This is a genomic window from Psychromonas aquimarina ATCC BAA-1526, assembly GCF_000428725.1.
In the GTDB taxonomy this organism is placed as follows: Bacteria; Pseudomonadota; Gammaproteobacteria; order Enterobacterales; family Psychromonadaceae; genus Psychromonas; species Psychromonas aquimarina.
Map to the genome: position 1 here is coordinate 57,672 of NZ_AUAM01000015.1, position 57,671 is coordinate 115,342.

General features: G+C 42.8%; 51 protein-coding genes and 3 tRNA genes (1 of these 54 only partly in view). 32 read left to right on the forward strand and 22 right to left on the reverse strand.

The window, feature by feature from the left end; genetic code table 11:
• A protein-coding gene (gene hemG / locus G337_RS0106520) for a menaquinone-dependent protoporphyrinogen IX dehydrogenase (protein ID WP_028863174.1) crosses the window boundary here: on the forward strand, window positions 1-467 show its 3' portion. The gene continues 55 nt to the left of window position 1, outside the view; 467 of the gene's 522 nt are visible here — the last part of the coding sequence; the start codon falls outside the window, past its left edge; its stop codon occupies window positions 465-467.
• Window positions 468-574: 107 nt separating this feature from the next.
• Window positions 575-2,383, forward strand: a complete 1,809-nt coding sequence (recQ, locus tag G337_RS0106525) for a DNA helicase RecQ (protein WP_028863175.1) — start codon at window positions 575-577, stop codon at window positions 2,381-2,383.
• Between the two features lie 76 nt (window positions 2,384-2,459).
• On the opposite strand, the gene G337_RS0106530 is transcribed toward recQ, so the two are convergent.
• Entirely contained in the window at window positions 2,460-2,822 is a 363-nt protein-coding gene (locus G337_RS0106530) for a hypothetical protein (RefSeq protein WP_028863176.1), read from the reverse strand.
• Between the two features lie 426 nt (window positions 2,823-3,248).
• A complete protein-coding gene (locus tag G337_RS0106535; RefSeq protein ID WP_028863177.1) occupies window positions 3,249-3,608 on the reverse strand; it encodes a hypothetical protein in 360 nt (119 codons plus the stop codon).
• Window positions 3,609-3,950: 342 nt separating this feature from the next.
• On the opposite strand from G337_RS0106535, the gene G337_RS0106540 reads away from it, so the two are divergent.
• A complete protein-coding gene (locus G337_RS0106540) occupies window positions 3,951-5,627 on the forward strand; it encodes a DUF2813 domain-containing protein (RefSeq protein WP_028863178.1) in 1,677 nt (558 codons plus the stop codon).
• Between the two features lie 43 nt (window positions 5,628-5,670).
• Here G337_RS0106540 and G337_RS25735 read toward each other — a convergent pair whose 3' ends face one another.
• From G337_RS25735 to nfo, 3 genes are all read right to left on the reverse strand, one after another.
• Complete coding sequence (locus tag G337_RS25735) at window positions 5,671-6,102, reverse strand: META domain-containing protein (protein ID WP_051303020.1); 432 nt, start codon at window positions 6,100-6,102, stop codon at window positions 5,671-5,673.
• Window positions 6,103-8,244 carry a RelA/SpoT family protein gene (locus tag G337_RS0106550; protein ID WP_028863179.1) on the reverse strand — a complete coding sequence of 714 codons (2,142 nt, stop codon included), beginning with the start codon at window positions 8,242-8,244 and terminating at the stop codon, window positions 6,103-6,105.
• A gap of 161 nt (window positions 8,245-8,405) precedes the next feature.
• On the reverse strand, window positions 8,406-9,254 hold the full coding sequence (nfo, locus tag G337_RS0106555) for a deoxyribonuclease IV (protein WP_028863180.1): 849 nt from the start codon (window positions 9,252-9,254) through the stop codon (window positions 8,406-8,408).
• 238 nt (window positions 9,255-9,492) lie between these two features.
• Here nfo and cbiB point away from each other — a divergent pair, with 238 nt between their 5' ends.
• Both cbiB and G337_RS0106565 read left to right on the forward strand, forming a co-directional pair.
• Window positions 9,493-10,437, forward strand: coding sequence for an adenosylcobinamide-phosphate synthase CbiB (cbiB, locus tag G337_RS0106560; RefSeq protein WP_028863181.1), 945 nt, complete (start codon window positions 9,493-9,495; stop codon window positions 10,435-10,437).
• A gap of 3 nt (window positions 10,438-10,440) precedes the next feature.
• Complete coding sequence (locus G337_RS0106565; RefSeq protein WP_028863182.1) at window positions 10,441-11,535, forward strand: pyridoxal phosphate-dependent aminotransferase; 1,095 nt, start codon at window positions 10,441-10,443, stop codon at window positions 11,533-11,535.
• Window positions 11,536-11,568: 33 nt separating this feature from the next.
• Here G337_RS0106565 and G337_RS0106570 read toward each other — a convergent pair whose 3' ends face one another.
• Window positions 11,569-12,033 (reverse strand): DUF4124 domain-containing protein, encoded by a 465-nt coding sequence (locus tag G337_RS0106570; protein ID WP_028863183.1) that lies wholly within the window; start codon window positions 12,031-12,033, stop codon window positions 11,569-11,571.
• A 113-nt stretch (window positions 12,034-12,146) separates the two neighbouring features.
• On the opposite strand from G337_RS0106570, the gene G337_RS0106575 reads away from it, so the two are divergent.
• Window positions 12,147-12,416, forward strand: a complete 270-nt coding sequence (locus G337_RS0106575) for a DUF3624 domain-containing protein (protein WP_028863184.1) — start codon at window positions 12,147-12,149, stop codon at window positions 12,414-12,416.
• On the opposite strand, the gene G337_RS0106580 is transcribed toward G337_RS0106575, so the two are convergent.
• The 5 genes from G337_RS0106580 to G337_RS0106600 form a co-directional block, all read right to left on the reverse strand.
• On the reverse strand, window positions 12,388-13,500 hold the full coding sequence (locus G337_RS0106580) for an anhydro-N-acetylmuramic acid kinase (RefSeq protein ID WP_028863185.1): 1,113 nt from the start codon (window positions 13,498-13,500) through the stop codon (window positions 12,388-12,390). The genes G337_RS0106575 and G337_RS0106580 overlap by 29 nt on opposite strands.
• Entirely contained in the window at window positions 13,501-14,868 is a 1,368-nt protein-coding gene (gene hemN, locus G337_RS0106585) for an oxygen-independent coproporphyrinogen III oxidase (protein WP_028863186.1), read from the reverse strand.
• Window positions 14,869-14,885: 17 nt separating this feature from the next.
• Entirely contained in the window at window positions 14,886-15,365 is a 480-nt protein-coding gene (locus G337_RS0106590; RefSeq protein ID WP_028863187.1) for a DUF2489 domain-containing protein, read from the reverse strand.
• A gap of 10 nt (window positions 15,366-15,375) precedes the next feature.
• Window positions 15,376-15,933, reverse strand: a complete 558-nt coding sequence (gene yihI, locus G337_RS0106595; RefSeq protein ID WP_028863188.1) for a Der GTPase-activating protein YihI — start codon at window positions 15,931-15,933, stop codon at window positions 15,376-15,378.
• A 203-nt stretch (window positions 15,934-16,136) separates the two neighbouring features.
• Window positions 16,137-16,739: a c-type cytochrome gene (locus tag G337_RS0106600; RefSeq protein ID WP_028863189.1), complete on the reverse strand. Its 603-nt coding sequence runs from the start codon at window positions 16,737-16,739 to the stop codon at window positions 16,137-16,139.
• 129 nt (window positions 16,740-16,868) lie between these two features.
• Here G337_RS0106600 and yihA point away from each other — a divergent pair, with 129 nt between their 5' ends.
• The gene (gene yihA / locus G337_RS0106605) at window positions 16,869-17,525 is read left to right on the forward strand and encodes a ribosome biogenesis GTP-binding protein YihA/YsxC (protein WP_028863190.1); all 657 of its coding nucleotides are present in this window, start codon (window positions 16,869-16,871) and stop codon (window positions 17,523-17,525) included.
• 56 nt (window positions 17,526-17,581) lie between these two features.
• Here the strand turns inward: yihA and G337_RS0106610 are convergent, their stop codons facing one another.
• The gene (locus G337_RS0106610) at window positions 17,582-19,564 is read right to left on the reverse strand and encodes an ATP-binding protein (protein ID WP_051303022.1); all 1,983 of its coding nucleotides are present in this window, start codon (window positions 19,562-19,564) and stop codon (window positions 17,582-17,584) included.
• 203 nt (window positions 19,565-19,767) lie between these two features.
• Between G337_RS0106610 and prlC the strand changes: the two genes are divergently transcribed.
• Window positions 19,768-21,819: an oligopeptidase A gene (gene prlC, locus G337_RS0106620; protein WP_051303024.1), complete on the forward strand. Its 2,052-nt coding sequence runs from the start codon at window positions 19,768-19,770 to the stop codon at window positions 21,817-21,819.
• Window positions 21,820-22,026: 207 nt separating this feature from the next.
• Here prlC and cobO read toward each other — a convergent pair whose 3' ends face one another.
• Both cobO and nhaA read right to left on the reverse strand, forming a co-directional pair.
• A complete protein-coding gene (gene cobO, locus G337_RS0106625) occupies window positions 22,027-22,620 on the reverse strand; it encodes a cob(I)yrinic acid a,c-diamide adenosyltransferase (protein ID WP_028863193.1) in 594 nt (197 codons plus the stop codon).
• 94 nt (window positions 22,621-22,714) lie between these two features.
• Window positions 22,715-24,019 (reverse strand): Na+/H+ antiporter NhaA, encoded by a 1,305-nt coding sequence (gene nhaA / locus G337_RS0106630; protein ID WP_028863194.1) that lies wholly within the window; start codon window positions 24,017-24,019, stop codon window positions 22,715-22,717.
• Between the two features lie 224 nt (window positions 24,020-24,243).
• Here nhaA and G337_RS0106635 point away from each other — a divergent pair, with 224 nt between their 5' ends.
• Window positions 24,244-25,455, forward strand: a complete 1,212-nt coding sequence (locus G337_RS0106635) for a DUF945 family protein (RefSeq protein ID WP_028863195.1) — start codon at window positions 24,244-24,246, stop codon at window positions 25,453-25,455.
• A 49-nt stretch (window positions 25,456-25,504) separates the two neighbouring features.
• Here the strand turns inward: G337_RS0106635 and G337_RS0106640 are convergent, their stop codons facing one another.
• Together G337_RS0106640 and leuA are read right to left on the reverse strand one after the other, a co-directional pair.
• On the reverse strand, window positions 25,505-26,134 hold the full coding sequence (locus tag G337_RS0106640; RefSeq protein WP_028863196.1) for an MBL fold metallo-hydrolase: 630 nt from the start codon (window positions 26,132-26,134) through the stop codon (window positions 25,505-25,507).
• A gap of 50 nt (window positions 26,135-26,184) precedes the next feature.
• Window positions 26,185-27,744, reverse strand: a complete 1,560-nt coding sequence (leuA, locus tag G337_RS0106645) for a 2-isopropylmalate synthase (RefSeq protein WP_028863197.1) — start codon at window positions 27,742-27,744, stop codon at window positions 26,185-26,187.
• Between the two features lie 333 nt (window positions 27,745-28,077).
• Here leuA and msrB point away from each other — a divergent pair, with 333 nt between their 5' ends.
• Window positions 28,078-28,524 carry a peptide-methionine (R)-S-oxide reductase MsrB gene (gene msrB, locus G337_RS0106650; protein ID WP_028863198.1) on the forward strand — a complete coding sequence of 149 codons (447 nt, stop codon included), beginning with the start codon at window positions 28,078-28,080 and terminating at the stop codon, window positions 28,522-28,524.
• Here the strand turns inward: msrB and G337_RS0106655 are convergent.
• The gene (locus tag G337_RS0106655; protein WP_028863199.1) at window positions 28,494-28,934 is read right to left on the reverse strand and encodes a GNAT family N-acetyltransferase; all 441 of its coding nucleotides are present in this window, start codon (window positions 28,932-28,934) and stop codon (window positions 28,494-28,496) included. The two genes, msrB and G337_RS0106655, sit on opposite strands and share 31 nt — an antisense overlap.
• Window positions 28,935-29,009: 75 nt before the next feature.
• Between G337_RS0106655 and murB the strand changes: the two genes are divergently transcribed.
• The 21 genes from murB (at window position 29,010) to tuf (ending at window position 50,496) form a co-directional block, all read left to right on the forward strand.
• Complete coding sequence (murB, locus tag G337_RS0106660) at window positions 29,010-30,071, forward strand: UDP-N-acetylmuramate dehydrogenase (RefSeq protein WP_084605302.1); 1,062 nt, start codon at window positions 29,010-29,012, stop codon at window positions 30,069-30,071.
• Window positions 30,058-31,026 carry a bifunctional biotin--[acetyl-CoA-carboxylase] ligase/biotin operon repressor BirA gene (gene birA / locus G337_RS0106665; RefSeq protein WP_028863201.1) on the forward strand — a complete coding sequence of 323 codons (969 nt, stop codon included), beginning with the start codon at window positions 30,058-30,060 and terminating at the stop codon, window positions 31,024-31,026. Before murB ends, birA begins: the two co-directional genes overlap by 14 nt.
• 270 nt (window positions 31,027-31,296) lie before the next feature.
• Window positions 31,297-31,372, forward strand: a tRNA-Thr gene (locus G337_RS0106675).
• A 10-nt stretch (window positions 31,373-31,382) separates the two neighbouring features.
• Window positions 31,383-31,466, forward strand: a tRNA-Tyr gene (locus G337_RS0106680).
• Between the two features lie 103 nt (window positions 31,467-31,569).
• A tRNA-Gly gene (locus G337_RS0106685) sits at window positions 31,570-31,644 on the forward strand.
• Window positions 31,645-32,041: 397 nt separating this feature from the next.
• Complete coding sequence (secE, locus tag G337_RS0106690) at window positions 32,042-32,422, forward strand: preprotein translocase subunit SecE (RefSeq protein WP_028863202.1); 381 nt, start codon at window positions 32,042-32,044, stop codon at window positions 32,420-32,422.
• Window positions 32,423-32,431: 9 nt separating this feature from the next.
• Window positions 32,432-32,980, forward strand: coding sequence for a transcription termination/antitermination protein NusG (gene nusG / locus G337_RS0106695; protein ID WP_028863203.1), 549 nt, complete (start codon window positions 32,432-32,434; stop codon window positions 32,978-32,980).
• A 312-nt stretch (window positions 32,981-33,292) separates the two neighbouring features.
• Window positions 33,293-33,721, forward strand: coding sequence for a 50S ribosomal protein L11 (gene rplK / locus G337_RS0106700; RefSeq protein WP_028863204.1), 429 nt, complete (start codon window positions 33,293-33,295; stop codon window positions 33,719-33,721).
• 4 nt (window positions 33,722-33,725) lie between these two features.
• A complete protein-coding gene (gene rplA / locus G337_RS0106705; protein WP_028863205.1) occupies window positions 33,726-34,430 on the forward strand; it encodes a 50S ribosomal protein L1 in 705 nt (234 codons plus the stop codon).
• 303 nt (window positions 34,431-34,733) lie between these two features.
• The gene (rplJ, locus tag G337_RS0106710) at window positions 34,734-35,237 is read left to right on the forward strand and encodes a 50S ribosomal protein L10 (protein ID WP_028863206.1); all 504 of its coding nucleotides are present in this window, start codon (window positions 34,734-34,736) and stop codon (window positions 35,235-35,237) included.
• 41 nt (window positions 35,238-35,278) lie between these two features.
• Window positions 35,279-35,644, forward strand: coding sequence for a 50S ribosomal protein L7/L12 (gene rplL / locus G337_RS0106715; protein WP_028863207.1), 366 nt, complete (start codon window positions 35,279-35,281; stop codon window positions 35,642-35,644).
• A gap of 239 nt (window positions 35,645-35,883) precedes the next feature.
• Entirely contained in the window at window positions 35,884-39,921 is a 4,038-nt protein-coding gene (gene rpoB / locus G337_RS0106720) for a DNA-directed RNA polymerase subunit beta (protein WP_028863208.1), read from the forward strand.
• Between the two features lie 73 nt (window positions 39,922-39,994).
• Complete coding sequence (rpoC, locus tag G337_RS0106725) at window positions 39,995-44,215, forward strand: DNA-directed RNA polymerase subunit beta' (protein WP_028863209.1); 4,221 nt, start codon at window positions 39,995-39,997, stop codon at window positions 44,213-44,215.
• A gap of 161 nt (window positions 44,216-44,376) precedes the next feature.
• Window positions 44,377-44,763: a RidA family protein gene (locus G337_RS0106730; RefSeq protein WP_028863210.1), complete on the forward strand. Its 387-nt coding sequence runs from the start codon at window positions 44,377-44,379 to the stop codon at window positions 44,761-44,763.
• A gap of 132 nt (window positions 44,764-44,895) precedes the next feature.
• Complete coding sequence (tusD, locus tag G337_RS0106735) at window positions 44,896-45,297, forward strand: sulfurtransferase complex subunit TusD (protein ID WP_028863211.1); 402 nt, start codon at window positions 44,896-44,898, stop codon at window positions 45,295-45,297.
• Between the two features lie 10 nt (window positions 45,298-45,307).
• The gene (tusC, locus tag G337_RS0106740; protein ID WP_028863212.1) at window positions 45,308-45,670 is read left to right on the forward strand and encodes a sulfurtransferase complex subunit TusC; all 363 of its coding nucleotides are present in this window, start codon (window positions 45,308-45,310) and stop codon (window positions 45,668-45,670) included.
• 2 nt (window positions 45,671-45,672) lie between these two features.
• The gene (gene tusB / locus G337_RS0106745; RefSeq protein WP_028863213.1) at window positions 45,673-45,963 is read left to right on the forward strand and encodes a sulfurtransferase complex subunit TusB; all 291 of its coding nucleotides are present in this window, start codon (window positions 45,673-45,675) and stop codon (window positions 45,961-45,963) included.
• 177 nt (window positions 45,964-46,140) lie between these two features.
• The gene (gene rpsL / locus G337_RS0106750) at window positions 46,141-46,515 is read left to right on the forward strand and encodes a 30S ribosomal protein S12 (protein ID WP_019613627.1); all 375 of its coding nucleotides are present in this window, start codon (window positions 46,141-46,143) and stop codon (window positions 46,513-46,515) included.
• Window positions 46,516-46,599: 84 nt separating this feature from the next.
• Window positions 46,600-47,070, forward strand: coding sequence for a 30S ribosomal protein S7 (rpsG, locus tag G337_RS0106755; RefSeq protein ID WP_028863214.1), 471 nt, complete (start codon window positions 46,600-46,602; stop codon window positions 47,068-47,070).
• A gap of 74 nt (window positions 47,071-47,144) precedes the next feature.
• Window positions 47,145-49,238: an elongation factor G gene (gene fusA / locus G337_RS0106760; protein WP_028863215.1), complete on the forward strand. Its 2,094-nt coding sequence runs from the start codon at window positions 47,145-47,147 to the stop codon at window positions 49,236-49,238.
• Window positions 49,239-49,311: 73 nt separating this feature from the next.
• A complete protein-coding gene (gene tuf / locus G337_RS0106765; RefSeq protein ID WP_028863216.1) occupies window positions 49,312-50,496 on the forward strand; it encodes an elongation factor Tu in 1,185 nt (394 codons plus the stop codon).
• Window positions 50,497-51,033: 537 nt separating this feature from the next.
• Here the strand turns inward: tuf and G337_RS0106770 are convergent.
• Window positions 51,034-51,705, reverse strand: coding sequence for an oligogalacturonate-specific porin KdgM family protein (locus tag G337_RS0106770; RefSeq protein ID WP_028863217.1), 672 nt, complete (start codon window positions 51,703-51,705; stop codon window positions 51,034-51,036).
• Between the two features lie 230 nt (window positions 51,706-51,935).
• Between G337_RS0106770 and G337_RS28570 the strand changes: the two genes are divergently transcribed.
• Window positions 51,936-52,145, forward strand: coding sequence for a hypothetical protein (locus G337_RS28570; protein ID WP_157619234.1), 210 nt, complete (start codon window positions 51,936-51,938; stop codon window positions 52,143-52,145).
• A gap of 382 nt (window positions 52,146-52,527) precedes the next feature.
• Here the strand turns inward: G337_RS28570 and G337_RS0106780 are convergent, their stop codons facing one another.
• The 4 genes from G337_RS0106780 to G337_RS0106795 form a co-directional block, all read right to left on the reverse strand.
• Window positions 52,528-53,148, reverse strand: a complete 621-nt coding sequence (locus G337_RS0106780) for a tetratricopeptide repeat protein (protein ID WP_028863218.1) — start codon at window positions 53,146-53,148, stop codon at window positions 52,528-52,530.
• A 135-nt stretch (window positions 53,149-53,283) separates the two neighbouring features.
• A complete protein-coding gene (locus G337_RS0106785; protein WP_028863219.1) occupies window positions 53,284-54,048 on the reverse strand; it encodes a phosphoadenylyl-sulfate reductase in 765 nt (254 codons plus the stop codon).
• On the reverse strand, window positions 54,041-55,732 hold the full coding sequence (gene cysI, locus G337_RS0106790; RefSeq protein ID WP_028863220.1) for an assimilatory sulfite reductase (NADPH) hemoprotein subunit: 1,692 nt from the start codon (window positions 55,730-55,732) through the stop codon (window positions 54,041-54,043). The genes G337_RS0106785 and cysI overlap by 8 nt, the downstream gene beginning before the upstream one ends.
• Window positions 55,732-57,519, reverse strand: coding sequence for an assimilatory sulfite reductase (NADPH) flavoprotein subunit (locus G337_RS0106795; RefSeq protein WP_028863221.1), 1,788 nt, complete (start codon window positions 57,517-57,519; stop codon window positions 55,732-55,734). Before G337_RS0106795 ends, cysI begins: the two co-directional genes overlap by 1 nt.
• Window positions 57,520-57,671 lie beyond the last annotated feature (152 nt).

Here is a 57,671-nt window from a genome sequence, read left to right on the forward strand (position 1 = left end):
TAATCAAACGGATCACCACTTTAATTGAAGGTGATATCACTTTATGTAATGTGGATGAAAATCCGCAGGTTGATTTCAGCCACTATGATAAAGTACTGATTGGTGCTTCTATTCGTTATGGTAACTTTCGCAGGAACTTACTGAATTTTGTCAATACACACAAAGCACATCTAGACCTGCTGCCGAATGCTTTTTTTCTGGTTTGTTTAACAGCACGTAAACCTGAAAAGGCGAATCCGGCGAATAATGCCTATATGGCTAAATTTGATCAGTTATCGTTATGGCAGCCGAGATTGAAGGGGGTTTTTGCTGGGGCATTATTATATTCCCGCTACAACTGGTGGCAGACACTGCTTATTCAGCTGATTATGAAAATAACCGGCGGCAGTACAGACAAAAGCAAAGATATGGAGTTAACCGACTGGGCGCAGGTGGAGGTGTTCAGCAGGGATTTTTCTGCTTTATAACAGAAAGAGACCGGACGTAAGCAGTTTGCTTATTAAGCTGATTTTTTAATTCGTCTGGCATACAATGCATGCTTTAAAATATTTGTATTAATGCAGGCAGAAGTATCGTGAATCAACAATCTTGCCCTAACGCGAAACAGATCCTGTTTGATGTGTTTGGCTACAATACCTTTCGAGAAGGTCAGGAAGAGATTATCAGCCGGCTGTGTGCTGGAGATGATGCTCTGGTAGTGATGCCCACGGGCGGCGGAAAAAGCCTGTGTTTTCAGATACCGGCGCTGGTTCGTCCCGGTATCTGCTTTGTTATCTCACCGCTTATTTCATTAATGAAAGATCAGGTTGATACACTGCGCTCCTGCGGTGTCGCGGCTGCATATCTGAACTCCAGCCTTTCTTATCAGGAACAAAATCAGATACTCAACGATATGCACAGCGGACAGCTGAAGATTGTTTATATTGCCCCTGAACGTCTGCTTCGTCCGGATTTTATGAGCCGCCTGGACAACCTGCCGATTAATCTGTTTGCCATTGATGAAGCGCACTGTATTTCTCAGTGGGGTCATGATTTCCGTCCGGAATATGCGCTGCTTGGTCAGTTAAAAGAGCGTTTTCCTGATACCCCGCTGGCTGCATTAACCGCGACCGCAGATCATGCCACCCAGGAAGATATTCTAGCGCGACTGCAGCTCCGAGACCCGCTGATTGCAGTACATAGTTTTGACCGGCCGAATATTGAATATCTGCTGATTGAAAAGTACCGTCCATTGACTCAGCTGTTTAATTATTTATCCGAGCACAAAAATGAAAGCGGCATTATTTACTGTACCAGCCGCCGTCGTACTGAAGAATTAAGTGACAAGTTAAGTGCCAGAGGTTTAAAAGCGCGCTGCTATCATGCTGGTTTACCTCTGCAGGAACGTCAGTCGGTACAGGAGTTGTTTATCAAGGATGAAGTGGATATTGTTGTTGCCACAGTGGCTTTCGGTATGGGCATTGATAAGCCTAATGTGCGCTTTGTTGTACATTATGAGATACCGAAAAATATAGAATCTTATTACCAGGAAACAGGGCGGGCCGGGCGTGACGGTTTACCGGCACAGGCGATGTTATTTTATGATCCTGCAGATCCGGCGCGGATCCGGGGCATGCTGGAAAAAAATGAAAATGAGGAGCAGCTTCGTATTGAGCTGCACAAATTAAATACTATGGTTGCATTTGCAGAAGCGCAGATCTGCCGCCGTCAGGTTTTATTAAATTACTTTGGTGAATACAGTCATCAGGCCTGCGGTAACTGTGATGTCTGTCTGGATCCGCCGAAAAGTTACGATGCAACTGAAGATGCGCAGAAAATACTTTCCTGTGTTTACCGTACCGGACAGCATTTCGGCATGGGATACGTTGTTGAGGTCTTAAAAGGGGCGCAAACCGCACGCATTAAAAGTTTAGGGCACGATAAACTGTCAACATACGGTTTAGGTAAAGAGCAGTCGACAGAGCACTGGTTAAGTATTTTAAGACAGTTAATTCACTGTGGTTTACTGATGCAGAACTTGACCCGGGGGTCTGCGCTGCAGCTGACTCAGGCCGCTCGTCCTGTTTTAAAAGCACAGCAGGTGCTTCACTTAGCTGTACCGCGTGTGAAAATGGTTAAGGTGAAAAAGAAACGCAGTGTACTCGCTGATCTTGCGGATAATAAACTGTTTGCCCGCTTGCGTCAGCTGCGCAAACAGATTGCCGATCGTGAAGATCTGCCGCCGTATATTATTTTCAGTGATGTTTCTCTTTCTGAAATGAGTGAATTGATGCCGTTAACGGATGCTGAATTTTTGAATATCAGTGGTGTCGGTCATATTAAACTGGATAAATATGGTGCTGAATTTATGCAGATAATTAATGAACATTCACAATCGTTATAGAAACTGCGTTTACATAAATATGACTTTTATGGGCGCGGGAAGGTTAATCTGATATGACTTTCCTGCACCCGAAAAACTAAGCGTTTAATTTAAAATCATTTAAACGCTTTAAAGCATGTTCAATAACATTGGGGGAAATTTTTTCCTGGATCTCGGTGACCTCTGCGTTATTAAATAACTCCCCTAAAAATACACAGATGTAAGTTAACGGTGCGCTGGAAAACAGTTTCGGATTTGCTAGAAAATCCTGCCCGCGAGTTGCCATCCAGACCGCATTACTGTGCTTGGTCATAAACTTCGAGTCTAAAATAGTCTTTTTCAATTTGCTTAATAATGTTGTGAAATCAAACTGCTGAGAATTGAACTCATTACTGAATGCAGCCAGTAAATTAATAGACTGTTGATTTGGTAAAATTGCCAGCTTGTGGATATTGGTCATTTGAAGTGTCCTGTGATGATGAACTCTAAATAGTGAAACGTTTACATCCTTGTTATGATTACCTACTTATATTAGTTTGCTGTTAGCATGGTTTAAAAATGACTTGTTTTGTTTCATTGTAAGAAAAGTCATATTCTATGATAAAAAAGTCAAGGTGAAGGGTACAGCTTAAGGCATAAGTGCTTCAATATAATTAATCTCTATTTATTGTAAAATTTGAGTTGCTTAACAATTTAGAAATAATGATTTTATCTGTCACTATTATTTGCTTATTTTTACAGCAGAAAGCAGTATCTGCCGGGCTTTTGGGAAGAGTATAAAATTCAAGCGGATAGTTTTTTGCTAAGCAGAAGATAAAACAATTTGAAAAAGCTGGTATAAAAAAGGCTAATCGAAATTAGCCTGAAACTTACCGTTGTTTACTGGTTAATGCAGTTTAAAATCATTAAGTCGGGCTAATACACTCTTTAATATCTGCGGTGTTAGTTTCTCTAGTAGTTCTTCCAGGCTGTATTTTTTAAACAGCTCACCGATAAAAGCGCAAATATAAGTCAGCGGTGCATGCGCAAATAGTTTCGGGTTAGTTAAATAATCGGAACCCCGTCTCTGCATCCAGTCGGCATTATCATGCTTGACCATAAAGTTAAGTTTGTAAATCTCATTTTTAAGCTTTATTAACAGCTGAGTATAATCAAATGAAATATCATCAAATTCGGCGTGATAATTTGCAATTGAATCAATAACTTCTTGGCTTGGTAAAATATTTAGTGCATGAATATTAGACATTTACAGGTTCCTTCGAATAAATGAATGACCATGCGGCTCTTTGAAAAGAGCTGCATAAATTAATTATCAGTTAGCCCATCGTGTGTTCAATAGTTGTTCTGCGCTGTTTTTGTGTTGTTTCTTCTGCGGTGATTATTAGTCCGCTTTTTTCTTGTGGAATTGCTTTGGTAAAATGAATTGTAGTAAAGGATTTTAGTTTGTCGATGACATTATTTTAATGAAACGGCAAAGATCTGCAGAGTTTGCACTGGATCATATTTTGTGTAAACGTTTTGCATAACTTGTCTTCTAACTCACTTCTGATATTTTTAGTAGTAGGACATTCTTTTTTAAGGAGAGCCTATGCTTCTAGATCAGATTGAGATTGTTGGATTTAGGGGCATTAATCGTTTGTCGATTAATGTGAAGGAATTGAATGCTTTTCTTGGTGAAAACAGTTGGGGAAAGTCGAGTCTGTTTGATGCACTGTCGTTATTTTTATCCGGAACACACAAAAACTATAGGTTCACGGCCGATGATTTTCACCAGCCCCCTAATCCTGAAATCAGTACTACTAAGCTTATCCATCTCGTTTTTACTTTCAAAGAGCAGTTAATTGGGGAAGCCGGTCTGCGCCAGTATGCCAGTATACTAGAAACCTGGAATGCGCCCCGTAATGAATTGAGATATATATATTTCCAGATAGACGGCGAGGTTACAGATGCCGGAAATATTAAAACCCGCCGCTATTTTTTAGATAATGACGGTATTGAAAAGATATACAGCAGGGAAAAATTAGCAGAACTGGTTAATGAGTTTGTTTCTTTTGTACCGGTTTTACGTATGGGTAGTGAAGCGCCATTGATTATGGACTCTGAAGAGGAGGAAGCCAAAGAGTTATCTAGTAAAAGAGAGCGTTGTGAAGAAAGAATTAAACGTGTATTTAAACGTCTGGTTGGCTCTTCGCAGCAGTTATCTGAATACGAAATGGGGCGCGGATATGAAGCGCTTGCTTATCTGTTTGACCATTACCTGTTTAAGCGTTACGGCGGATTTGATTACCATAAAGTTGATTTTGAACACGATATTCATAGCCAGCGGCCGTTTTCTTTTCTCGCTTTAACCCACTTTAATGATCTGTTTAAAACCGGACATAAAAGAGACCGGGCGATGCTGCTGCTGATCCTTGGAGAATTTTTACAAGTGAGAGGCGAGCACCTGCTGCGGCGGGGGGCAACCCCTATATTATTACTGGAAGAACCGGAAAATAATTTACATCCTGTCAATTTAGCGATTACCTGGCGATTTTTCTCTTTGTTACCCATGCAGAAGCTGGTCAGTACCAACTCTAGTCAGCTTTTATCGTTTTTCCCTTTAAGCCGTATTCAGCGCCTGGTTAGACAGGCGGATTTAATTAAAAGTTACTCTTTAAATGCAGCTCATTTTTCCAATAATGATTTACGCAGAATAGCCTTTCATCTGCGTATGACACGCCCGCAAAGTCTTTTTGCGCGTTCCTGGTTATTAGTTGAAGGGGAAACTGAGACCTGGCTGCTAACTGAACTGGCCCGTTTATGCGGCTATCATCTGGTGGTAGAGGGGGTACAGATTATTGAGTTTGCCCAGTGCGGCGTTGCTCCTCTGATTAAACTTGCTCAGGATCTGCATATTGAATGGCATGTATTAACGGATGGGGACGCTGCCGGACAAAAATATGCCGGCCGGGTCGAGGAGATGTTGTCAGCAAAAGACTTTTTAGCGAATCGCCTTTCCGTATTACCGGCACTGGATATTGAGCATCTGTTTTTCGACAGTGGGTTTTCTGATATTTATCTTGAAGCGGCGAATTATACTGAGAAGGATTTAGCGCGTGTTGCGGTGAATAAAATTATTGATAAAGCGGTACATAAATATTCTAAACCAGGATTAGGTCTGGCAATTGCGACGGCTGTTGAGGAACGCGGAGCAGATTCTATTCCGCCGCTGTTAAAACGTTTGTTTGCTCGTCTGGTTGGTTTAGCAAGAACGCAGTCCGGTTGAGCAGACTGCGTTTATTGCCAGATAGTCTGAATATCTTCAGGGGTTATTTAGACTGGTAGGTAAGCTTATGCTCTTTACCCGTCAGAATTAATGTCTGTTCGTTTAATTGAATGTCTGACCAGTCTGCTAATACAGAAGCCACAACCATTTCCACTTCATTGGTCTGCCGGCGGCACATTTTGCGCGTACTGCCCATTTTTTCAATGCGCAGCTGGTTATTGTGCAGCTCAAGCGCGCCGAAAAAGTTATTACAAGCCAGGTTACCGGTTGCTTTAGACTGGGCATCAATGGTGATTGTGCTGTTGATTTCAGCATCTACTGCCTGCTGGTCAATATTCACTAACTGCCATTTATTCTGGAGTTGTATCAGTTCAATGACGGCTGGTGAAACATCAGTATTGTTAGTCGCTGCTGTGCTGCAGGAGAATAAAAATAATGATGTTGATAAAACTGCCGCTGTTTTAAACAGGCTCATCTAGATTTCCTTTGCTTTTATTTTTTTGTTGCTTCGTTTGACACTGGTTACGCTGGAAAGTTTCTTAATCTGACGCATTACTCGTGACAAATGAATTCGGTTGATAACAGTCAGGGTTAAGTTGATCGAATAAACATGATCCGGTAATTCAGTGGTCTGAAGATCCACCACATTGGCATTACTTTTGGCAATAATATTAAACAGTTGAGCCAGGCCGGCTTTATGGTTAATCATCATGATATTGAGATCGCTGGAATATTCATACTGATTCATGAAATCCATATCCCATTCAACAGGGATATATTTATCTAATTCATTTTCATAACCGGTAACATTATGACAGTTCTGCAGATGTACCACTAAACCTTTACCCGGACTCGCATGGGCAACAATGGTATCTCCAGGTAACGGCTTACAGCAGTTGGCGTAAGATATCATCATATCTTCAGTGCCTTTGATGGCACTTTGGCGGGTCTGCTGTTTTAATTCCGACTCGGTTAATTCATCGGTGTTGCCGCGCAGGCGTCGGGCAATAATAATACTCATCAGCTTACCGCTGCCTATTTCGTGCAGCAGGCTGTTAAAATCATCAAGATGGTGATCAGCAATAACCCTGTCGATATTTTCCTGCGGGATATCAGTTAAATTGGTACGGTTAAGCGCCTGTTTTAATAAACGCCGTCCTTCCGGAATGGTGATTTCTCTGGGCAGCTGTTTAAGGTACTGACGAATATTGTTGCGGGCTTTATGAGTGGCAACAAAGTTTAACCAGTCTGCGCAGGGCTGCGGTTTATTGGAGGTGATAATCTGGATAGTCTGGCCGCTTTCAAGTTTATCGCTGAGCAGTGCAAATTCTTTGTCTATTTTGGCGCCCGTGCAGCGGTGGCCGATTTTGGTATGCAGTGCATAAGCAAAATCAACAGGGGTTGCATGAGCGGGTAAAACAATGATTTTTCCCTGCGGGGTTAACACATGAATCTCGTTATTACCCAGCTCCTGCTTAATATTTTCCAGCATTACCAGTGAGTTAGTTGTATTGTCTTCCTGATCAGAGAGCCCCTGGAACCAGTTGCGAGTCTGCAGCTGCGCGGTCATATTAGAGTTGCCGCTGCCTTCTTTATAACTCCAGTGTGCAGCTATGCCTTGTTTGGCTACTGCATCCATATCTTCGGTACGGATTTGAATTTCAATATTCACACCATGGTGGGTGATTAAAGTGGTATGCAGCGACTGGTAGCTGTTTGATTTAGGAATCGCGATATAATCTTCGAAATGCTCGAGTTTCGGCTGATAGAGGTGATGCATCTGCCCTAAGACCCGGTAACAGGTATCAAGATCTTTAACTATGATGCGGAAAGCATAAACATCCATTACATCATGGAACTGACAGCCTTTTTTGCGCATTTTCCGGTACAGGCTGTACAGGTGTTTTTCACGCCCGATAACGTCTGCTTCAATCGACATGCTGTCTAATTTTGCTGAAATCTCATCACAGATACTTTGAATAAAGTCTTTGCGGTTGCCGCGTGCTTTGGTGATGGCATCTTTTAATACATAATAGCGGGCGGAATTTTGTGCTTTGAAAGCAAGCTTTTCTAATTCGTTTTTGAGGTGGTGAAGGCCAAGCCGGTCGGCAATTGGAGTGAATATCTCAAAGGTTTCACGGGCAATCCGCCTGCGTTTATCAAGGCGTAATGAGTCTAAGGTACGCATATTGTGAACGCGGTCGGCAATTTTAATGAGCATAACCCGGAAGTCTTTAGACATGGCGATCAGCATCTTACGGATATTTTCTGCCTGCGCCTGTTCGCGGTCTTTAAAGTTAACTTTATCTAACTTAGTAACGCCTTCCACTAACTCGGCAACACTTGGATTGAAGGTATCTGACAGCTCCTGGTAGGTTACCTCTGTATCTTCAAGAACATCATGGAGAAGCGCCGCCGCAATTGCTTCATGATCCAGCTTCATCTCCGCCAGTATTTCAGCAACTGCTACGGGATGAGTGATATAAGGTTCACCGCTTGCTCGTTGAACGCCGTCGTGTGCGGCGTAAGCAAACTCATAAGCTCGCTCAATAAACTGACATTGCTCTGGGGCAAGGTAAGATTGAGTCAAATCTTTAAGTGCTTGAAATATTAACATTTGCGACCTTATTTTTAATAACCTGTCAATAATAGTAAAGCCAGTTAGCAGACTTGGAAAGTATAAAAACTAACTTTTCTATTTTTATTGTGTTGATTGCTGCAATTGTCGGATTTCTTCATGGGGAATATCCGAACTAATGCTCTGCCGCTGCTGCGGTATTAACTTTCTAAAACCCACTCTTTTAACTGCTGGATTTCCTGCGGCCAGATTTCCGGATCCGTTGTTTCTAATACCATGGGGATATTATCAAATCTTGGATCCTGCATGATATATCTGAAGCAGGACCAGCCGATTTCACCGGCCCCTAATGAAGCATGGCGGTCTACTCTGCTTGCCAGCGGCACTTTGCTGTCATTGATATGCATAGCCGCCAGGTATTCAAAGCCGACAATCTCTGAAAATGCCTTAAATGTCTCACGACAGGCCTCTTCGCTGCGCAGATCGTAACCGGAAACAAAAGTATGGCAGGTATCCAGACAAACTCCAACACGCTGTTTATCTTCAACATGTTCGATAATGACAGCCAGCTGTTCAAAAGAATAACCTAAATTGGTGCCTTGCCCTGCGGTATTTTCAATCACGGCTTTGACTGTAGTTGTCTGCTGCAGAGCCCAGTTTATGGATTCGGCAACACGCAGCAGGCAGTCATGTTCGCTGATCTTTTTAAGGTGACTGCCGGGATGAAAGTTCAATAATGTTAAACCCAGCTGTTCACAGCGCTGCATTTCGTCTAAAAAAGCATTTCTGGATTTTTGTAATGCTTCCTGTTCCGGGTGGCCGAGATTAATTAAATAAGAGTCGTGGGGCAGGATCTGCTCCGGACTGAAATTATAACGAATGCAGGCCGCTTTAAATTTACGGATGGTGTCATTATCAAGCGGTTTAGCTTCCCAGCGGCGCTGGTTCTTGGTAAATAATGCAAAGGCGGTTGCACCTATTTCATGCGCATTTTTTGGGGCGTTAAATACGCCGCCGGAAGCACTGACGTGTGCGCCGATGTATTTCATAGCTGAATATCCGTAAGTTATATAGCCGTGAAGTATAAATAAATTTAGCAGGGCAATAAATCAATTATCGGCAGTGCTTATTAAGAATGAGGAAAATTTTACCGGCAGATTAAGTTAAACAGAAAAAAGAGGTTAAATTGTATTCAGAGAATTAAATATGAGCTTCATAATAGCCTCGTTAACAGCCCGGCGGCCTGCTATGATCTGCATTGTCTATTAAACCAGAAAAGGATTTTCCTTGTTAATTATCAAGTTATTAAGTGCCTACTGTTTAGATATATTGTTTGCCGATCCCTATCGAATTCCGCATCCGGTACAGGTAATCGGCTGGTTTATCAGCCGCCTGGAAAAAATGACGCCGCCAGGTTTTAAAAAACAGTGGGGTGCGGCTGCTAATTTACTGGTTCTCAGTACAACCTTTTTTGTTTGTTTATGGCTGGCGCGCCTGCACTGGGTAATTGAAGTGTATCTGCTTTATACCTGTCTGGCGACGCGCTCTTTAGCAGATGAAGCGCTTAAAGTTAAAAACATTATTGAGCAGGATGATATCAGCCTGGCACGTCAGGAGATAGGCTACCTGGTCAGTCGTGATACCAGCGAAATGGATAAAAAGCAGATTATCCGCAGTACCCTGGAAACCGTTGCTGAAAACAGCGTAGATGCTGTTGTTTCGCCTCTGTTTTATATGCTGCTTGGTGCACTGCTTGAGCCGTACCTGGCAGAAGCAATGCTGGCGTTCGCTATGCTTTATAAAGCGGTTAATACTTTTGATTCCATGTGGGGCTATAAAACAGCGCGCTATAAAGAGTTAGGCTGGTTTAGTGCCCGCCTGGATGACTGGGCAAACTATCTGCCGGCTCGTCTTACCGGTGGGATTTTACTGCCTGTTTCAGCGTATCTGCTTAATCTGAACTGGAAAAATGCCTGGTATATTTTTAAACGGGACCGCTGTAATCATGCCAGCCCAAACTCCGGACATCCGGAGTCTGCTGTTGCCGGGGCCTTAGATATTCAGTTCGGCGGGCGCACTCAGTATTTTGGTGAGTGGCAGGATAAACCGACAATCGGTGATAAAAATAAGCCGTTTACAGAAAATTTAATCGACAAAGCAGTCTGGCTGTTATGGTCAAGTTCCCTGCTGATGCTGGCTGTCATCTTTATAATTTTAATTTTTACAGGATAAATCATGGATTTACATGGTGGTAATGTACACCGTCTGAAGCGGGACAGTACTCGGCAGGATACACAGCAGTGGTTAGATTATAGTGCTAATATCAACCCGCTGGGCGTTCCCCGGTCGTTCACAAATGCATTAACAGAGCACCGCTATGCACTGGATATTTACCCGGATCCCGATTATGTAGATTTACGTCAGTCGTTAGCTGAATTTTCTAACGTTGAAATGGAGAATGTCTTAGTAGGTAACGGTGCGACTGAGATGATTTTTCTTTTTTTTAAAGCCCTTAAAGCATCAAAGGCGCTGATTATCGGGCCGACTTTTGCTGAATATGCCCGGGCGGCAGAGTCAGCAGGAACACAGATAGATTATTTTATTCTGGACAGCTGTGACGGTTTTAAACTAGATATGCAGCTGCTGGAGGCGCAGATAAAGCAGGGCTATCAAGTACTGACTTTATGTAACCCGAATAACCCGACTGGTAATCTTCTGGATTTACAGACATTGAAACAGATTATAAAGCTCTGTGAAGAGAATCAGGTGCAGCTGCTGTTAGATGAAGCCTTTATTGAGTTTGTTGACAGCGGCTTTCAGAAAAGTGCGGTTATATTTCAGTCACCGTCGGTATTTATTATAAGAGCATTAACTAAGTTTTTTGCTCTACCCGGCATTCGTTTAGGCTGGGCTGTTTCATTTAATGAAGCGCTGAATGCTAGAATAGGGCAGATCCGCGAGCCCTGGTCTGTAAATTGTTTTGCCGAGCTTGCCGGGATCACCGTGGTAAAAGATCAGACTTATATTAATGATTCTATAGCGTGGATAACTAATGAAAAGAGGGTTTTCAGGAATTTATTAAAAAGCTTAAAAGGTATAGAGGTGTTTGCAACAGAGTGTAATTTTATTCTGCTGCGCCTGCCTATGCCGCTTTGTGCGCAACAGTGTCGGCAATATTTATTAAAAGAGGGGGTTATCGTACGTGATGCGGGTAACTTTATAGGTTTAGACAGCCGTTTTATTCGTGTCGCAGTGAAGGATGCGCCGTCTAATAAAAGGCTGTATCAGCTGTTAAAGAATTACCTTGATGATCAACAGAAGTCAGAATAAGTATCCGACCACTTAATAATCAGCTGGCTATAACTAATTGCGTTCTAACCAGAATTTTTCTTCATTGAAGCTTATTAAAATCCGGTGCTTTTCATGCTCGATAATGTCGGCACTGCTTTGCGAGCTGGCAAAACCCGAAGATTGACTGCTGATCGATTTAAAGATGACTGACAGCAGAATTTTCGGATCATCAAGTTCCCACTGACCGGTATATATGATTTCATTGTCTGTATCTGAAGTTTGTTTAATGGAGAAGAAACCGGGATTTTTAAATACCCATTCCTGCTTCGTCTGCCCGCTTTTTCCAGTCCATTTTCCAATTAAAAAGGGCTGTGAAAATTTATCCGCTGCTGGTGAAGTGCTTGGTGGCGTTACTATCTGCTGCTCTTCTTGTGTCTGTGAAAAGTGGGTCACTCCTTTTTCATCCTGCCAGGTGTAAATTTCTGCGCTCACTGAAAAAGAAGATAAAATCAATAATAAGGTAAAAAAATAGGGCATGTCCGTTGCTCTTCGATAATAATTGAAGCATAGAATAATAACTCTAATTTTGAACAGCAAGCAGAACTTTTGTAAACTGTCGAATTTATGCGCAAATATGTGAGGAAAATAAGGTGGCCTGTAAGTTCTGTAGGGAAAGTTTATTTAGAGAAAAACTGGGCCGCTGTAAACGCTGTATGTGGCTTAATCTGGGCTTGTTAATTTTTTCGGGGGGCGGCTGGTATCTTTTACAGCAGTCAGGACCCAGGCAGGTTGAAACAATTGCGTTACTGCTGACATTTTCAGGCGCTTTACTGTTGATGCTTTTACATATTGGTGCTTATATTTATTACCGCCTGCAGGGTATAACTCACCCTACGGAAGATATACACAGCCGAGAATAGCATCTTGTCTGGCCCCGGTTACCGCTTTAAGGGGAACCGGTTTTTCTAAGCAGCGCTGTTCTGCCAGCCAGGCAAAGGCGGCCGCTTCTACATACATAGGATCAATATTTAAGCTGTGAGTATCGTTAATCCTATGCTTAGGTAATAAAGCTTGTAAGCGTTCCATCAGCAGCTGGTTTAGAGCGCCTCCTCCGCAGACAAAGGTCTCGCAGCCCCGGGTATGTATTTGAATCTGCTCAGAGATGGTTACAGCGCTGAATTCCAGTAAAGTCCGCTGAATGTCGGCATCTGAGTACTGTTCTATATTGACTAAGCTCAGCTGCTGTTTCAGCCAGGCCAGATTAAACTTTTCCCGTCCGGTGCTTTTAGGTGCTGTTTTTTTTAAATACGGTTCAGTTAATAATTGCGCTAATAGGGCTGATATAACTTCTCCCTGGGAGGCAAAAGATCCGTTTTTATCAAAGCTTTTCTGTCGGGTTTCATTGATCCAGGCATCCAGCAGCATATTACCCGGGCCGGTATCATAACCGAGCACATTTTTATCCGAAGTTAATACACTGATATTGGCTATGCCGCCGATATTCACAATAACGCGTTTTTTTCCTTTTTCGGCAAACAGAGCCTGATGAAAAGCCGGGACTAATGGTGCCCCTTGTCCGCCGTAGGCCATATCCATACGTCTGAAATCGGCAGCGCAGGGGATGCCGGTTGCGGCTGCAATTAAAGCCGCGTCACCAATCTGCTGAGTAAAGGGGTATAAACCCGATGGAGAATGAAAAATAGTTTGTCCGTGGCTGCCGACTGCAGTGATTTGTGAGGCCGATAATCCGCTTTCTTTGAGTAACTGTTTAACGGCATCCGCGCAGGCTAAAGCGAACTGCTGATCTGTTTCTCCCAGTGTCTGCAGATCAACATGTTTATCCCGGCATATCTGTAAAAGGCGGCTGCGCAGCTTTTCGGGAAGAGCCGGAGCACTACCTGCTATCTGCTGAAAACCTGAGCTGGTTCGCCGGGTGATCACTACATCTATCGCATCCAGACTGGTTCCGGACATAATGCCTATGTAGTAACTACCGAGAGTCATTTAAATTACCCGAGAGAACTGGTGCTGACGTGCTTTATTACGTAAATACACATCAAAACACATACAGATATTACGAATCAATAAACGTCCCTTGGGTTTTACGCAAATTTCATCTGCACTGACCGTGACCAGCTGGTCATCAATAAAACACTGTAATAATTTAATATCTTCAGCAAAATACTCAGCAAAGTTTAAATCGAAATGCTCTTCGATCTCTTTAGTATCGAGTTTGAAGTTACAGATAAGTTTTTTGATCACCTCGCGGCGGATCAGATCATCCGAATTAAGTCCGACACCACGCCATTGTGCATGACCGGATTCATCAATCTGATTGTAATAGTCCGCCAGTTTTTTCTGATTTTGTGAATAACAATGGCCGATCTGACTGATTGCGGAAACCCCCAAACCAAGAAGATCTGCGTCTTCCTGTGTGGTGTACCCCTGGAAGTTACGGTGTAATATGCCCTGCTGCTGCGCAAGAGCAAGTTCATCATCTGGTTTGGCGAAATGGTCCATGCCGATAAACTGATAGCCTGACTGAGTAAGAAACTCAATGGTATACTGGAGCATCTCCAGTTTCTCTGCAGGTTTAGGCATATCATCTTCATTAATTTTACGCTGCGCGGCAAAAATAGCCGGCATATGTGCATAATTAAAGATTGATAAACGAGCCGGATCTAACTCCAGTATTTTTTCTAAGGTGTGCGCAAAGCTGTCTTTAGTCTGCAGAGGCAGACCATAAATCATATCTAGATTGGTTGATTTGAAACCCTGCTGTTTAGCGCGGTTGAGCAGCTGGATAATAAAATCTTCATCCTGCTCGCGGTTGACCGCTTTCTGAACCTCTTTATTAAAGTCCTGCACGCCAAGACTAAGGCGGTTAAAACCTTGCGCCGCCAGGTGATCAATTGTGCTGATTTCAATTTCGCGCGGATCAACTTCAATACTTAATTCTGCGTTTTCTTTGAAATTGAAGTTATCACGCAGCACCTTCATTAAACGGGTGATCTGCTCCGGTAATAAAAAGGTTGGTGTACCGCCGCCCCAGTGTAACTGGCTGACTTGACGATTAGTGAAATGCTGCGCTTGAATCTTAATTTCCTGTTCCAGGTAGTCCAGGTATTTATCTGCTTTGCTCTGATGGCGGGTGATTACTTTGTTACAGCCGCAGAAGTAACAAAGTTTATGACAGAAAGGGATATGGATATACAGAGAAAGCGGGCGCTCAGGGTAGATGCTGCTCGCGTCGATCAGCTGCGGGTAATTAAAACTTTCAGCAAATTCTAAAGCCGTGGGATAAGAAGTGTATCTCGGGCCGCTGTAGTTGTATTTTTCAATTAGGGCTTGATCCCACACGAGCTTTTCCATTTGTCTCTCTCTTCTTTTTATATTGAAAATGTTTCTAACTGTAGTGCTTCTTTGATTACTGCATCTTCAAGTTCTGCTTCAGCGATCTGACGGCGCCTGTCCAGCATTTTGATCTCTTTGACCGGAAACTTTTTACGCTCATCATGAGTCGGCATATCTTTTACTTTATCAAACATAGCAGACAGCGCCGGGTACTGTTCTTGTATATCAATCGGCTTGTTGAGCAGCAGTGTTTCCAGTAAAACAGTTAAACGAATAGCCGCTTCAGATACGTTGCACTGTTTCTGTGCCGTGGCCCGGGCAATAAAGCGGATACTTTCACAGATATTATCGTTACGCTGCTGTTTCTTCTGTGCCTGCTGTTCTGCTTGTTGAGCCTGCAGCTGCAGATTACGGGCTTTGTGCACTTTGATTTTATTAATCAAGATGCCGGCATAAAAGGCCAGGCCGATAATAATAACAACTGAAACTGCAGCTAATACGATATTCAGATCCATGCTCTACTCGTTATTTTTTGAATTCATTTAATGCTGAACCAGCATCTTCAAACTGCTGCAGAAGATCTTCTTCACCCTCTTCATCTAACCAGCCAAGCTCTTTCATTATTTCCTGATGACGCTCCATCTGTTTATTAACCCACGACTGGTCGACTTGAGAAATACTTTCATCATTATCCAGCTGCTCAAGCAGTTCATTCAGGCGGTCATCATTTTCAATTAAAGCCAGTTCTTTTTCTGGAGACAGTTTGGGTGCCGGCTGACTTTTAATTACTTTTGCTTTCGGCTGATGCTGTACTTTTGCTGTTTCAACTGGTGCTTTTTCTTCAAGAATTAAGGGCACTGCTTTTTGACTGCCGACACGTTTTTCATTAACAGCCTGCTTAGCATTCTTCTGCTGCGTCTGTTTTGATTCATTGGCATTACGTGCACCCGCTTTATTACCTTTTAATTTACTTTTACGCTTTTTTTTGCGTGCTTCCTGCGCCTGTGAAGATGATTCTTTACGCGGGCCGCTGAATTTTGCTTCTGAATTACCTGCGGTGCGGCTTTTTTTAGTACGGGACATAACAATTACCTTTCATTGTTGTTAATGTAAATGCCGTTTATCTGTGATTTGCAGATGAACACACATTTATACGCTTTTAATAAGCGTGAAATTGGAGAACTTATAAAAGCGCACAATAGCAGATCTAAGAGTGTTTAAAAAGTGTATAAAAAAGGCGCTTCAATTAAGAAAGCGCCTTGCTGAAGTCTGTCCAGCAGCTGCTGTTAATGCAGTGCAGAGATGTAGTGGGAAAGTAATTCAATATCTTTATCGGTCAGTTTAGCCGCTACGTCAACCATCATACCGTTGACATCATTAGCACGTGCTTTACTGCGGAATTTCTCCAGCTGTGCTTTTAAGTATGCCGGATGCTGATTAGAAATTTTAGGGAATTTAGCAAGTTCCAGACCGTTGCCGCGCGGGCCGTGACAGGCTGTACAAGCAGGAATCTGGCGCTCGATATCACCACCCATGTAAAGTTTTTGTCCGGCTTCTACTATTTCCGGTGTGACTGTTTCAGGTGTCGGGCTCTGGCTTGAATAGAAAGCTGCAAGATCTTTGATATCCTGCTCTGAAAGTGCCATTACCATGCCCGCCATAATCGGATCGTTTCGTGTACCGTCTTTGAATTCTTGTAACTGTTTCTTAAGGTAGCTTATATGCTGTCCGGCTATTTTAGGATAAAGGTCTGACGGACTGTTTCCATCGGTGCCATGACATGCAACACAAGTCACTGATTTTGCTTTACCTGCTTCAATATCACCTTGTGCTTGTGCGGAACTAGAAAAACAAAATACGGCAAATAATGTCACTAATAATTTATTCATAACTATCCATTTTTTTCTTAAAGTATGTTAACCCAAGCATGCTACAATGAGCGCCAAATAAAACAGGTGTAGTTTACACAAGTTTAATAAAAGTAACAATTTTGCTACATGAGTAAAGCGAGGCATATCTTGGAATTTCAAAAAATACATTTTCAAAAAGCGCATTTTTTAATTAGTGCACCGGATATTCGTCATTTGGATAAACATCTGCCGCCTGAAAGCGGTATCGAAATCGCTTTTGCAGGGCGTTCCAATGCGGGAAAATCTAGCGCATTAAACCGCTTAACTCGTCAAAAAAGTTTAGCCAGAACCAGTAAAACACCTGGCCGTACGCAGCTGATTAATGTTTTTGAAATTGAAGAAGGTAAGCGTTTAATCGATTTACCGGGTTATGGTTTTGCTAAAGTACCGCTTGCTATGAAGCTTAAATGGCAGAAATCCTTAGGTGAGTATTTACAAGAGCGTGAATCATTAAAAGGTCTGGTTGTGTTAATGGACATCCGCCATCCCTTTAAAGATCTGGATCAGCAGCTTATTTACTGGGCGATTGATGCGGATATTCCGGTACTGGCTTTATTAACTAAAGCGGATAAATTAAAGCAGGGCGCACGTAAAGCAACTTTATTAAAAATGCGTGAAGAAGCGAAAAATTTTGAAGGTGATGTACAGGTTGAGCTGTTTTCTTCTTTAAAAGGTTTCGGTGTTGATATCTTAGAGCGCAAAATAGCCGGCTGGTATGCTCTGGATGACCAGCTCGATACAGAGCAGGCCGCAGAAGCGGAATAAATTACTTTTTATAAGTTATACAAAAAACCTCCCGAAGGAGGTTTTTTTGTTTCTGCCTATGAATCCATATTAGCTTTATAAGGGATGCGTATTTCAAAGTGGCAGCCCTGCTCGCCTAAGATATATTGAATATCACCTTTAAACAGCTGGTTGACGATATTGTAGACAATATGCGTGCCTAAACCGCTGCCTCCTGAGCCGCGTTTTGAGGTAACAAAGGGATCAAAAATACGATCCGCAATTTCATCGGGAATACCTTTACCCGTATCCCGGTAATTCAGATGTAATGTATCGCCTTCTAGCTTCAGCTCAATATAAATCTCACGTTTACCTTCCCAGTCTTCAAAACCATGGATCAGTGAATTCAGAATAAGATTGGAATATATCTGCACAAAACTTCCCGGGAAGCTGTAGATGGACAGATCTTCCGGGCATTCGATAAACACCTGGCAGCGGGACTGTTTAAGTTTATGTTTAAGCGAGGTGACTACCTGATCAACATTTTCTGCCAGTTTAAAGGAGTAACAGGCTTCACTGGACTGATCTACTGCGACCTGTTTGAAACTGCTGATTAAGTCGGCTGCCCGTTTCAGATTCCCGTTTAATAAACGTCCTGACTCGGTTAAACGGACAATCAACTCTTCAACATAAGTACGTGAAAGGCTGTTGCTGGTGAGTTTATTTTTCAGGGTATCGATCTCTTCCTGCAGAAATGAAGCCGCCGTAACACTGATTCCGATCGGTGTATTAATTTCATGGGCAACACCCGCCACTAGTCCGCCTAATGATGCCATTTTTTCTGACTCAACCAGAGTCTGCTGGGTGCGTTTTAACTGCTCTAAGGTATGGGTGATCTGCTGATTACTTTCTGTTAAGGCCGCTGTACGTATATTTACTTTTTCTTCAAGCTGATCATTAAGCTGTTTAATCTCAAATTCAATCTGTTTCTGCGGGGTGATATCGTGACCGAAACCGATTAAGTATTTGATATTCATGCCTTCGTAAAATGCCGAGAAGGTCCATAACAGTGTATTTATCTCCCCCATCTGATCGTGCATATCTATTTCGATACTGTGGATGGCTTCATTCTGGGTGAGCTTGCTAAGCAGCTCTTCTTTGCGGTCATCGAGAACAAAAATATCCAGCCAGTTTTTCTGATTCAGCTCTTCCTGACTGTAACCGGTTAAAATAACGGCCGCCGGGTTGATCGTTGATATTTTGAAATTATTGTCCAGACAGCAGATTACTGTACTTGAGGAGTTGATAATGGTAGCGGAGAAATCACGCTCCTGCTGCAGCTCTTCAATAGCAATCTCTTTATCGGTAAGTTCGGCAACGATCCTTTTCTGCATTTTATTAAGCAGATAGACCAGTTCATCAAGTTCATCACTGGAAGAAGAGATATGGTGATTACGGCCGTCTAAAATAAGATCTTTATTATGGGTGCTGAGTTTAATATTACGTGTATACAGGGCAATTTTATTAACATGGCGGATCACCATATAATAGATAATAAACAGAATACAGATTGAAACGACCATGGTTTTGATGGTTTGACTGACTAAGATAAGTAAAGATTTTTCTATTAAGCGGTCGTAAACTTTTTCTAATGATGCCGCAACAAATAAAGTACCAACAACCTCGCCCTGATAAGTCAGGTCAAACTTTCTACTGATATCAAATTTTTCTTTTAATGTGCCCTGTTCAATTAACGGCACTTCAGTATTGCCTAAGACCTCATGAATAAGTACATACTGCATATCTGACAGATTCATAATACCTTCAATCTGAATTTGGATCTGTTCTTCGTCAAGGTTCCATAAACTTGCCGCCATAGGCTGTAGAAAACTGGATTCAATCTGGTCGATGCTGGCCTCAATTTTGCCGACATCCTGCTGGAAATCCCACATTAGCTGAATAAGAGTGATAATAACTGCGAGTGCACTACTACAAAGGAGAATATAAGAAAGTAAGCGGTTAGAAAGGCTGTTCCTAAATTTTAACGGCTTAAAAAGTGAAAAAATCTTTTTTGTTTTCATTCTTGAAAATCCGAGTCATATTCAAACATAATTTACGGAGTTTGCCATAAGCAAACCACTCTCCCTATTATCGTGCGTCTAAAATGCTATCAATACCTAATAATTGCATGAGAAAAGCGTTACTTAATTCTATGTTAGCGTAAGCTTGATTTTTTGTGGAATTTCCATTTAACTCTATTTCCCTCTTTTGATAGGCCGCTGCCATGAATAACACTGAAAAATTAAGTATTAACCAAACCGATGGTTTGCCTTTATTCAGCCAGATACTGCCGGAGCAGATAGTTCCTGCTGTGACTCAGGCAATTGAAAATAATAAGGCATTGATTGAAAAAACACTAGCAACGGATATTCCTTTTACCTGGGATAATTTTATTAATGTATTAGATGAAGCCGATGATCATTTAGGTAAATTATGGTCTCCGGTTTCGCATATGAATGCAGTTGTTAGTAATGACCCGCTTCGTGAAGCACATGATGCTTGTTTAGCTTTATTTGCCGAGTACGGGACCTTTGTCGGCCAGCACAAAGGTTTGTATGAAGCTTACCTTAGCATAGCTGATAGTGAGCAGTTTGCCTGTTTAAAAACAGAACAGAAAAAAGTGATTAATGATGCGCTGCGCGATTTTAAATTAGCAGGTATTGCGTTACCTGAGAATAAGCAGAAACGTTACGGTGAAATTAAGCAGGAGCTTGCGCTGCTGCAGTCACAGTTCAGCAATAATGTTATGGATGCTACCTTAGCGTGGAGTAAATTAATTACTGACGTTAATGAATTAGACGGCTTACCGGAGAATGCAGTTGCCGCCGCTGAGCAGGCAGCTCAGGAAAAAGAGCTGCAGGGTTACCTGTTAACATTAGAATTTCCTAGTTATCTGCCGGTTATCACTTACGCTAAAAACCGTTCTCTGCGTGAAGAGGTTTATACTGCGTTTTCAACACGTGCATCGGATCAGGGACCGAATGCCGGAGAGTTTGATAACTCCGATATTATTGATCAGGTTTTAGCATTGCGTCATGAATTAGCTTTACTGTTAGATTTCTCTGACTTTAGTGAGTACAGTTTAGCGACTAAAATGGCTGAAAGCCCGGATCAGGTGATTACATTTTTAACCGAGCTGGCTGAAAAATCCCGTCCGCAGGCGCTGCAGGAACGAGATCAGGTTTTAGCCTTTGCTAAACAGATGGATAACCTTGACCAGCTGCAGGCCTGGGATCTGAGTTATTATGCGGAGCTGTTGAAACAGCATCGCTATGCAATTTCAGATGAAACGCTGCGTCCGTACTTTCCGGAAAATAAAGTTGTCAGCGGTTTGTTTGCTGTGGTTAAACGTCTGTTCGGCCTGACTATTAAAGAGTCTTTTGATTTTGATACCTGGCATGAAGATGTGCGTTTTTTCCATATTTATGATCAGCAGCAGACTCATCTTGGTAGTTTTTATCTGGATCTCTATGCCCGTGCTCATAAACGCGGCGGGGCCTGGATGAATGACTGCCGTGTACGCCGCCGTTTAGTTAACGGAGAACTGCAGCTGCCGGTTGCCTACTTAACCTGTAATTTCACTAAGCCTGTTGGTGATAAACCGGCACTATTCAGTCATGATGAAGTGATCACTCTGTTCCATGAATTTGGTCATGGTCTTCACCATATGTTAAGTAAAATCGAATCATCGGCAGTATCGGGTATTAATGGTGTGCCGTGGGATGCAGTGGAACTGCCTAGTCAGTTCCTGGAAAACTGGTGCTGGGAGCCGCAGGCATTAGCACTGATTTCCGGGCATGTGGATAACGGTGAAACACTGCCGGCCGAGTTACTTGAAAAAATGCTGGCGGCCAAAAACTATAACAGCGCATTAATGATGGTTCGCCAGTTAGAGTTTTCATTGTTTGATTTTGTACTGCATCATCAATACAAACCACAACAGGGCTCGCAGGTACAGTCGGTATTAAGCGAGATTCGTGCTAAAGTTGCAGTGATCACGCCGCCGCAGTTTAACCGTTTTCAGCACAGCTTTAGTCATATTTTTGCCGGCGGTTATGCTGCCGGGTATTACAGTTATAAATGGGCTGAAGTATTATCCGCGGATGCTTTTTCTCGTTTTGAAGAACTGGGTATTTTTAATGCTGAAACAGGGCAGGAATTTTTACAGGCGATCCTTGAAAAGGGCGGCAGCGAAGAGCCGATGGCCCTGTTTAAAGACTTTATGGGGCGTGAACCACAGATTGATGCCCTGTTACGTCACTGCGGCATCAAATAGGTAATACCAAATCCACTAATTTTATATTCATTTATGCTGGTTAAAATGAATGCTAACTTCGTTATTGATTTTACAATTAGAACAACTAGTTACTGCAATCAATGCCTTGTTTTTATTCATTTTTCCTACGCCTAAATAGATCACCTAATTAATGGAATTGGTATAATTATCGGGAAGCCGTTTTTAAACGACTTCCCGAGTGACTTTTTACCATTCAATACCGGCCTGTGCTTTGACGCCGGCTTTAAATGCATGTTTTTCATTTAAAATCATACTGTAGGTATCTACTGCATCGATCAGTTCCTGTTTCGGCCCGCGCCCTGTTAAAACCACATTCATTTTTTCCGGGCGATTTTTTAAGGCGTCTAAAGCCGGTTGAATATCTAAATACTGATATTTGAACATATAGGTGATCTCATCAAGAATCACTAACTGGTACTGCTCATCTGCTAATAGAGTCTGCGCTTTTGCCCATGCCTTTTCTGCGCTCTTTATATCCTGTTCTTTATCTTGTGTTTCCCAGGTAAAACCATCACCCATGGCAAACCAGTCAACATTTTCATGGCTGCTGAAGAACAGTTCTTCGCCGGTGGACATAGAGCCTTTTAAAAACTGTACTACTGCGGCTTTATGGCCATGGCCAAGAGAGCGGGCTAACATACCAAATGCTGAACTGCTTTTACCTTTACCCGGCCCGGCTAGTAAAATGGAAACGCCGCGCTCCTGGTCTGCTGCCGCAATTTTCTGGTCCTGCTTCTCTTTGATCGCTTTCATTTTTTTCAAGTGTTTTTGATCGTTCATGCTGGCTCCTTGTCTGTAATACAAAAAAGCCTACTAATTTAGTAGGCTTTTCTGCAAGGTTAACTCAGATTGTTGTACTTAACAAATTGAGTTATCAATTAGCAGTGTTAATTGGTTTGGCCGTGATTAAAAGAATATAACCAATGACCCCTGATACCAAGGAAGCAACAAAGACTGCAACTTTAGCGATGATCTGATGTTCCGGATCAGTAAATGCAAGATCGGTAATAAACAGCGACATGGTGAAACCAATACCAGCTAAGAAACCAGCACCAATAACATGAGACCAGGTCACACCTTCCGGTAAAGCTCCCCACTTGAGGCAGGTCAGCAGCTTGGTAAACAGGAATATACCTAAAGGTTTACCAATAATCAGACCGGCTGCAATACCCAGTACAACTGGATTGGTCAGCTGCTGCAGCATACTGCTGTCTATAATCACGCCGGCATTACCAAGTGCGAAAAACGGTACAATAAACAGTGTTGAAATAGGGTGCAGTGCCTCTTCTTTAAGCTGCAGAGGGTTGGCTGCCTGAAAGCTTACTGCTTTGATTTTTTTCAGTGTTTTAATGGCATGCTTAGTTAAGACATCCTTCTCACAGTGACGGTCAACCTCTAGATCATTCAGCAGTGCCTTGGTTTGATCAAGGTAACTGTCCATGGATATTTCACGGCGCGAGGGGATAGTGAATGCTACGGCTACACCGGCAACGGTTGCATGTACGCCCGATGCTAAGAAGCTTATCCAGACAATGCTTAGACCTATGGTGTAATAAAAGAGCGGGCTACGGACACCGTTACGGTTAGCGACAGCCAAAATCACTAAACCAGCTAAACCTACCAGTAATTCATTAACAAAAATCTGTTCGGTATAGAAAATAGCAATAACTATTACGGCCATTAAATCATCGCCGATAGCTAACGCAGATAAAAATACTTTCAGGGTTACCGGGACACGGCTGCCGACAATGGCTAACACACCTAAAGCAAAAGCAATATCGGTTGCCATAGGGATACCCCAGCCGTTAGCTGTTGGTTCACCGATATTGATCAGGTAATAAATTCCGGCCGGGAAGACTACTCCTCCTAGTGCGGCAAACAGCGGCAGGGCCGCTTTCTGAACGCTGGATAATTCTCCGTCTAACAGTTCGCGCTTAATTTCTAAACCGATGAAAAAGAAGAAAATTGCCATTAAAAATTCATTGGCGATTTTGTGCAGATTGATTTGATTTACTTTGTCACTGAAGCCTGAAGAAACTTCCCACAGGGTGTTGTGCCAGACAGCATAGTAATGCTCGGGTGCAATATTAGCCCATAGTAGTGCAACTGCTGCTGCAATAACTAACAAAACCCCGCCCGTTATAGGGCTATGTAGCCAGTGCCATTTATGTGAACTCATTAATGCTCCTAAAAATAATCGTGAAAAATATGGTATATACTTTATTTTTAGAGCACCTCATTTGTGCTCTAATGATTGTAATCTACAGCGTTTTGATTCAATAATGAAGCAAGATCGTGACATTTTAGGTCAAGGCTGTGACATTTTAGGTCAAGAACTCAGCCTGAATAGGCCTCCAGACTGTATTATATTTTCAGATAATTTTCATCAGAACGGATAAAAAAATGAAAAAAACATTGAGTGCACTATCCTTTTTGGGTGTTATTTTATTAACCAGTACCTATTTTGTCGGGGAAATGACCGCCCGTGAAACTGAAAAGCTTTTTCTAAAACAGCAGCCGCAGGAGCTCAACAGCAGGCTGATAAGTTATGAGAAAAATTTCCTTACTGCCGATGCTCTCAGTGAAGTGACTGTAACCTTAGAAGGTGAAAATCCAGTTATATTTTCGATTCACAGCCGCATAAAACATTATCCGTACAAGGCGGTTATAAGTAATGATATCAGGCTGTCTGACAGTGAACTTGGCGCAAAATTAGATAACTATTTCGGCAGTGAAAAATGGCTGAATTCTCAGGAAGAGATCAGTATTTTTGGTAATCTTAGCGGCAGGTTAAATTTATCTGCGGGCAGTTATGAAAACGCCCGGGAGAAAATAAGCAGTCGGCCTCTACAGCTGGATTATCAGGTGGATCTGCAGGACTACTCGGGATCAGCACAGATTAACTGGGCAGGGGCAGATGCCGCTACTAGTAGTGGTGATTTTTCCATTGAGTCGGTACAGCTTTTTTCTGATTTTTCATCCTTAAGCACAAACGGCAGTTATGCATATTTTTCTAAAATTGGAAAAGTCATTATCGGGCAGAAAAATTATCAGTCGATATTACAGGGGCTGGAATTAAAAGGCAGCAGTCAGGCGGGGCAGAAAGCCGATACGGTTGATACCAGCAATGAATGGAAGATAGCCCGCTACGAAATGAATGACGGACAGGGAAAAGTATTTACAGATAATCAGATTAAGCTTGAGATAAAGGGCTTATATTCCCCTGCCTTGGATATTTTAGCTAACAGCAGTGAGAACAAGCAGCTGGTAGAAAATGCATTAAAAGATCTGTTAGCTAAAGGAGCGGAATTAAACCTTTCAAAATTATCTTCTCAGACTCCCTGGGGGGAGGTGGACGGTTATCTGCAGCTGACCCTGCAGCAGGGAGCCCCGTTAGTGGAGGTGATCGGCAATCCGTTTATGCTCTTTGATTATGTTAACGGCAAAGCGAAATTAGCTTTACCTGATTCCCTGCTTGAAGAGCCTGCAGTTGCAGAGTCTTTACAAATGGGCCTGAGAACCGGATTTTTAAAGCATGAAAATAACAGCTTGAGTCTGGAAACATATCTGGAACGTGGCGAGTTCAGCGTTAACGGCAGGGTGATCCCGCTTTAATGCAAAAAAGGGCATAACGCCCTTTTTTGTTATTTGTCTCAAAAGCAGATTAACGCAGGAAGGGATTGCCTGTTTTTTCTCTGCCGATTGTTGTTGTCGGACCGTGCCCCGGGTAAACGATTGTTTCTGCCGGTAAAGTTAATAACTTTTCTTTAATACCCCGGATCAGCTGGAGCTGGTTGCCTCGGGGGAAATCAAATCGTCCTATGCCGCCGTTAAAAAGAATATCACCAACAATCACCTGACTGCTGGCTTGATCAAGCAGCGCTACATGCCCCGGTGTATGTCCCGGGATGTGCAGGACTTTCAATTTGATATTACCTACTGTAACTATCTCATTCTCTTCTAACCACTTTGTCGGTGTAAAGCTGGCGGTTGTTGGAAATCCAAAACGCTGGCTTTGTGCTTCTAACTGCTCCAGCCAGAACAGATCTTCTTTTTCCGGGCCGATAACAGGTATATTTAAAGCCTGCGCTACGGCCTCTGTGCCGCCCACATGATCGAGGTGTCCATGGGTTAAAATTATTTTATCAACTTTAACGCCCTGCTCTTTAACTACGCTTAATATGCGCTGCGGATCACCGCCGGGATCAACCAGCGCCGCTGTGCTGGTTTCTTCACAAATGATTAGGCTGCAGTTTTGTTCAAACGGGGTTACTGGAATTACGATAATTTTCATGATTACTTCTTCTTATAAAAACAAAGGCGGTCAAGTTCCGCCTTTTTAAATTAAACTTGCTCTGTATGCAGGCGCTGCTTTTTCTGTACCTCAACCGCCTTAGCTAAGTGAATATGGTTCATAACGTGCACCATAGCTTTTGCTGAAGACTCAATAATATCCGTCGACAGACCTAAGCCGTGGAATTTCTGCTCTTTATAAGTAGCAACAATATCAACCTGTCCGAGTGCATCTTTACCTTCACCTTTAGCGCTGATCTGGTAGTCGTCCATGCTTATATCTAAGCCGGAAATACGCATTAGACACTGGTAAGCGGCATCAATCGGTCCGTTGCCTGTGGCTGCTTCGACAACTTTTTTCTCATCACCAATACTCATGGTGATGGTTGCGGTGGCAACCAGGCCGGATCCGGACTGCACATTAATATTTTCTAGTTTGTAGTATTCCGGTTCGCTGTTGAGCTGATTAAAGAACATTAATGCTTCTAAATCGTAATCAAAAACCTGACCCTTTTTATCCGCTAATTCTAAGAAGCTTGCGTACAGTGCTTCAAGATCATAATCACTGTCACGGTAGCCTAATTCCTGCATACGGTGCTGAATAACATGACGGCCGGAACGAGAAGTAAGGTTAAGCTTGTTGGTAGAAATACCAACGCTTTCCGGAGTGATGATTTCATAGGTATTCTGCGATTTCAAAACACCGTCCTGATGAATACCCGATGAGTGAGAAAATGCATTGGCACCGACAATCGCTTTATTAGCCTGAATAGGCATATTACAAAGCTGACTGACTAACTGGCTGGTACGTGATATTTCAACCGGATTAATACTGGTTGAGAAGCCCATTTTATTTTTACGTGTGTGTAAAATCATGGCTACTTCTTCAAGTGAACAGTTGCCGGCACGTTCGCCGATTCCGTTCATGGTACATTCAATTTGACGGGCACCGTTTTCAACTGCGGTAATTGAGTTGGCGACGGACATGCCTAAATCATCATGACAATGTACTGAAATAACTGCTTTATCGATATTTGGTACACGGTTAAACAAAGTTTGGATAATGCCTCCAAACTCACTTGGGATGGTATAACCAACGGTATCGGGAATATTTATGGTAGCCGCACCCGCTTTGATTGCTTCTTCCACCATACGGCATAAGTTATCAATCGGTGTACGGCCTGCATCTTCGCAGGAGAACTCAACATCATCAGTAAAATTACGCGCATATTTGACCGCGTTAATGCCCATCTCTAGAACATCTTCAAAGCCGCGTTTTAATTTGTTTTCAACGTGGATGGTTGAAGTTGAAATAAAGGTATGGATACGGAATGCTTCGGCGGCTTTTAAAGCCTGGGCAGCTGCATCGATATCTTTAGGTAAAGCACGGGATAAAGCACAAACTCGGCTGTTTTTAATTTCCTGAGCAATTGTCTGCACCGATTCGAAGTCCCCCGGAGAAGAAATCGGAAAACCAACTTCCATTACATCTACGCCTAAACGCTCGAGAGCAAATGCGATCTGTAGTTTTTCTTTTACTGTAAGGCTTGCGCTTAGTGCCTGTTCGCCGTCGCGTAAGGTCGTATCGAAAATAATAACTTGATCGGACATATGGAATCCCTTTTATTGTATTTGGTTATATACCTTAATACGCAGGTATAAAAAAACCCGCGCATGGCACGGGTTTCTGGAGTTTAACTGATCTTAGTCAGACACTCGCGGCCCGTACGCATTAAGCGTAAGCAGTAAAGCCGGCAGGAGTGCAGAAATAGTTTTCATCGGTTAATCTCAAAGATTTAGTATGTATATAAATAAATACCGCGTTTTGATATTTGCGTCAAGTTGTTCTTATTAATAACGCTTCAGCGCAGACAGTTTGTCTGTTTGATTTCTGATAAGAAGATCGTAATATCAATAACAAACATATTATAGAAAGAGAATCATATGAGTGATTATAAAAAACCAGGCTCACAGGAGCTGCGTGATACGCTCACTGCGATGCAGTTCAGCGTCACTCAGGAAGAGGGCACCGAACCGCCCTTTAATAATGAATACTGGGATAATAACCGCGCTGGAATATATGTAGATATAGTTTCCGGTGAGCCGCTGTTCAGTTCATTAGATAAGTTCGATTCACACTGCGGCTGGCCGAGCTTTACTCAGCCGCTGCAGAATACAGAGTTAACTGAAAAAGCAGATAATAGGTTATTTGCTGCGCGTACCGAAGTACGCAGCCGGCTTGCCGATTCGCATTTAGGCCATCTGTTTGCCGACGGTCCTGCTCCGGGCGGATTACGCTACTGTATTAACTCGGCTGCAGTGCGTTTTATTGCTGTTGATGAGCTTACTGAACAGGGTTATCAGGACTTTCTGATTTTATTCGGCGAATAAAGCATTAACAGCAGATCTCTGTTCTTACTGTACGAGTAGTATTTTTTGCCGATAATTTCTGGGGCTGCCTGTGTATCAACAAGTATAAACCCAAGCTGTGAATAGAAGGAGTGCAGATGAGCATAGGGAAAACAGTAAATTACTTGTTTATGTAAAAGCAGTATTTTTGTAATTAACAGCGATGCATAACCTTTTCCTCTGTGGTCTGGATCGCAGGCGACACCTGTCAGCAGCTGGTGCTTATCAAGTGTTTTTAACTTAGCGCTGCAGATTATCTGCTTACCTTTAAGAACAAATACTGCTTCATCTTTGCCGGCCAGCCCTTTTTTATAAACTCGTTTATAAAACTGATTTACCAAAGGAAGCTTAAGCTTTTCTAGTTCAATAAACTGTAAATCGGACGACTGCAAAACACCCCCTTTATTATTTTTGTTTCACCCGGGTGATCAGGTAAACTATTTGTTCTTCTACAACAGGGCACCATAATGATTGAAACCAATAGCTCGCTCAAGGCTTTTAATACTTTTTCTATCGAAGCTAAAACTCAGACCTTATTTCATTTCAATAATATTAAGCAGGCTGCAGAATTAGCGGCGCTGGTAAAAGAGATGCGCGCCGCTGACAAACCGGTACTTATCTTAGGCGGCGGCAGTAATATTTTATTCTGTGAAGACTTTTCTGGTTTAGTTATAAAAGTTGAATTATCCGGTGTTGATATTAAAGAGTCTGACAGTGACTATATTGTGCAGGCCGCCGCGGGTGAAGACTGGCATCAGTTAGTGACAAACTGTATAGAAAAAGGTATCGACGGTCTGGAGAATTTAGCCTTGATCCCCGGTGTTGTCGGCGCCGCGCCGGTACAGAATATAGGCGCTTACGGTACGGAGTTTAAAGATTTTTGTGAATCGGTTGAATATCTTGATTTAAACAGCGGTGAGTTTTTTAAGTTAAATGCGCAGCAGTGTTTATTCGCCTACCGTGACAGCATATTTAAAACCGCAGCAATGCACTCGGCTTTAATTACCAAAGTAACCATGAAGCTGAGTAAACAGTGGCAGGCACATAGTCGTTACGGTTTGTTAAAAGAGTTAGATTCATCCGCTAAAGTTACGGCTAAACAGATTTATCAGTCAGTCTGTCAGATCCGCAGTGAAAAACTGCCTGATCCGGAACTGCTGGGTAATGCCGGCAGCTTTTTTAAGAATCCTGTGGTATCACAAGAACTGGCGGCAAAGTTATCTGCATTATATCCGCAGATGCCCTGTTATCCGCAAGAGGACTGTCGGGTAAAACTGGCCGCCGGCTGGTTAATTGATCAGGCTGGTCTTAAAGGAACAAAATTCGGCGGTGCGGCAGTGCATCAGAACCAGGCGTTAGTCCTTATCAATGAAAACAATGCCAGTGCATTAGATATTGTACAGTTAGCTGAATTAGTAAGAACAACAGTAAAAGAAAAGTTTAGTGTCGAACTGGAGCACGAGGTGCGTTTTATGGGCTGCCGGGGTGAAACAAATTTAAGCGAGGTGATTAAAAATGTCAGAGCTTAATGAGCAGGGCAATAAGTTATTACGCTTACTAGCAGATGGTGAGTTTCATTCCGGCGAAAAAATCGGGGCTTTATTAGGCGTGTCGCGTACTTCCGTGAATAACTATATTAAAGCACTGCAGGAGATAGGTTTAGATATCTATAAAGTGCCGGGACGCGGTTATCAGAGTGCGGCTCCGCTTGAGCTTTTAGATGAACAAAAAATTGCTCTGCTCGCCGATAATAATTTTGTTCATGTTGAGCAGATTGTTGATTCAACCAACCAGTGGATATTAGACCGCATTCCCGATTTAAGTAACGGACAGAGTTGTATTGCTGAATATCAGTTAGCCGGAAGAGGGCGCCGCGGACGCAGCTGGGTATCACCATTTGCTTCGCACTTGTATTTTTCATTTTACTGGCGCTTTGACGCCGGCATCGACAAGGTATCCGGGCTGAGCTTATTAGTGGGTATTGCTGCGGTCAACGCATTACAAAAAACGGGTATTGAAGGTGTTTCACTAAAATGGCCAAATGACATTTATTATCAGGGAAAAAAACTTGCCGGTATTCTGATAGAACTGAATGCACAGGCAACAGAAGCCTGTCATACGGTTATCGGTATAGGTATTAATGTTAGAATGCCTCCTGAGCAGGCCAGGCTTATCGATCAGCCCTGGACCGATTTAACTGCTTTAAGCAGTGAAACGGTTGACCGTAACCTGTTAACTGCAGCTTTAATCAAAGAGTTAACAGTATTGTTAACGGAATATGAACAGACAGGATTAAGCCCGCATTTGAAGCGCTGGTTTGAGCTGGACTGTTTCCTCAATAAGCAGGTTAATTTATTAATTGCAGATCAGGTAAAAAACGGTATCTGTCGAGGTATTGATGAAACGGGGGCCTTATTGTTAGAGTGTAACGGGCAGGTGGAAGCCTATATTGGCGGTGAAATATCCCTGCGTCTGGTCAAATAAGCCTTTAATCAGCAGAAGTTATTTATTGATGATTGTGTTTTTTGCTTGGATTAACCGTTTTATACAGTCCGTGCTTAAACAGAAATCCTTCTTTGTTGATAAATGTAAGCAGAAAAATCTGCGCAGTTAAGCGGATTCTGCTGGATAAATAAACGAAACAAAGCCAGGTTGTTTTGTTTTTGAGCAAACAGTTAAAAAATGCAGATTAATTACCAATAAAGGCTTGCAAGGTTTCATTAAGTTCTCTATTATTCGCACCACTTAGACGGCGCCGACTTAGCTCAGTCGGTAGAGCAACTGACTTGTAATCAGTAGGTCACCAGTTCGATTCCGGTAGTCGGCACCATTTAAGTCCTGGAGGGGTTCCCGAGTGGCCAAAGGGAGCAGATTGTAAATCTGCCGCGTAAGCTTCGGTGGTTCGAATCCACCTCCCTCCACCATATTTTCTCGCAATGCCACGTTGTGAGAGTCGGAGTTTTAAACTTCGGCAATGCAGTTACAATATCTAAGTACATTGTTTTCTGCTGTTTAATCAAGGATTATGCGGGCATCGTATAATGGCTATTACTCCAGCCTTCCAAGCTGATAATGCGGGTTCGATTCCCGCTGCCCGCTCCAATTAGAGAAACCGTTACTTAGTAACGGTTTTTTTATGTCTGAAATTTATCCCTGATATAGCATACCCGGCTTATAATGCAGATTCCTGTTTGCCGTTAATTTCTCCTGCACTGCTTTATCTGCACAGAAATAAGAATTTTTTCAGCGGACTTCGAGTTAATTAAAGTACAGGTCATGGCGTGTACATTGTACTTTTTATGAAAAATTCGTTTTATCACGTTACAAAGCGGCTAAAAATCCTTATACTGACGTGCTTTATTTTTAGGTGTTGCTGTTAAGCTGACAATTTCACCTTCAATTTTTACTTTCTCCTTAATACGAGCGAGATCGTTTTACTATCCACAACAGAAAAGTGTGGCCGGTACTATCTAATATTCAACAGTGGATACAATGAGTTATGAGCACAACAAATACTGAAAACACCAAAAGCTCACTTGACGGGCTTAAATGGGGTGTGACAATTTTATTATTAGCAGCCATTATTGTTGGTAATTACATCTATGGTGAAAGTGTACATGTAGTAGCACGTGTAATGGTACTTCTACTTATGGCCGCACTTGCTGTTTTCTCGGCAGCAATGACTGAAAAAGGTAAAACTTTCGTTGGTTTTGCTAAAGATTCTCGTTTAGAAGTACGTAAAGTAGTTTGGCCGACACGTCAGGAAACAGTGCAAACAACATTAATTATCCTAGCGGTATCAACCATTGTTGGTCTGGTCCTTTGGGGTCTTGATGGTATTTTTGTTCGTGTTGTTGCATTTATTACAACGGCAATTTAAGGGTTTAATATGTCAGAAGAAGTACAAAAAAAGAGATGGTATGTTGTTCAGGCCTTCTCAGGTTATGAAGGTCGTGTTCAAAAAACATTGATCGAACATATTAGATTAAACGAAATGGAAGAGCATTTCGGCCAGATTTTAGTCCCGACTGAAGAAGTTGTGGAGATGCGTGCCGGTCAGAAACGTAAAAGTGAACGTAAATTCTTTCCTGGTTACGTGTTAGTTGAAATGGCAATGAATGATGACAGCTGGCATTTAGTGAAAAGCATTGACCGTGTTATGGGCTTTATCGGCGGTACCGCTGAACGTCCTGCACCTATTTCTAAAAAAGAAGTGGATAACATTCTAAACCGTCTGCAGGAATCTCACGATTCCCCTCGTCCAAGAACCTTGTTTGAAGCGGGTGAAGTGGTACGTGTTACTGACGGGCCGTTCGCTGACTTCAGCGGTACAGTTGAAGAAGTTGACTACGATAAAAGCCGCCTGAAAGTATCGGTTTCTATCTTCGGTCGTGCAACACCTGTTGATTTAGAATTCTCTCAAGTAGAGAAAGGGTAATTTTTTTACCGCTTTAAGCGTGTAAACGATTTACTGACAACCTGATTTAGAGGCGCAGTCATTACAAATGAGCTGTGAAATAAATAAAGGTTAAAAAAACAGCAAAAGATCTTGTGAAGGGCGGCGAATTATAGTTATAATTCGCCGCCCTTTTATATACAGAATTAATTCATTAAATCTGTAGTTAGATTTAATAGGGTTATTAATTGTGATCTTGTTCACGGGAAACCGTGTAAATAAGAGACAAAATTTTAATCGGGAAGCTAAATTCATTCTGAATTAGCGCTACACCCAAACATAGGTAGTAATATCATGGCTAAAAAAGTACAAGCATATATCAAGCTGCAGGTTTCAGCTGGTATGGCAAACCCGTCACCACCAGTTGGTCCAGCTCTTGGTCAACACGGTGTTAACATCATGGAATTCTGTAAAGCATTCAATGCAAAAACAGATTCAATTGAAAAAGGCGCTCCAGTACCTGTAGTAATTACAGTTTACTCTGATCGTTCTTTCACTTTCGAAACTAAGACTCCACCTGCATCTTTCTTACTTAAGAAAGCGGCTGGTATCAAGTCTGGTTCTGGCGTTCCAAATAAAAACAAAGTGGGTAAAGTTACTGTTGCTCAACTTGAAGAGATCGCTAAAACGAAAGAAACTGATTTAACAGGTGCCGATCTTGATGCGATGGTACGTTGTATTGCGGGTTCTGCTCGTTCTATGGGTCTGGAAGTAGAGGGTTAATACAATGGCTAAATTATCTAAACGCATGAAAATCGTTCGTGACAAAGTTGACGCGACTAAAGAATACGAAATCACAGCTGCAGTTGCTCTTCTTCAAGAACTAGCAACAGCTAAATTCAACGAAAGTGTTGATGTGTCAGTAAACCTGGGTATTGATTCACGTCGTAGTGATCAAAACGTTCGTGGTGCAACTGTATTACCACACGGTACTGGTCGTGACGTTCGTGTTGCTGTATTTACACAGGGTGCAAACGCTGAAGCTGCTACAGCTGCCGGTGCTGACATCGTAGGTATGGACGATCTTGCTGCACAAGTTAAAGCTGGCGAAATGAACTTTGACGTAGTAATTGCATCACCAGACGCTATGCGTGTTGTTGGTCAATTAGGTCAAATCTTAGGTCCACGCGGCCTAATGCCTAACCCGAAAGTTGGAACTGTAACTCCTGATGTTGCTACTGCAGTTAAAAATGCTAAAGCTGGTCAAGTACGTTACCGTAACGACAAGAATGGTATTATCCATTCTACAATCGGTAAAGCATCGTTCTCTGCTGAACAGATTAAAGAAAACCTAGAAGCTTTACTGGTTGCTCTGAAAAAAGGCAAACCGTCTGGCGCTAAAGGTCAGTACTTAAAGAAAATTAGTCTATCTACAACAATGGGTGCCGGTGTTAAAATCGACCAGGCGACTATTGATACTACGGTAGCTTAATTTTTTTAGCTAAGCGTCGCTTAGCTATACCCAAACTGATTGAATATATATATATCGAGTAGTTTGAGTATACAAGGTCGGAAATTATCTGTATAATTTGCGGCCTTACTTTGGAGGGCCTTAGGTCCCTTCCGAGACCGTAGGTGCAGTACATTTTTATCTGCTTAATTTCCTACGTAGATGGTGCCGGACCCCAGACAGAATTATTCTACCTGGATCCGATTACCGAAATAGTGCCTCGCCAATAATAGGCGGGGGTGTTTATCTAGGGTTAAACCTAGTGTAATCCAGGAGTAAAACCAAATGGCATTAAGACTCGAAGACAAGCAAGCAATTGTCGCTGAAGTCAATGTAGCTGCTACAGCTGCTCTGTCTGCTGTTGCAGCCGATTCTCGCGGCGTAACAGTTGGTGCAATGACTGAACTTCGTGCGCAGGCACGTGCTAACAATGTTTACCTGCGTGTTGTACGTAATACATTAGCGCGTCGTGCACTTGAAGGTACTGACTTTGCATGTTTAACAGAGACGTTTACCGGTCCTACTATCCTTGCATTCTCAAACGAACATCCAGGTGCAGCGGCACGTCTTTTAAAAGACTTTGCTAAAGCAAATGAAACGTTTGAAATCAAAGGACTAGCATTTGAGGGTGAATTCATTGAAGCCGCTCAAGTTGACCGTCTAGCGACACTACCGACATACGACGAAGCAATTGCGAAACTGATGGCTACTATGAAAGAAGCTGCAGCTGGCAAACTTGTACGTACTCTGGCTGCAATTCGCGACCAGAAAGAAGAATCTGCAGCATAATCGCTGTAATACTATTTAATTTTATTAATAGGAATTGACTCATGTCTCTTACTAAAGACCAAATCATTGAAGCAGTTGCTGAATTATCAGTAATGGAAGTTGTTGAACTAATCGAAGCAATGGAAGAAAAATTCGGCGTATCTGCAGCTGCTGCTGTAGCTGCTGGCCCAGCTGCTGGCGAAGCTGCTGAAGAGCAAACTGAATTTGACGTTGTAATGACTTCATTCGGTGACAACAAAGTTAAAGCTATCAAAGCTGTTCGCGGCGCTACAGGTCTAGGCCTTAAAGAAGCTAAAGCTGCTGTTGAATCTTGCCCAGTAGTACTTAAAGAAGCTGCTTCTAAAGAAGAAGCTGAAGCACTTAAAGCAGAGCTAGAAGAAATCGGCGCTGCTGTTGAACTTAAATAAGTTATATTCTATAACTTATTAGCCATGTAAATGGCATCGGCTGGTGATTATTTAATCACCGGCCTTTTTGCGCTATAGGATTCCGTAATTTTTCATTATTTTTTACGGCATCGGACACTAAAGGTGATGTTATATAACGCATCATTAACACCAAAATAATGTTCGCCGTTGTCTAATAATACCAGTCTAAAAATAGACTTAGGCAGCTATGATCACTTATCAGCGAGCAAAGGAACCACATGGGTTACTCTTATACTGAGAAAAAACGTATTCGTAAGGATTTTGGGAAACGTCCGCAAGTAATGGAAAAACCATACTTGCTGTCGATTCAGCTAGATTCATTCAAACGATTCATTGAAATCGATTTAACTGGAGAAGTTGGCTTAGAAGCTGCGTTCCGTAGTATCTTCCCTATCGCCAGTTATTCAGGCACATCAGAATTACAATATGTCAGCTACCGTTTAGGTGAGCCGGTGTTTGATGTGAAAGAATGCCAAATCCGTGGAGTAACATACTCTGCTTCATTACGCGTTAAATTACGTCTTGTTATTTATGATCGTGATGCACCAGCAGGCACGGTTAAAGATATTCGTGAACAAGAAGTTTACATGGGTGAAATGCCGCTCATGACTGAAAACGGTACCTTTGTTATCAATGGTACTGAGCGTGTTATCGTTTCTCAATTACACCGTTCACCTGGTGTATTCTTCGATCACGATAAAGGTAAAACGCACAGTTCAGGTAAGGTTCTTTATAACGCACGTGTAATTCCATACCGTGGTTCTTGGTTAGACTTTGAGTTTGATCCTAAAGATAACCTGTTCGTTCGTATCGACCGTCGTCGTAAACTGCCGGCAACAATTATGCTGCGCGCGCTAGAGTACTCGACACAGGAAATTCTAGAGATCTTCTTTGATACTACTAAGTTTGAAATCAAAGACGGTACTATTTCAATGGCGTTAATTGCCGATCGTTTACGTGGTGAAACTGCGTCATTCGATATTGCAGGCAATGGTAAAGTGTATGTTGAGCAGGGACGTCGTGTGACAGCCCGTCATATCCGCCAGCTTGAAAAAGACGGTGTTACTTCTCTTGAAGTACCGCTTGAATACCTTGAAGGTAAAGTAATTGCGAAAGATTACATCAGTGAAGAAACTGGTGAAATCATCGTTAACGCAAATGATCAGTTAACGCTTGAGCTTTTAGCCGAACTTTCACAGTCTGGTATTAAAGAATTTGAAGTGATCTACACCAACGAACTTGATTGTGGCTCATTCATTTCTGATACATTACGTGTTGATTCATCAACTAACCGCCTTGAAGCATTAGTTGAAATTTACCGCATGATGCGCCCGGGCGAGCCGCCGACAAAAGATGCTGCAGAAGGTCTATTCCAGAACCTGTTCTTCGCAGAAGAGCGTTATGACCTGTCTAAAGTAGGTCGTATGAAGTTCAACCGTCGTGTAAATATCGAAGGTGACGAAGGTCCAGGTATCCTGTCTAATGACGATATCTTAAGTGTAATGAAAACACTGATCGATATTCGTAACGGTAACGGCATCGTGGATGATATCGATCATCTTGGTAACCGTCGTATCCGTTGTGTTGGTGAAATGGCTGAAAACCAGTTCCGTGTTGGTTTAGTACGTGTAGAACGTGCTGTTAAAGAGCGTTTATCTCTTGGTGACCTTGATGCAACTATGCCTCAGGACCTGATCAATGCAAAACCTATTTCAGCGGCTGTTAAAGAGTTCTTTGGTTCTTCACAACTGTCTCAGTTTATGGATCAGAATAACCCTCTTTCAGAAGTTACTCATAAACGTCGTATTTCAGCGTTAGGCCCAGGCGGTTTAACACGTGAACGTGCAGGCTTCGAAGTGCGAGATGTTCACGCAACTCACTACGGTCGTTTATGTCCAATCGAAACGCCAGAGGGACCAAACATCGGTCTGATCAACTCGCTGGCTACTTTCTCTCGTACAAATGATTACGGTTTCTTAGAAACACCTTACCGTAAAGTAGAAAATGGTAAGCCGACTGATCAAGTTGAATACCTGTCTGCAATCGAAGAAGGTACGTTCGTTATCGCACAGGCATCTGCAAGTGTTGATGCAAACGGCTTCCTGAACGAAGAGATGATCCCTTGTCGTCATAAGGGTGAAACAACCTTTATGAGCCCTGCGGATATCGATTACATGGATGTGTCTCCACAGCAGATTATCTCTGTTGCCGCGTCACTTATCCCGTTCCTGGAACACGATGATGCTAACCGTGCCTTAATGGGTGCGAACATGCAGCGTCAAGCAGTTCCTACTTTACGTGCTGACAAACCGCTTGTTGGCACAGGTATCGAACGTCGTCTTGCAATCGATTCTGGTGTAACAATTATCGCTAAGCGCGGTGGTGTAATTGATTACGTAGATGCGTCTCGTATCGTTGTAAAAGTTGATGATGCAGAGCTGCTTCCTGGTGAAGCGGGTATCGATATCTACAACTTAACTAAATACACACGTTCAAATCAGAATACTTGTATTAACCAGAAACCTACGTGTAAACCAGGCGAGCCGATTGTTAAAGGTGATGTACTGGCAGACGGCCCGTCAACTGATATGGGTGATCTGGCACTAGGTCAAAACATGAAGATTGCCTTCATGCCTTGGAATGGTTACAACTTCGAGGATTCAATCCTTATTTCTGAGCGTGTTTCGCAGGAAGATCGTTTCACTACGATCCATATCCAGGAGTTCTCATGTGTAGCACGTGAAACTAAACTGGGCAGCGAAGAAATTTCTGCAGATATCCCTAACGTTGGCGAAGCTGCGCTAAGCAAACTAGATGAATCTGGTATTGTTTACGTTGGTGCTGAAGTTAAACCTGGTGATATCCTGGTTGGTAAAGTGACACCTAAAGGTGAAACGCAGCTGACTCCGGAAGAAAAACTATTACGTGCAATCTTCGGTGAGAAAGCGTCTGATGTTAAAGACAGCTCTTTACGTGTATCTAACTCTACTTACGCAACAGTAATTGACGTACAAGTCTTTACTCGTGACGGCGTAGAAAAAGATAAACGTGCACTTGAAATCGAAGAGATGCAGCTTAAAGCCGCTAAGAAAGATCTGACTGAGAAGTTCCAGATCCTGGAAAACGCAATTTACGAAAAAGCGTTAAATATTCTTATCGGTGCCGGTCATGATGAAGCTCGTCTACTGCAGATGCCTCGCGCACAGTGGTTAGAAGTAATCATTGATGATGAAACTAAACAGTCTCATTTAGATCAAATCGTTTCTCAATACGATGAAATCAAAGCTGATTACGACAAAGAGTTTGATCTTAAGCGTCGTAAAATCACTCAAGGTGATGATCTGGCTCCTGGTGTTCAGAAGATTGTTAAAGTTTATCTAGCTGTTCGCCGCCGCCTGCAGCCTGGTGATAAAATGGCCGGTCGTCACGGTAACAAAGGTGTTATCTCTAACATCGTTCCTGTTGAAGATATGCCTCATGATGAATTCGGTGTTCCTGTTGATATCGTACTTAACCCGCTGGGTGTACCGTCACGTATGAACATCGGTCAGATTCTTGAAACTCACTTAGGTCTAGCGGCTAAAGGTGTGGGCGAGAAACTTGAGCGCATGATCAAAGACCAGCGTGAACTGGAAATCGGTAAAGTACGTGAATTCGTTCAGAAACTTTACTCTTTCGGCTCTGCACCTTGTCATGTTGATCTAAACGACTTTGATGACGATGCTGTATTACGCCTGGCTAAAAACCTATACAAAGGTTTACCAGTAGCAACTCCGGCATTCGACGGCGCACATGAAAGCGAAATCCGCGAACTGTTACGTATGGCTGATCTGCCTGAATCTGGTCAGTTAAACTTAACTGATGGTCGTACCGGTCTACCGTTTGAACGTCCTGTAACTGTTGGTTACATGTACATGCTGAAACTGAATCACTTAGTTGATGATAAAATGCATGCTCGTTCAACTGGTTCTTACAGTCTGGTTACGCAGCAGCCGCTTGGTGGTAAAGCTCAGTTCGGTGGCCAGCGTTTCGGTGAGATGGAAGTATGGGCACTGGAAGCTTACGGTGCTGCTTACACGCTTCAAGAAATGCTTACTGTTAAGTCGGATGATGTTAACGGTCGTACTAAGATGTATAAAAACATCGTTGACGGCGACCATAGAATGGAACCGGGCATGCCTGAATCATTCAACGTATTGTTGAAAGAGATCCGTTCATTAAGCATCAATATCGAGCTGGATGAAGAAAATAACTAAGCGTTAAGCTGAAGTGAATATGTGGCGTTCTGAAGATCAGAACGCCTAGTTTTAACTCCTATGGGAGAGTAGCGTGAAAGACTTATTAAAGTTTTTAAAGCAGCAAAATAAAACCAAAGAATTTGATGGTATCAAAATTGGTTTAGCATCACCGGAAATGATCCGTTCATGGTCATTTGGTGAGGTGAAAAAACCTGAAACAATTAACTACCGTACGTTTAAACCAGAGCGTGAAGGTCTTTTCTGTGCGCGTATCTTTGGTCCGATCAAAGATTACGAATGTTTATGTGGTAAATACAAACGCCTTAAACATCGTGGTGTTATTTGTGAAAAATGTGGTGTTGAGGTAACTCAGTCTAAAGTTCGTCGTGATCGTATGGGTCATATCGAATTAGCATCACCTGTTGCTCACATCTGGTTCCTTAAATCACTTCCGTCTCGTATCGGCTTAATGCTGGATATGACGTTACGTGATATTGAACGTATCCTATATTTTGAATCTTTCGTGGTTGTTGAACCAGGAATGACTGATCTTGAGCGCCGCCAGATTCTTCTTGAAGAAGAATACCTGGACATGCTTGAGCAGTGGGGCGATGAGTTTGAAGCACTAATGGGTGCTGAAGCGGTATTTGCTTTATTAAAACAGCTTGATCTTGAGCACGAAATTTCAGTTATGCGTGAAGAGTTAGGTACAACTAATTCTGAAACTAAGCGTAAAAAACTGACTAAACGTCTGAAACTGGTTGAATCTTTCCACCAGTCTTCAAACAAACCTGAGTGGATGATCTTAACTGTATTACCAGTTCTGCCGCCGGATTTACGTCCTCTAGTACCACTAGACGGCGGACGTTTTGCTACATCGGATCTAAATGACTTATACCGTCGTGTTATTAACCGTAATAACCGTCTGAAACGTCTATTAGATCTGGCTGCACCAGATATTATCGTACGTAACGAAAAACGTATGCTGCAGGAGTCTGTGGATGCATTATTAGATAACGGCCGTCGTGGACGCGCAATTACCGGTTCTAATAAACGCCCTCTGAAATCTCTTGCTGATATGATTAAAGGTAAGCAGGGTCGTTTCCGTCAGAATCTGCTAGGTAAACGTGTAGATTACTCTGGTCGTTCTGTAATTACAGTTGGACCGACACTGCGTCTGCACCAGTGTGGTCTTCCTAAGAAAATGGCACTTGAACTGTTCAAGCCGTTTGTTTACGGAAAATTAGAAGCACTAGGTCTTGCGACTACCATTAAAGCAGCTAAGAAACTGGTTGACCGTGAAGGCGGTGAAGTCTGGGACATCCTTGAAGGTGTTATCCGCGAACATCCGGTACTGCTTAACCGTGCACCAACACTGCACAGACTGGGTATCCAGGCATTCGAACCAGTACTAATCGAAGGTAAAGCGATTCAGCTTCACCCGTTAGTATGTGCGGCATACAACGCCGATTTCGATGGTGACCAAATGGCGGTACACGTACCGTTAACAATCGAAGCACAGCTTGAAGCCCGTACGCTGATGATGTCTACGAATAATATCTTATCACCTGCAAATGGTGAGCCGATTATCGTACCTTCTCAAGATGTTGTACTTGGCCTTTATTACATGACTCGCTCAAAGATCAATGCTAAAGGCGAAGGCATGTATTTCCAGAGTGCTAAAGAAGCAGAAAAAGCGTACCGTGCCGGTGCAGTTGATCTGCAGGCAATTGTTAAAGTACGTATGACTCAAGTTCATATTGCTGATGATAAGAGCCGTACTTCTACAACTGAACTTGTTGAAACAACAATTGGTCGTGCAATATTGTCTCTGATCATGCCTGAAGGTTTACCGTTTGCACATGTTGATGTAAACATGGGCAAAAAGGCAATCTCAAACGCACTGAATGCTTGTTACCGTTTACTGGGTATTAAAGATACTGTTGTTTTCGCTGACCAGTTAATGTACACAGGTTTTGAATATGCAACATTGTCTGGTGCCTCTGTTGGTATCGACGATATGGTTATTCCGGATGCTAAGAAAACCTTAGTTGAAGCTGCTGAAGCTGAAGTTTCTGAAATTTCTGAGCAGTTCCAGGCCGGTCTAGTTACAGCTGGTGAGCGCTACAATAAAGTTATCGATATCTGGGCAAGTGCTAATGAGCAGGTTGCTAAAGCGATGATGGAAAACCTTTCTAAAGACACGGTTCTTACAAGCAAAGGTGAAGAAGTTCAGCAGGACTCGTTTAACAGCGTATATATGATGGCCGACTCGGGCGCACGTGGTAGTGCCGCTCAGATTCGTCAGCTGGCCGGTATGCGTGGTCTGATGGCTAAGCCGGACGGCTCAATCATCGAAACGCCGATCGTAGCTAACTTCCGTGAAGGTCTGAACGTACTTCAGTACTTCATCTCAACGCACGGTGCGCGTAAAGGTCTTGCCGATACAGCACTTAAAACAGCAAACTCGGGTTACCTGACTCGTCGTCTTGTTGATATTGCGCAGGATTTAGTTATCACAGAAGAAGACTGCGGCAGCGAAGAAGGTCTGCTGGTAACGCCGCTTATCCAGGGTGGTGATATTGTTGAGCCGCTTCGCGAACGTGTTCTTGGTCGTGTTGTTGCACAGGATGTGATTAAACCAGGTACTACAGACGAAGTATTGTTTGCACGTAATACACTGCTTGATGAAAAACTATGTGATCTTCTCGAAGAAGCATCAGTTGACCAGGTATGGGTTCGTTCTGTTATTACTTGTAAAACTGACTTTGGTGCTTGTGCACAATGTTACGGTCGTGATCTTGCTCGTGGTCATATGGTTGGTCAGGGTGAAGCTGTTGGTGTTATGGCTGCCCAGTCAATCGGTGAGCCTGGAACACAGCTGACAATGCGTACGTTCCACATCGGTGGTGCCGCATCGCGTGCCGCTTCTGAAAACAGTGTACAGGTTAAAAACAGCGGTAAGATCAAACTTCATAATGCTAAGTTTGTAATTAACTCTGAAGACAAAGTAGTTGTTACTTCTCGTTCTACTGAGTTAACGGTTATCGATGAATTAGGTCGTACTAAAGAAAACCATAAACTTCCATATGGTGCTGTACTTGAGAAACAGGATGGTGCTGATATCACTTCTGGTGAAATCATTGCTAACTGGGACCCGCATACACATCCGATTATCACGGAAGTGGAAGGTAAGATTGAGTTCTTAGACTTCATCGAAGGTGTAACAATTAATAAACAGACAGATGAACTGACTGGTTTATCAAGCATTGTTGTTATCGACCCGGCTCAACGCCCGAATGCAGGTAAAGAGATGCGTCCGATGGCGAAACTGGTTGATGTTAAAGGCAACGATCTGTTTATCCCTGGTACTGAAGTTGCGGCGCAATACTCACTGCCGGCAAATGCAATTGTAAGCCTGGAAGACGGCGCAGATGTACGAGTTGGTGACGCGGTTGCACGTATTCCGCAGGAAAGCTCGAAAACTCGTGATATCACGGGTGGTCTACCACGAGTTGCTGACTTATTCGAAGCACGTACACCGAAAGATGCTGCAATTCTTGCAGAAGTTTCTGGTACGTTATCTTTCGGTAAAGAGACTAAAGGTAAACGTCGTCTAATTATTACTCAGGCGAGCGGTGAAGCTTATGAAGAGATGATCCCTAAATGGCGTCACCTGAACATCTTCGAAGGTGAGAAGATTGAAAAAGGTGAGGTTATTTCAGACGGACCAGAGTCTCCGCATGATATTCTTCGTTTACGTGGTATCAGCCCGGTTGCTAACTACATTACTAACGAAGTACAGGAAGTTTACCGTTTACAAGGCGTAAAAATTAATGATAAGCATATCGAAGTTATCGTTAATCAGATGCTGCGTAAAGGTACTATCACTGATGCCGGTGATTCTAACTTCTTAGTGGGTGAGCAGGCTGAAGTAGCCCGCGTTGTAATTGAAAACCGCCGCCTAGAAGCGGAAGGTAAAGCGATTGCTACGTTTGACTACCAGTTACTTGGTATTACTAAAGCATCACTTGCTACAGAATCATTTATTTCTGCCGCATCTTTCCAGGAAACAACACGTGTTCTTACGGAAGCTGCTGTTGCTGGTAAGTGTGATCAGTTACATGGTCTGAAAGAGAATGTAATTGTTGGCCGCCTGATTCCTGCAGGTACTGGTTTCGCTCATCATAAAGCTCGTGCAGCTGAGAAAGCTAAAGCACTTGAGCCGCAGATTGAAGAGCCGGTTGTTGATGTAGATGCAGCTGAACAAAACTTAGCTGATTTACTTAATGCAGTTGATTTTGGTGAGTAAACCTCGCTGAATTAAACAGATAAAAAGGTGCCTCGGCACCTTTTTTTTTGTTTTAAAAAAATTAATATAAATTTACATTATTTCTCATTGATTTTTATACTGTTTGTTGCAGACTGCTGATGAAGGTCTGTTATTAAATCAATATATATCAAAGGTATTTTATGAACACGAAGAAAATAATCGCAACAGCAGATGCGCCGGCCGCCATTGGTCCATACTCGCAGGCGAATCAGCTTGGAAACTTAGTATTTACATCCGGCCAGATCCCGTTAGTGCCGGAGACAATGGAAATTGTCGCTGGCGGTATTACTGAGCAGACTGAACAGGTGATGCAGAATTTATTAGCGGTACTGCATGAAGCAAAAGCGTCAGCTGCAACTATTATTAAAACAACTTGTTTTATTAAAGATATGAATGACTTTGCCGCCTTTAATGAAGTTTACGGCAAGTATTTCCCTGAATCTGCACCGGCAAGATCATGCGTTGAAGTAGCGCGTTTACCAAAAGACGTGTTAGTTGAAGTTGAAGCGGTTGCTGTTACGCAATAAAAAGATTAACAATAGGCAGAGACAGTTAAGCTGTCTGTGCCTCTGTCTGGTGCGCCTTATAGCCCATAAAGTGCTGATGCTGCTTACTCTTTTGAATAGAAGGGCATTAAATCAATGAAGGAGTGTTGTTTAATGGATCAACAGAAAGTTAAATTTTCCATTGTTGTTTCTGGTGCGCCCTATGGTTCACAGAGCGCCAGCACTGCTTACCAGTTCTGCGCATCTGCACTGCTGGCCGGGCATGAAATTAGCGGCGTATTTTTTTATCAGGAAGGCGTGCTTAATGCAAGTCAGCTGGTTAGTCCGGCAACCGACGAAATTAATCTGCCGGATTTCTGGGCCGCACTTGCCGTGCAGTATAATTTTCCATTAGAGGTGTGCGTATCGGCATCACTTCGCCGCGGTATTGTTGATCCGCAGGAAGCGCAGCAGCTGTCTCTTGAGCAGTTTAATTTAAAAACCCCGTTCGTATTAAGCGGGCTTGGTCAACTGGCAGAGCTTAGTGCCGCTTGTGATCGTTTAGTACAGTTTTAGGGGCTGAGATATGATAGAAAAAAAAGTCGGGATCATAAACCGCTGTTTACCGCACGGCAGTGCACAGGGGCGTGAGTCGTTAGATCTGACCCTGGCAATGTCAGCTTTTAACGAATCATTGTCATTGTTTTTTATCGGTGACGGCGTTTACCAGCTTGTTGACGGCCACTCTCCAGAGGAAACACTGCAGAAACATTATCAGCCGTTGTTTAAAATGCTGGAAATGTATGACGTTGAAAATATTTATGTCTGTGAAGCTTCGCTGCAGCAGCGGAGCCTGAACAGTAAAATGTTACTGATTGATGTGACTCTATTAAACACTACGGCATTACAGCAGCAGCTTGCTCTGCAGGATCAATTACTGAGTTTCTGATTATGATATTACATACGGTTAAAACATCACCCTTCCAAACGCTGGCACTGCACAACTGTCTGAACCTGCTGGCCGAAGCGGATACTTTATTGTTAATAGAAGATGCGGTTATTGCATCTTGTGCCGAGCACGCTGATTATCTGCAGCTGCAGAAAATTTCACAGCAGGGCAGGTTAATGGTGTTAAGCAGTGATCTTGAAGCGCGAGGCGTAAATAATAATATTGGTAAAACATGTGATTACCATGATTTTGTCAACCTGGTTATTAAGCATAAAAGCCAGATCAGCTGGTAAATTTACCTTACAGCCCGGCTTTGCCGCTTAATTCTGCCTGCCTGAACCGACTTATCTATTTTTGTGAGCAAAAACACAATTGCTTAATTATTGACTCCATTTTCCAAGCAGCGTAAACTCTCGCCACCCTTATTTTAAGGGTTGATTTTTCATACACATTTTAGGAGCTATTTAATAATGGCAACAATTTCACAACTGGTACGCAAACCGCGTAAGGACAAAGTTCAAAAAACTAATGTTCCTGCGTTAGAAGCGTGTCCTCAAAAACGTGGCGTATGTACTCGTGTATATACTACTACTCCAAAAAAACCTAACTCAGCAATGCGTAAAGTTGCTCGTGTTCGTCTAACTAACGGTTTCGAAGTTACTTCGTACATCGGTGGTGAAGGCCATAACCTGCAAGAGCACAGTGTAATCTTGATCCGCGGCGGTCGTGTAAAAGATTTACCGGGTGTTCGTTACCATACTGTACGTGGTGCACTAGATACTTCTGGTGTTACAGAACGTCGTAAAGGTCGTTCTAAATACGGTGCTAAAAAGCCTAAGTCATAAGCTTTTCCGTAAGTAAGGCCAAACAAACACTATTTTAATTTAATATGTTTTGGGTAAATTCCTGAAGCGCACGGAGAAAATAAGATGCCAAGAAGACGCGTCGTAGGTACTCGTAAAATCCTTCCAGATCCTAAGTTCGGATCGGAAATTCTAGCTAAATTCGTTAACGTTGTAATGGTTGACGGTAAGAAATCTATTTCAGAAAAAATCGTATACGGTGCACTTGAAGTTGCTGCTGATAAAAGCGGCAAAGAAGCACTAGACATTTTTGAAGTAGCTCTTGAAAACATACGCCCAAGCGTCGAGGTTAAATCTCGTCGTGTTGGTGGTTCAACATACCAGGTTCCTGTAGAAGTTCGTCCTTCTCGTCGTAATGCTCTTGCAATGCGTTGGTTAGTTGAAGCATCACGTAAGCGTGGTGAAAAATCAATGGCATTACGTCTAGCTGGTGAGCTAGTTGATGCAGCAGATAATAAAGGTTCTGCGGTTAAGAAACGTGAAGACGTTCACCGTATGGCTGATGCAAACAAAGCGTTTGCTCATTACCGCTGGTAGAATTCTGGCACAAGCTTGTGCTTGTGCTTTTTTGTTTCGATATAAAGCCCGGCTTTATTTAAAAGGACATCAAATTGTCACGTACAACTCTCATTGAGCGTTACCGTAATATCGGTATTGTTGCTCATGTCGATGCGGGTAAAACAACAACGACAGAGCGTGTTTTGTTCTACACTGGTCTATCTCACAAAATTGGTGAGGTGCATGACGGTGCGGCAACAATGGACTGGATGGAACAGGAACAGGAACGTGGTATTACTATCACGTCTGCTGCCACTACAACATTCTGGTCAGGCATGCAGGGTCAGTACGATCAGCACCGTATTAATATTATCGATACACCGGGACATGTAGACTTCACCATTGAAGTTGAACGTTCACTGCGTGTACTTGATGGTGCGGTTGTTGTATTTTGTGGCTCATCTGGTGTTGAACCTCAATCAGAAACTGTGTGGCGTCAGGCTAATAAGTACCACGTTCCGCGTTTGGTATTTGTTAATAAGATGGACCGCACAGGTGCTGATTTTGAAGCTGTGATTGACCAGATCCATACTCGTTTAGGCGCGACTTGTGTTCCGATTCATCTGAATATTGGTGCAGAAGAAGAGTTTGAGGGAGTGATCGACCTGATTAAAATGAAGGCGATCAACTGGAACGATACAGATCAAGGGATGACGTTTGAATATTACGACATTCCGGCTGAACTGCAGGAACGCGCTGAAGAACTTCACGAAGAACTTGTAGATACAGCAGCTGAAGCAAACGATGAACTGATGGAAAAATACCTTGAAGAAGGTGAGCTTTCAGAAGAAGAGATCAAAGCTGGTTTACGTATTCGTACGTTAAACAATGAAATCGTATTAGCAACCTGCGGCAGTGCCTTTAAAAATAAAGGTGTGCAGGCAGTGCTGGATGCGGTGATTGACTTCCTTCCTTCTCCTACTGAAGTTGCTGCTATTAAAGGCATCAATGAAAAAGAAGAAGAGATTGAATGTCCGGCTACTGATGACGCCCCCTTTGCCGCGCTTGCATTTAAAATAGCAACGGACCCGTTTGTTGGTACGTTGACATTTATGCGGGTGTACTCAGGTGTGGTTAATTCAGGGGATCATGTTTATAACTCAGTGAAAATGAAGAAAGAACGTTTTGGCCGTATCGTCCAGATGCACGCCAATGACCGTAAAGAGATCAAAGAGGTGCGCGCCGGCGATATTGCCGCTGCAATCGGCCTTAAAGATGTTACTACGGGTGATACGCTTTGTTCTCCTGATCATAAAGTGATTCTTGAACGCATGGAGTTTCCTGAACCGGTGATCCAGATTGCGGTTGAGCCTAGAACTAAGGCCGATCAAGATAAACTGGTTATCGCGTTAGATAAACTTGCTGCTGAAGATCCTTCATTCCGTGTTGAAACGAATGAAGAATCCGGGCAGATACTGCTCTCCGGTATGGGTGAACTTCACCTTGATATTATCGTAGACCGCATGCGTCGTGAATTCAGTGTGAACTGTAACGTGGGTAACCCACAGGTAGCATACCGCGAGACCATCCGTAAAACGGTTGAGATTGAAGGTAAATTTATTCGTCAAGGCGAAGGACCAAGCCAGTACGGCCATGTCCACTTGAAACTAGAACCGCTTGAAGCGGGTGCTGGTTTTGAATTTGTTAATGAAATTAGCGACGGACGTATTCCAAAAGAATATTTCCCGGCGATTAGCAAAGGCTGTGAAGAACAAATGAACCAGGGGGTGCTTGCCGGATACCCGATGCTTGACGTGAGAGCAACATTATTCGATGGTTCATTCCACGAAGTTGACTCAAATGAAATGGCGTTTAAAATTGCAGCTATGCTAGGTTTTAGAGACGGCGCATTAAAAGCTGATGCAACGATTCTTGAACCTATGATGAAAGTTGAAGTGACAACTCCAGAAGACTGGATGGGTGATGTTGTCGGCGACCTTAACCGTCGTCGTGGTATGATTGAAGGTATGGACGACGGCCCAGGCGGCGTTAAAATCGTGCATGCTAAAGTACCGCTTGCAGAAATGTTCGGTTATGCAACCGCATTACGTTCTGCAACACAGGGTCGCGCGTCATATTCAATGGAATTCTGTGAATATGCTGATGCTCCGAAAAAAATTGCTAATGCAATTATTGAAGCTAAATAAAAAATAAATTAAACTACACCTTTCCATGTGATGGCATGTGGAGAGGTATTAACTGATAAAGAAGGTACACACTGTGTCTAAAGAAAAATTTGAACGTAATAAACCACATGTAAACGTTGGTACTATCGGCCACGTCGATCATGGTAAAACTACTCTAACAGCTGCAATCTCTGCTGTACTTACTAAAGTACACGGTGGTGAAGTTAAAGATTTCGCACAAATCGATAACGCTCCTGAAGAACGTGATCGTGGTATCACAATCAATACTTCTCACATTGAGTACGATACAGAAACTCGTCACTACGCACACGTAGATTGCCCGGGACACGCCGATTACGTTAAAAACATGATCACTGGTGCTGCACAAATGGATGGTGGTATCCTAGTTGTTGCTGCAACAGACGGCCCTATGCCTCAAACTCGTGAGCACATCCTGCTTTCTCGCCAAGTTGGTGTTCCACACTTAGTTGTGTTCATGAACAAATGTGACATGGTTGATGATGAAGAGCTTCTTGAGCTAGTAGAAATGGAAGTTCGTGAACTTCTTTCTGAATATGATTTCCCAGGTGATGACCTACCAGTTATCCAGGGTTCTGCTCTTAAAGCACTTGAAGGTGAAGCTGAGTGGGAAGAAAAAATCGTTGAACTTGCTGATGCACTAGATTCATACATTCCTCTTCCAGAGCGTGATATCGACAAGCCGTTCATCCTTCCAATTGAAGATGTATTCTCAATTTCAGGCCGTGGTACTGTTGTAACTGGTCGTGTTGAGCGCGGTATCATCAAAGTTGGTGAAGAAATCGAAATCGTTGGTATCAAAGAGACTGTTAAGACTACTTGTACTGGTGTTGAGATGTTCCGTAAACTTCTTGACGAAGGTCGTGCTGGTGAGAACGTTGGTGTTCTTCTACGTGGTACTAAGCGTGAAGACGTTGAACGTGGTCAAGTTCTAGCTAAGCCTGGTTCAATTACTCCTCATACTAAATTTGAGTCTGAAGTATACGTACTAAGCAAAGATGAAGGTGGTCGTCACACTCCATTCTTCAAAGGTTACCGTCCACAGTTCTACTTCCGTACAACTGACATCACTGGTGCTGTAGAGCTTCCAGAAGGTGTTGAAATGGTAATGCCTGGTGATAACCTTAAATTCGTTGTTGAGCTAATCGCTCCAATCGCAATGGATGAAGGTCTACGTTTCGCTATCCGTGAAGGTGGCCGTACTGTAGGTGCTGGTGTTGTTTCTACAATCATCGACTAATTAATACTTTTTAGTATTGATATAAAAAGAGCACTTCGGTGCTCTTTTTTTATGCCTGTTGAAAAGTCATAAGTTATGAAGGCGGCGCTATACCTTTAAGGGACGTAGGCGCTGGTTTCTGTAATCATCGACTAATATGTCTTTGTTGTAAAATAATCCAAAAAAGAGAGCTCCGGCTCTCTTTTTTTATGCCTGTTGAAAAGTCATAAGTTATGAAGGCGGCGCTATACCTGTAAAGAATGTAGGTGCTAGTTGCTGATGCTATCGACTAATTAATACTTTTTATGCCGGCAGAAAGTTTTTGTTTAGCAGAATATATTAGTTATGCTTAAAGCTCTATAGATTGATTCTGACAGCTTCAGAACTGATAATTGAAGAGACAGGAGATGCATCTAGAATTGCCTGTTATAGGTTAACTAGAGCCTTAGAAAGATAACGTTTAATGCCTGGTCATGCATGACCTGCAGGCATAAAAAAACCCCAAACATTTTCATGTTTGAGGTTTATCGATTTAACTATAAAGTCATTAATCGACTATTAGAAACCGTAAGATGCACCCAGTACTAGAGCATTGTTTGCATCTTGATTGTCTACATTATTGCCCTGGCTGCGGTACTCAATGTACGGCTGCACACCAGAGCGTGTCCATGTTGCACGTAACTCGTGATCCATAGATTCTGCGTCAAGCATGTAAACATTGTTATATTTCACTGTAACAGGCGTGTCTGAGAATGCATAAGCAATAGCATTATCCATACGTGTATCATCTGATGCACCTACAGCGTCAGTTGCATCTAAGTGCCAGCGTGTACGGTTAGAGATAGAAAGACCGTTATCGAAGTTATAACCGATTTTCACTAATGGGCGGTATTGTACATTTTCGCCATTAGCAATTAGATGGTGGTAACCAGCTGCAACCCATAGGTTGTCATTAACATTGAAAGACTGCTCAAGGCCAAGAGTTACGTAAGTTGGCGCGTTGGCATCAGTTTTTAAATCACCAATCTGAATGCCGTCAAACTCGGTAAGAATAGTTGTACCCGTTGAGAATGTATGACCTGCTTCTAAAGTTGAAGTAGCGCTAGAGCCGTGCATTTCAGTGCTGTGGAACTGTACATTACCAGTTACATATGAAGAGCCTGCTGCAAAAGCTGTTAAAGGAGCTGCTAAAAGAGTTGCGCATGCGATAGCTAGTGGAAGTTTTTTCATAGTTTTATACCCTGTTTAATAAAGTTTAGAAATTCCTGTCAATAAATTTCACTTACTCCATGTTAGCGAGGTGCTGTTAATTGCTGTTTCGGTTCCATGAAGCCTTTTTTAAAAGGTATTAATTAAGCATCCTGCGGTGCATTCCATACCGCTTTATTTTCACTGAGTATAAAGTTTTGTATGAAGTTATCAATATCATTCTGAACAGGTGAATCAGGCAAATACAGGGCTTGATGTTAGGTATTTGTAAAATACAAATCATCTATTTTTGTGCGCCAGCAAAACTTGTAATGTGCTTACTAAAAGCCTGGCAGGGTGCTGATAGCAGTTGTTTTTTAATAAATACAATGGGAACAGGCCTGCAGGCAGTAGAGGGGAATAGTCCTATAATGCCAGTTAAACAGGCAGTTACAGGTAAAGCAGTTGAGCAGTTAACATGACACTTTTAGATAATCTGAAAGAATCAATAACCCTTTTTTATGATGCGTACTAGCCTCTGAGTTTATATCTGATCTGGCTGCGGAACTGTATAGAAAATATTTATAAATGACCTGGCTTCGGTCGTATATAGGCAGGAGAGGGCTGTTAGAGTTAACCTCTAAAATAAGAGGTGCGTCTCATTTTTAGCCGCTGCGAATCAAAAATTCTGAGACTGATATGCTCAGTTATTAACATAGTTTTTAGGAGGTTATAGTGAAGAGTATCAGTAATTCACAGCCGCTGGATTAGCTGTGAAAGTTTCTGTGCCTGTCTATTACACTCCGCGGCTTAACGCGGAGCTGTCGTTATATTTTTACCCGGATTGCTGACCCTGTAAAATGATCAAATAACTTCTTTGCTGGCTCGTTTGACGACATGCTCCGGCATTTTCTCAGCCAGGCGATCAAGAAGCTCTTTGGCCTGCTGATGAACTTTCGGATCAGGAATGACGTTAACAAACAGTGCCCGATACGCATCTTCATAATCAATCGGGCTTCCGTAGCCGTCAATTAACAGGCGTATGTAGTTAAGCTGTGCCTTTAAAAATCCCTGCAGGGCAGCTTCGCGGTAATAAATGACTGCGCGGTATTTATCTTCTTCGACTAGAATACCCTTGTCATAATAACGGCCCAGCTGCTCGATAGCCGCCAGCAGACCTTGTTTTGCAGCTAGTCTGATGTAGTGCATGCCCAGTGACGCATTACGATCGACACAAACTCCCCAGGCAAGCATATCCCCCCATAAATAGGTGTATGACGGCTCTTTAATTTTTACTGCATGTGCTTCAATATCTTCAACTAACTGACATTCATCTGCTTTGACGCGCTGCAGATGCTGGTTATTATTGATCAGCTTGTTTAAGTCATCTTGAGAATATAACTGTATTACTTCAAAATTAGCCGCCGCTGCACCACTGGTGCTGAGAAGCATTGAAAACAGTAGAATAATAACTCTCTTATTCATGATCTTCTTACCTGTAATATGAGATTCTTTACTTACTATCGGCCGTGCTGATAAATTCTTAATATTTATTGTTCAGGACAAATAAAAAAGCCTGCGTAAAACGAAGGCTTTCCGGGAAATTAACTTTGAGCTGCTTTAAATGCCGCTGCCCTGTTCTTCTATATCCTCTTCATGCAGTCCGCATTCTCGTTTCAATCCAAAGAAGCGGGTCTCTTCTTCGCTCATGCCCGCTTCGAGCGGACGTGAGGTCTGTATATCTCCGACGGAAACATAACCCTGTTCCCATAGCGGGTGGTATTCAAGGCCGTTGTCTTTCAGGTAATAGTGAATGTCTTTATTACTCCAGTCGATAATAGGTAAAAATTTAAAACAGCCGTTCTGAATACTCAGCACAGGCAGCCGGCCGCGGCTGGATGCCTGTGAGCGGCGCAGTCCGGAGAACCAGGTTTTGGCATTGAGCTCTTTTAAAGCCCGTTTCATAGGCTCTACTTTATTGAGCTGGTTATATTGAGTTAAGCCCTCAATACCTTGATCCCATAGTTTTCCGTAACGGGCTTCCTGCCAGGCGGCACTCTGCTCTGCGCTGTATATCTTCAGGTTTAAGTTTAACTGCTGAGTTAAATTATCGATAAACTGATAGGTTTCAGGAAACAGATAACCGGTATCCGTTAAGATAATCGGAGTATCCGCTTTTACCTGTGTAATCAGGTGCAGACACACGGCCGCTTGAATACCAAAGCTGGACGATAAAACAAACTCACTTTCAAGGTTTTCTACTGCCCAGGTTATACGTTCCTGTGCCGTTTTTGTCTCAAGCAGGGCATTAACTTTTGCCAAAGCCTCTTTCTGCTGTGCTTTATCTAAGCTGAGCAGATGCTGCAGATCTAATGGTTTAGTCATGGAAATCCTTAGAAGCGATAATTACTTCAGAGACAATACCCGCACGAATGGCAAAATCACCAAAACATTCATCCAGATTACGTTCAAGTGCCCAGCGGCCGATTAATTCATCTAATGTTTTAACAATAGTAATTTCATCTATATTTTCTTTATACATCTTAGGCAGACGGGTACCGTTACTGTTACCTCCCAGGTAGAGGTTATAACGTCCCGGTGCTTTACCAATCAAACCAATTTCAGCCAGCATTGAGCGGCCGCAGCCGTTTGGACAGCCGGTAATGCGCAAGATAATTTTATCTTTAGCAATGCCGTGTTTAGCAAGCAGCTCTTCAACATCATCGGTTAAACCCGGCAGGTAACGCTCAGCTTCAGCCATTGCTAACGGGCAGGTTGGTAATGCCACACAGGCCATTGAGTATTTACGCTGATCCGTTGTGCCGTCATCAATTAACCCGCATTCACGTGCCATTTTTTCAATGGTGTCTTTCTGGGATTCGTCAACTTCAGCTATCACTAAGTTCTGGTTAGCGGTCATGCGGAAAGTTCCCTGGTGCACCTTAGCTATTTTGTTTAGGCCTGATTTCAGCGGTTTGCCGTCAAAATCAAGAATACGGCCGTTTTCAATAAATACAGTCAGGTGCCATTTATTATCAATACCTTTCACCCAGCCGATACGGTCGCCGCGCTCGGTAAACTCATAAGCCCCCGGGGCGCTAAAGGTAATACCGGAGCGCTGTTCTACTTCACCTTTAAACTTCTCTATACCGTGTGTTTCCAGTGTATATTTAGTACGTGCATGAGAACGACTGACACGGCCGCCCAGATCCCGCTGCGTTGTTACTACAGCTTCAGCAACTTCAATTACTTTGTCTGCGGGAATAAAGCCAAAATCATCACCTAACCGTGGAAAAGTGGTTTTATCGCCGTGAGTCATACCCAGCCCCGCACCGACAACAACGTTGTAACCGCTGATTTTTCCATCTTCAACAATCGCAATGAAGTTCAGATCATTGGCATGAATATCTACGTCATTATACGGCGGTAATGCCACTGCAATTTTAAACTTACGCGGTAAGAAAATATTGTGGTAAATCGGCTCATTTTCTTCTGTATCTAATACCTTTTCACCGTCTAACCAGATTTCTGCATAGGCGTTACTTTTAGGCAAAAAGTGCTCACTGATCTGTTTAGATAACTCATACACTTCAGTATGTAACTCAGACTGCTCAGGGTTTGATGTACAAATCGTATTACGGTTTACATCACCAGCTGTAAAGATGGCATCGATATTGGCTTTAAACTTAAGCTCCTGGAAGACAGACTTAAGGTTACGCTTAAAAATACCGTGGTACTGGAACGTTTGACGTGTAGTAATACGAATACTGCCTGCATCGGTTAACTCGGATGCTACCCGGTCGATCTCCAGCCACTGCTGCGGTGTAACCACACCGCCCGGTAAACGTGCTCGTAAAAGAAATGAGTATAAAGGCTCTAATTTCTGTTTTTTACGCTCAGCACGGCGGTCTCGGTCATCCTGCTGGTATAAACCGTGGAATTTAACCAGCTGTACTTCATCGGCAGGAAACGAACCTGTTGTGGTATCGTTCAGGCCTTCAACTAATTTACCGCGAAGAAAATTACTTTCAATTTTAATGCGTTCGTTATCGTGTAATTTCTGGCTCATTAGTAAACATCCCTTTGGTAACGTTTTGCTTTACGCAGTTCATTTAAGTTTTCTTTAGCCTGCTCAGGGCTTTTCTTACCCTGCTCGCTGATAATTTCGATCAGTGTGTTATGTACATCTTTAGCCATGCGGTTTGCATCGCCGCAGACATAGAAATGCGCACCGTCTTCTAACCATTGGTAAACCTCTGCCGCATTTTCTTTTAAACGGTCCTGCACGTAGATTTTTTCTGCCTGGTCACGTGAGAAAGCTAAATCAAGTCTGCTTAGCAGACCTGATTTTAAGTGTGCCTGCCACTCTGTCTGATATAAGAAGTCTTCATTGAAGGTTTGCTCACCGAATAATAACCAGTTTTTACCTGATGCATCGGCAGCGTCACGCTCCTGCATAAATGCCCGGAAAGGAGCAATGCCTGTACCGGGACCAACCATGATAACGGCTGTGTCAGGATCCGCTGGTAGACGGAAGTTATGGTTATCTTCGATAAATACTTTAACTGCCGCGCCCTCTTCAATACGGTGAGAAAGAAAGGTTGAAGCGCCGCCGCCGCGTAAATCGCCTTGCGCGTTTTCGAAAGTCACCGCGCCGACGGTTAAGTGAACTTCTTGATCTACTTCACTCTGGCTGGAAGCAATTGAATATAAACGCGGGCTTATACGGCGTAATAAGGCTGTAAAGTTATCTTCAGTTACTGCCTCGTTGCCGTCAGCTGTGACGATATCAATGATTTGATGGTTATTAGCAAAATCTCGTAAAGCATTTTTGTCTTCGGCGAGTTTTAATAACTGAGCATTGTTTGTTAGTTCTGCATAAGCTTCAACAAATGCCGGGTGGGTACCCGTTAATTCAAAATCAGCCGTTAATGCTTTTTTCAGTGTAATATTACGATCTTCAAGCTGAATCTGTTTTTCAGCTGATAAGCCCAATTTTGCAATTAAGGCATCAACTACCGCTTCATCATTTTCAAACCAGACACCTAATGCATCACCAGCGCTGTAAGTTAAATCTGAGCCTTCTAAATCAATTTCAATATGGGAGACATCTTTTGCAGATTTGTCTCCGGTGATTTTCTGGCTGCTGATTAAGCTTGCTGAAAACGGCTTGTGTTTGTCGTATTTGTTCGCGGCCGCTGGTACTGCTGAAACAGCGGCAGGAACGGCAGACGCGCCGCCTTTTTCTAATGTCTCTTCTACTTTTGCAAGTGCCTGATCAAACCAGGCTTGTGTTACCTGTTCGTAATCTACATCGGCATCTAAACGCTCAAGGATAATCTCTGCGCCTAATGCGCTGATCCGCTGCTCAAAATCTTTACCTGTCTGGCAGAAGAACTCGTAGCTTGAGTCACCGAGGCCAAGTACTGCAAACTTAAGATTTTCTAATTTAGGCGCTTTTTTAGTCACTAAGAACTGATGCAGGTCGATAGCATCATCGGGGGCTTCACCTTCACCGTTAGTGCTGACCACAATAAGAAGATGACTTTCATCTTTAATGCTTTTAACTTTATAATCAGCCATAGACACTAAACGAAAAGTTAAACCTTTAGCCGCAGCCTGATCTGCCAGTTGTTCTGCAACTCCTTTGCTGTTACCTGTCTGTGAGCCGTATAATATTGTCAGGCTTTGACCTGTGCTTGTTTGTGCAGTCGCCGGTGCCTGACTTACACCTGCTAAATAACCGCTAACCCATGCAGTTTGAACCGGGGTAAAATCCGCCATCGCCTGCTGCAGCTGTGATAACTGCAGCTGTGATAAAGGCGAGGTTAAAGCCGTAAGATTATTTAGTGCCATAAAGGTATTTTCCATTATTACATAAAGATGCTTAGATATTACGCGCTGTGAATATCACAAGATAATAATAAAATTTGCTTCTTTATAACCAAATGGAATTTAAGCAGATGCGCAGAATAGGTTCAGAACAGGTTATTATTCATACTATGCAG

Excerpts from the sequence above, each read along its gene's own strand:
- G337_RS0106530 (WP_028863176.1), bottom strand. The coding sequence starts at position 2,822 with ATGACCAATATCCACAAGCTGGCAATTTTACCAAATCAACAGTCTATT.
- G337_RS0106535 (WP_028863177.1), bottom strand. The coding sequence starts at position 3,608 with ATGTCTAATATTCATGCACTAAATATTTTACCAAGCCAAGAAGTTATT.
- G337_RS0106540 (WP_028863178.1), top strand. The coding sequence starts at position 3,951 with ATGCTTCTAGATCAGATTGAGATTGTTGGATTTAGGGGCATTAATCGT.
- G337_RS25735 (WP_051303020.1), bottom strand. The coding sequence starts at position 6,102 with ATGAGCCTGTTTAAAACAGCGGCAGTTTTATCAACATCATTATTTTTA.
- G337_RS0106550 (WP_028863179.1), bottom strand. The coding sequence starts at position 8,244 with ATGTTAATATTTCAAGCACTTAAAGATTTGACTCAATCTTACCTTGCC.
- nfo (WP_028863180.1), bottom strand. The coding sequence starts at position 9,254 with ATGAAATACATCGGCGCACACGTCAGTGCTTCCGGCGGCGTATTTAAC.
- G337_RS0106565 (WP_028863182.1), top strand. The coding sequence starts at position 10,441 with ATGGATTTACATGGTGGTAATGTACACCGTCTGAAGCGGGACAGTACT.
- G337_RS0106570 (WP_028863183.1), bottom strand. The coding sequence starts at position 12,033 with ATGCCCTATTTTTTTACCTTATTATTGATTTTATCTTCTTTTTCAGTG.
- G337_RS0106580 (WP_028863185.1), bottom strand. The coding sequence starts at position 13,500 with ATGACTCTCGGTAGTTACTACATAGGCATTATGTCCGGAACCAGTCTG.
- hemN (WP_028863186.1), bottom strand. The coding sequence starts at position 14,868 with ATGGAAAAGCTCGTGTGGGATCAAGCCCTAATTGAAAAATACAACTAC.
- G337_RS0106590 (WP_028863187.1), bottom strand. The coding sequence starts at position 15,365 with ATGGATCTGAATATCGTATTAGCTGCAGTTTCAGTTGTTATTATTATC.
- yihI (WP_028863188.1), bottom strand. The coding sequence starts at position 15,933 with ATGTCCCGTACTAAAAAAAGCCGCACCGCAGGTAATTCAGAAGCAAAA.
- G337_RS0106600 (WP_028863189.1), bottom strand. The coding sequence starts at position 16,739 with ATGAATAAATTATTAGTGACATTATTTGCCGTATTTTGTTTTTCTAGT.
- G337_RS0106610 (WP_051303022.1), bottom strand. The coding sequence starts at position 19,564 with ATGAAAACAAAAAAGATTTTTTCACTTTTTAAGCCGTTAAAATTTAGG.
- prlC (WP_051303024.1), top strand. The coding sequence starts at position 19,768 with ATGAATAACACTGAAAAATTAAGTATTAACCAAACCGATGGTTTGCCT.
- cobO (WP_028863193.1), bottom strand. The coding sequence starts at position 22,620 with ATGAACGATCAAAAACACTTGAAAAAAATGAAAGCGATCAAAGAGAAG.
- nhaA (WP_028863194.1), bottom strand. The coding sequence starts at position 24,019 with ATGAGTTCACATAAATGGCACTGGCTACATAGCCCTATAACGGGCGGG.
- G337_RS0106635 (WP_028863195.1), top strand. The coding sequence starts at position 24,244 with ATGAAAAAAACATTGAGTGCACTATCCTTTTTGGGTGTTATTTTATTA.
- G337_RS0106640 (WP_028863196.1), bottom strand. The coding sequence starts at position 26,134 with ATGAAAATTATCGTAATTCCAGTAACCCCGTTTGAACAAAACTGCAGC.
- leuA (WP_028863197.1), bottom strand. The coding sequence starts at position 27,744 with ATGTCCGATCAAGTTATTATTTTCGATACGACCTTACGCGACGGCGAA.
- msrB (WP_028863198.1), top strand. The coding sequence starts at position 28,078 with ATGAGTGATTATAAAAAACCAGGCTCACAGGAGCTGCGTGATACGCTC.
- murB (WP_084605302.1), top strand. The coding sequence starts at position 29,010 with ATGATTGAAACCAATAGCTCGCTCAAGGCTTTTAATACTTTTTCTATC.
- birA (WP_028863201.1), top strand. The coding sequence starts at position 30,058 with ATGTCAGAGCTTAATGAGCAGGGCAATAAGTTATTACGCTTACTAGCA.
- secE (WP_028863202.1), top strand. The coding sequence starts at position 32,042 with ATGAGCACAACAAATACTGAAAACACCAAAAGCTCACTTGACGGGCTT.
- nusG (WP_028863203.1), top strand. The coding sequence starts at position 32,432 with ATGTCAGAAGAAGTACAAAAAAAGAGATGGTATGTTGTTCAGGCCTTC.
- rplK (WP_028863204.1), top strand. The coding sequence starts at position 33,293 with ATGGCTAAAAAAGTACAAGCATATATCAAGCTGCAGGTTTCAGCTGGT.
- rplA (WP_028863205.1), top strand. The coding sequence starts at position 33,726 with ATGGCTAAATTATCTAAACGCATGAAAATCGTTCGTGACAAAGTTGAC.
- rplJ (WP_028863206.1), top strand. The coding sequence starts at position 34,734 with ATGGCATTAAGACTCGAAGACAAGCAAGCAATTGTCGCTGAAGTCAAT.
- rplL (WP_028863207.1), top strand. The coding sequence starts at position 35,279 with ATGTCTCTTACTAAAGACCAAATCATTGAAGCAGTTGCTGAATTATCA.
- rpoB (WP_028863208.1), top strand. The coding sequence starts at position 35,884 with ATGGGTTACTCTTATACTGAGAAAAAACGTATTCGTAAGGATTTTGGG.
- G337_RS0106730 (WP_028863210.1), top strand. The coding sequence starts at position 44,377 with ATGAACACGAAGAAAATAATCGCAACAGCAGATGCGCCGGCCGCCATT.
- tusD (WP_028863211.1), top strand. The coding sequence starts at position 44,896 with ATGGATCAACAGAAAGTTAAATTTTCCATTGTTGTTTCTGGTGCGCCC.
- tusC (WP_028863212.1), top strand. The coding sequence starts at position 45,308 with ATGATAGAAAAAAAAGTCGGGATCATAAACCGCTGTTTACCGCACGGC.
- tusB (WP_028863213.1), top strand. The coding sequence starts at position 45,673 with ATGATATTACATACGGTTAAAACATCACCCTTCCAAACGCTGGCACTG.
- rpsL (WP_019613627.1), top strand. The coding sequence starts at position 46,141 with ATGGCAACAATTTCACAACTGGTACGCAAACCGCGTAAGGACAAAGTT.
- rpsG (WP_028863214.1), top strand. The coding sequence starts at position 46,600 with ATGCCAAGAAGACGCGTCGTAGGTACTCGTAAAATCCTTCCAGATCCT.
- G337_RS0106770 (WP_028863217.1), bottom strand. The coding sequence starts at position 51,705 with ATGAAAAAACTTCCACTAGCTATCGCATGCGCAACTCTTTTAGCAGCT.
- G337_RS0106780 (WP_028863218.1), bottom strand. The coding sequence starts at position 53,148 with ATGAATAAGAGAGTTATTATTCTACTGTTTTCAATGCTTCTCAGCACC.
- G337_RS0106785 (WP_028863219.1), bottom strand. The coding sequence starts at position 54,048 with ATGACTAAACCATTAGATCTGCAGCATCTGCTCAGCTTAGATAAAGCA.
- cysI (WP_028863220.1), bottom strand. The coding sequence starts at position 55,732 with ATGAGCCAGAAATTACACGATAACGAACGCATTAAAATTGAAAGTAAT.
- G337_RS0106795 (WP_028863221.1), bottom strand. The coding sequence starts at position 57,519 with ATGGCACTAAATAATCTTACGGCTTTAACCTCGCCTTTATCACAGCTG.